The sequence below is a fragment of the Pseudomonas fluorescens genome (assembly GCF_000967965.1).
In the GTDB taxonomy this organism is placed as follows: Bacteria; Pseudomonadota; Gammaproteobacteria; order Pseudomonadales; family Pseudomonadaceae; genus Aquipseudomonas; species Aquipseudomonas grandcourensis.
The window spans coordinates 58,333-116,003 of record NZ_LACC01000012.1; the positions used below are offsets into that span (position 1 = coordinate 58,333).

Consider the following 57,671-nt stretch of genomic DNA (forward strand, 5'->3'; position numbering starts at 1 on the left):
ATTTCTACAAGTGCACGCCGCCTTCAGGGGCTGTTGGCACTTGCTGACGACCGCGACGCAGACCCATTTGGCGCTGGGCAAGGCGCGAGGAACGCAGTTTGGTTTTTCCAAATAAGTTCCGAGCAACGCTGCCCAGCGCCAAATGGGGCGCGTCCCTTCGGGTTGCGCGCCAACGTGCGCGAGGCTGCGTTGCGGGATTTGCCAAGGGAACAACCATTGGCGGCATCCCGCGCCTTGCCTCGCGCACGTTGGCGCGCAACGCGGTTCGCCAGCAAGCGCCAACATCCCCTGCGGCTGCGTGCCTTGTGGTGTCTGCGTCACAGTAGTCTTTGAGTCGTTGCGGTCAAAATTAAAAAAAGTTTTGACTAGCACAGCAGATCGCTTTAAACCTTTCACAAATGCGACATAGATTTGCGACATTTCGTCGTCAAATTTGTGAGCCTCTGTGTCGGTGTGTACAATGACCTCCCTTTTGCCCCCGCAAAGCTGACGTACGTTCGGCGCGGTTGGTAAGTGGTTGAATTGAAAAGAAATTTGCTTCGCGAGAAGCAGCCTGGTGAGAAAGTGTCTATGAAAGCAGGTCTGTACCAACCAGATGAATTCAAGGATAACTGCGGTTTCGGCCTGATAGCCCATATGCAGGGCGAGCCCAGTCATACCCTTTTGCAAACGGCCATTGAGGCCCTGACCTGCATGACCCACCGCGGTGGGATTAATGCCGACGGCAAGACCGGTGACGGTTGCGGTCTGCTGATTCAAAAGCCGGACGTGTTCCTGCGAGCGATCGCCCAGGAAACCTTCGGCGTCGAAATGCCCAAGCAATACGCTGTGGGCATGGTCTTCTTCAACCAGGACCCGGTCAAAGCCGAAGCCGCTCGCGAGAACATGAACCGCGAAATCCTGGCCGCCGGTCTGCAACTGGTCGGCTGGCGCAAAGTGCCGATCGACACCAGCGTCCTCGGCCGCCTGGCCCTTGAGCGCCTGCCGCAGATCGAGCAGGTGTTCATCGGCGGTGAAGGCCTGAGCGATCAGGACATGGCCGTCAAGCTGTTCACCTCCCGTCGTCGCTCGTCCGTGGCCAACGCCGCCGACACCGACCACTACGTGTGCAGCTTTTCGCACAAGACCATCATTTATAAAGGCCTGATGATGCCGGCGGACTTGACCGCCTTCTATCCGGACCTGAGCGATGAGCGCCTGCAAACCTCGATTTGCGTGTTCCACCAGCGCTTCTCCACCAACACCCTGCCGAAATGGCCGCTGGCTCAACCGTTCCGCTTCCTGGCGCACAACGGCGAGATCAACACCATCACCGGCAACCGCAACTGGGCCGTGGCCCGTCGCACCAAGTTCACCAACGACCTGATGGATCTGGAAGAGCTCGGCCCGCTGGTCAACCGCGTGGGTTCCGACTCCTCCAGCATGGACAACATGCTCGAACTGATGGTCACCGGTGGCATCGACCTGTTCCGTGGCGTGCGGATGATCATTCCGCCTGCGTGGCAGAACGTCGAGACCATGGACCCGGATCTGCGTGCGTTCTACGAATACAACTCGATGCACATGGAGCCGTGGGACGGCCCGGCCGGCGTGGTAATGACCGATGGTCGTTACGCGGTGTGCCTGCTCGACCGTAACGGCCTGCGTCCGGCGCGTTGGGTCACCACCAAGAACGGCTTCATCACCCTGGCCTCGGAAATCGGTGTCTGGAACTACCAGCCTGAAGACGTGATCGCCAAGGGCCGTGTGGGCCCGGGCCAGATCTTTGCCGTGGACACCGAAACCGGTCAGATCCTCGACACCGATGCGATCGACAACCGCCTGAAGTCCCGTCATCCGTACAAGCAATGGCTGCGCAAGAATGCCCTGCGCATCCAGGCGACCATGGAAGACAACGACCACGGTTCGGCGTTCTACGATGTCGATCAGCTCAAGCAATACATGAAGATGTACCAGGTCACGTTCGAAGAGCGCGACCAGGTGCTGCGTCCGCTCGGTGAGCAAGGCTACGAAGCCGTGGGCTCGATGGGCGACGATACGCCGATGGCCGTGCTGTCCCAGCGCGTGCGCACGCCGTACGACTATTTCCGCCAGCAGTTCGCGCAGGTCACCAACCCGCCGATCGACCCGCTGCGTGAAGCCATCGTCATGTCGCTGGAAATCTGCCTCGGTGCCGAGCGCAACATCTTCCAGGAGTCGCCGGAACACGCTTCGCGCGTGATCCTCAGCTCGCCGGTCATTTCCCCGGCCAAGTGGCGCTCGCTGATGAACCTCGATCGTCCGGGCTTCGAGCGCGCGATCATCGACCTCAACTACGACGAGAGCGTCGGCCTGGAAGCGGCGATCCGCAACGTGGCCGATCAGGCTGAAGAAGCCGTGCGCGCCGGTCGTACCCAGGTCGTGCTGAGTGACCGTCACATTGCCCCAGGCAAGCTGCCGATCCACGCTTCGCTCGCCACCGGTGCGGTGCATCACCGCCTGACCGAGAAAGGCCTGCGTTGCGACTCCAACATCCTGGTGGAAACCGCGACCGCTCGCGATCCGCACCACTTCGCCGTGTTGATCGGTTTCGGCGCCTCTGCCGTTTATCCGTTCCTGGCCTACGAAGTGCTGGGCGACCTGATCCGTACCGGTGAAGTGCTGGGCGACCTCTACGAGGTGTTCAAGAACTACCGTAAAGGCATCACCAAAGGCCTGCTCAAGATCCTGTCGAAGATGGGTATCTCGACCATCACTTCGTACCGTGGTGCGCAGTTGTTCGAAGCCATCGGCCTGTCCGAGGAAGTTTGCAACCTGAGCTTCCGTGGCGTGCCAAGCCGCATCAAGGGTGCGCGTTTCGTCGACATCGAAGCCGAGCAGAAAGCCCTGGCCACCGAAGCCTGGAGCCCGCGCAAGCCGATCCAGCAGGGTGGATTGCTGAAGTTCGTCCATGGTGGCGAGTATCACGCGTACAACCCGGACGTGGTCAACACCCTGCAAGCCGCTGTGCAGCAGGGCGACTACAGCAAGTTCAAGGAATACACGTCGCTGGTGGACAACCGCCCGGTGTCGATGATCCGCGACCTGCTGAAAGTCAAAACCCTCGACACTCCATTGGACATCAGCGAGATCGAACCACTGGAATCGGTGCTCAAGCGCTTCGACTCCGCCGGTATCTCCCTGGGCGCCCTGTCGCCGGAAGCTCACGAAGCCCTGGCCGAAGCCATGAACCGCCTCGGTGCGCGTTCCAACTCCGGTGAAGGCGGCGAAGACCCGGCGCGCTACGGCACCATCAAGAGCTCGAAAATCAAGCAGGTTGCCACCGGCCGTTTCGGTGTGACCCCGGAATACCTGGTCAACGCTGAAGTGCTGCAGATCAAGGTCGCCCAGGGCGCCAAGCCCGGCGAAGGTGGTCAGCTGCCAGGCGGCAAGGTCAACGGTCTGATCGCCAAGCTGCGTTACGCAGTACCAGGCGTGACCCTGATTTCGCCACCGCCGCACCATGACATCTATTCGATCGAAGACTTGTCGCAGCTGATTTTCGACCTGAAACAAGTCAACCCGAAGGCGCTGGTCTCGGTGAAGCTGGTAGCAGAAGCGGGCGTCGGCACCATCGCCGCCGGTGTGGCCAAGGCCTACGCGGACTTGATCACCATCTCCGGTTATGACGGTGGTACCGGTGCATCGCCACTGACCTCGATCAAGTACGCGGGCGCTCCGTGGGAACTCGGCCTTGCCGAAACCCACCAGACCCTGCGTGGCAACGACCTGCGCGGCAAGGTCCGTGTACAGACCGACGGCGGCCTGAAAACCGGCCTCGACGTGATCAAGGCGGCCATCCTCGGTGCTGAAAGCTTCGGCTTCGGCACCGCGCCAATGATCGCCCTGGGCTGCAAATACCTGCGCATCTGCCACCTGAACAACTGCGCCACCGGCGTCGCGACCCAGAACGAGAAGCTACGCAAGGATCACTACATCGGTACCGTCGACATGGTGGTGAATTTCTTCACCTACGTCGCCGAAGAAACCCGTGAGTGGCTGGCCAAGCTGGGCGTGCGCTCCCTCGAAGAGCTGATCGGCCGTACCGATCTGCTGGAAATCCTCGAAGGCCAGACCGCCAAGCAGCATCACCTGGACCTGACCCCGTTGCTGGGCAGCGACCACGTGCCGGCGGACAAGCCGCAGTTCTGTGGCGTTGAACGCAACCCGCCGTTCGACAAGGGCCTGCTGGCCGAGAAAATGGTCGACATGGCCACCTCGGCGATCAACGACCTGAGCGGCGCTGAATTCGCCCTGGATATCTGCAACTGCGACCGTTCCATCGGCGCACGGATCTCCGGCGAAATCGCGCGCAAGCACGGTAACCAGGGCATGGCCAATGCGCCGGTCACGTTCCGCTTCAAGGGCACTGCCGGTCAGAGCTTCGGCGTGTGGAACGCCGGTGGCCTGCACATGTACCTGGAAGGCGACGCCAACGACTACGTCGGCAAAGGCATGACCGGCGGCAAGCTGGTCATCGTTCCGCCGAAGGGCAGTGTCTACCGCACCCAGGACAGTGCCATCATCGGCAACACCTGCCTGTACGGCGCCACTGGCGGCAAGCTGTTCGCCGCCGGCACCGCGGGCGAGCGTTTCGCCGTGCGTAACTCCGGTGCCCACACCGTCGTGGAAGGCACTGGCGATCACTGCTGCGAGTACATGACCGGTGGTTTCGTCTGCGTCTTGGGCAAGACCGGTTACAACTTCGGCTCTGGCATGACCGGCGGTTTCGCCTACGTGCTCGACCAGGACAACACCTTCGTTGACCGGGTCAACCACGAACTGGTGGAAATCCAGCGGATCAGCGGCGAGGCGATGGAAGCCTACCGCAGCCACCTGCAACGCGTGCTGAACGAATACGTCGAGGAAACCGACAGCGAGTGGGGTCGTGAACTCGCCGAGAACCTCGATGATTACTTGCGTCGTTTCTGGCTAGTCAAACCTAAGGCGGCGAGCTTGAAATCTCTGCTCTCCAGTACTCGTGCGAATCCGCAGTAACGACGCAGCTGCAAGCGGCAAGCTTCAAGCCGCAAGTTAACAGCAGTGCGCGTTGTGCCTGCCACCGTGATTGTCTTGCAGCTTGAAGCTTAGAGCTTGAAGCTGTCGTGTAAGAGGTTTTGAAGATGGGCGAACGACTCAGCAACGACTTCCAATTCATCGAGGTCGGGCGCAAGGATCCGAAGAAGAAACTGTTGCGTCAACGCAAGAAAGAGTTCGTGGAAATCTACGAACCCTTCAAACCCCAGCAGTCGGCCGACCAGGCACACCGCTGCCTGGGTTGCGGTAACCCGTATTGCGAATGGAAGTGCCCGGTGCACAACTTCATTCCCAACTGGCTGAAGCTGGTGGCCGAGGGCAACATCCTCCAGGCCGCCGAGCTGTCGCACCAGACCAACACCCTGCCGGAAGTCTGCGGCCGGGTGTGCCCGCAGGATCGTCTGTGCGAGGGTGCCTGCACCCTCAACGACGGCTTCGGCGCGGTGACCATCGGTTCGGTGGAGAAGTACATCACCGACACCGCGTTCGCCATGGGCTGGCGTCCGGACATGTCCAAGGTCAAGCCGACCGGCAAGCGTGTCGCGATCATCGGTGCCGGGCCTGCGGGCCTGGGCTGTGCCGACGTGCTGGTGCGTGGCGGCGTGACCCCGGTGGTGTTCGACAAGAACCCGGAAATCGGCGGTCTGCTGACCTTCGGCATTCCCGAGTTCAAGCTGGAAAAGACCGTGCTGAGCAATCGTCGCGAAGTCTTCACCGGCATGGGCATCGAGTTCCGCCTCAACACCGAGGTGGGCCAGGACGTGACCATGGAGCAACTGCTCGAAGAATACGATGCCGTGTTCATGGGCATGGGCACCTACACCTATATGAAGGGCGGCTTTGCCGGGGAAGATCTGCCGGGCGTGTACGACGCGCTGGACTTCCTGATCGCCAACGTCAACCGCAACCTGGGCTTTGAAAAGTCGCCGGAAGATTTCGTCGACATGAAAGGCAAGAAGGTCGTGGTACTGGGCGGTGGCGACACGGCGATGGACTGCAACCGTACGTCGATCCGCCAGGGCGCCAAGTCGGTGACCTGCGCCTATCGTCGTGACGAAGCAAACATGCCGGGCTCGCGCAAAGAGGTGAAGAACGCCAAGGAAGAAGGCGTGAAATTCCTCTACAACCGCCAGCCGATTGCCATCGTTGGTGAAGACAAGGTCGAAGGCGTGAAGGTGGTCGAGACCCGTCTCGGCGAGCCGGACGCCCGTGGTCGTCGCAGCCCCGAGCCGATCCCGGGCTCCGAAGAGATCATCCCGGCCGACGCCGTGGTCATCGCTTTCGGTTTCCGCCCGAGCCCGGCGTCGTGGTTCGAGCAGTTCGAGATCCAGACCGACAGCCAGGGCCGTGTTGTGGCACCTGAGCAAGGTCAGTACAAGCACCAGACCAGCAACCCGAAGATCTTCGCCGGTGGCGACATGGTGCGCGGTTCGGACCTGGTAGTGACGGCGATCTTCGAAGGCCGTAATGCGGCGGAAGGGATCCTGGATTATCTGGGGGTCTAAACCCTGATTCTGAGCCGAATGCAGTAAAAATGTGGGAGCGGGCTTGCTCGCGAAGAGGGAGTATCAGTCGACAGTTTTGTTGCCTGACACACCGCATTCGCGAGCAAGCCCGCTCCCACAGTTGTTTCGCGGTGTTGCTAAACTCTGTATTTCATTGCGACAAATTGACCCGAAAGACAAAAGCCTCCGCTCTTGCCGTGCCTTTTGCGCCCGGCTCTGAGAAAATGCCCTCACTTTTTTTCCGGATGCCGACATGACTGCCCTGAAGAACGACCGTTTCCTGCGCGCCCTGCTCAAGCAACCCGTAGACGTCACCCCCGTGTGGATGATGCGTCAGGCCGGTCGCTACCTGCCTGAATACCGCGCCAGCCGTGCCAAGGCCGGCGATTTCATGAGCCTGTGCATGAACCCGGCGTTCGCTTGCGAAGTCACGATGCAGCCGCTCGACCGCTATCCACAACTGGACGCGGCGATTCTCTTTTCCGACATCCTGACCATCCCCGATGCCATGGGTCAGGGTCTGTATTTCGAAACCGGCGAAGGTCCGCGCTTCAAGAAAGTCGTCAGCACCCTGGCTGACATCGAAGCCCTGCCGATTCCTGATCCGCAAAAAGACCTGGGTTACGTGATGGACGCGGTCAGCACCATCCGCCGCGAACTGAACGGCCGTGTGCCGCTGATCGGCTTCTCCGGCAGCCCGTGGACCCTGGCGACCTACATGGTCGAAGGCGGTTCGTCGAAAGACTTCCGCAAGACCAAGGCCATGCTCTACGACAACCCACAAGCCATGCACCTGCTGCTGGATAAACTCGCGCAGTCGGTCACCAGCTACCTCAACGGCCAGATCATGGCCGGTGCCCAAGCGGTGCAGATCTTCGACACTTGGGGCGGCAACCTGTCGGCGGCGGCGTACCAGGAGTTCTCCCTGGCCTACATGAAGAAAATCGTCAGCGGTTTGATCCGCGAGCATGAAGGCCGCAAGGTGCCGGTGATCCTGTTCACCAAGAACGGCGGCCTGTGGCTGGAAAGCATCGCCGACGCCGGTGCTGATGCACTGGGCCTGGACTGGACCTGCGACATCGGTAATGCCCGCGTCCGTGTTGGCGACAAGGTCGCGCTGCAAGGCAACATGGACCCGACCGTGCTCTACGCCAAGCCGGAAGCGATTCGCGCGGAAGTCGGGCGCATCCTGGCCAGCTACGGCAAAGGCAGCGGCCACGTGTTCAACCTCGGCCATGGCATCACGCCGGAAGTCGATCCGGAACATGCCGGCGCGTTCCTGCGCGCGGTACATGAGCTGTCGGCGCAGTATCACGAATAGCGATTGTCCGTTTTCAAAAAGCCTGTCCCGCCTAGTGCCGGACAGGTTTTTTTATGCCGATTAAAAGCTCAATCGATAAAGCATTACTAGCTGTAAGAATGTTTTCTTTCTTTGTCGGACCGAGGAATGGAGAGACTGTTCCTGCCTCGCGTGTTGATTACTCCTACATAGAACTTTCTTCCATCCCCGTAAGGTTTCAGGCTCTTGTCCGGCGTATCGCCGAACAGTCACGAAGCGAACAGGGGTGCCCACAAGGCGCCCTGTTTTCGATAAGCAGTCTGGAATACATCATGAAAATTACATTTGATAAAAGAAGTGCTTTAACGGCCTGCACTTCATCGATGATCCTGTTATCGGCAATGCTGGCCTCTCAAACCGTTTCCGCCCATGGCTATCTGGAAGTGCCGCCTTCGCGCGCGTTGGCTTGCCAGAAAGGCTTGAACACCAACTGCGGTGGCGCCCAGTACGAGCCGCAGAGTGTCGGTGAAACCTTCAAAGGCTTTCCGGCAGGCGTCGGCAGTGCTCCCTTGCAGGGGCCGGTCGATGGCAAGATCGCCAGTGGTGGTCACGCGCTGTTCTCTGCCATGGATGCACAGTCCGCCACCCGTTGGCACCTGACTGAAATCAAGGACCGCAACATCGATTTCAAGTGGCATTACACAGCGGTTCACCCGGCCACCAAGCACGAGTATTTCATCACCCGCAACGGCTGGAATCCGAACGAATCGCTCAAACGCACCACCTTTGAAAGCACGCCGTTCTGCACCATCAACGGCGACAACAAGCGTCCGGAGTCCAGCGACAAGCACAACTGCAACATTCCGGCAGACAAGTCTGGCCATCACGTCGTCCTGGCCATCTGGACCGTGGGCGATACCGATGCCGCGTTTTACAACGCTGCGGATCTGAACATCCTGGCGGAGCCTGAGCTGCCTGGCGGCTGGTCCTCCGTAGGCAGCATTGCGCCTTCGACGGCGCTGCTGGTGGGCGACAAGGTCAAGGCCCGGGCGTTCACCGCCAATGGCGAGAGCCCGGACTACAGTGTCGAAATCAGCATCGATAACGCTGAAGACGGCACGGCGCAAAACTGGTCGTTCAAGCTGGCCGAAAAAATCAACCAGACCCACAGCCTTGTTCGTGCCGGTATCCGCGACGAGAGTGGTAATGTCGAGCCGGTCAAAGGCACCAACAGCCTCTACGCACAAAAAGAAAGCGGGGTAGTCCGCTACGAAGTGCAACTGGACATGAAGGAGGACACCGCTGCGCGCATGGCGGTGGCCTCGCAGCAAGCCGAATACGTCCTGGATAAAGGCCGGGCGAAGGTCGAGTTCAGCATGATCGCGAACCGTGCGATGAACGTCGAAGCCACCTTGCTCGACCAGAGCAACAAACCGGTAGGCACCACCTCTACACAAGTGGCCAGTGGCTCCACCTCGCTGTCCATGGATGTGCGCAGCAACCCCGGCGCACACACTCTGACCCTGGTCGGCACTACCCTGGATGGCCGTACGACCCGTCAGGACACCCAGACCACCCAACTGACCGGTGAGGGTGCCGGCATCGAATACGACTTCGTGTTCCCTGAAGGCCTCAGCGACTACAAAGCCGGCACCAAGGTGCTGCATCCGAAGACCAACGAAGTCTTTGAGTGCAAGCCGCTCCAAGAGTCGGGTTACTGCAAGCAGTACAGCCCCTCCGCCAACGGTTATGAACCGGGTGTCGGTGCTCACTGGCACATGGCGTGGAACAAGTTGTAAGTCCCCCTCGTAGCACTTCAGGCGATCGGTAGCCGATCGCCTGAAGCTTTATTCCCTTGATGTTGATCGAGTTGAAAATGACGGTTTCGGGTTATTCCAGACAGCGCGTGCTGCTGCATTGGTTGTCTGCGGCGGTGATCCTGTGGACCTTGCTGTCTGGTTTTCTTGTGGCCGGTTTCGAGGTGTCTGCGCACACCAAAGAGTCGGTTGCGTTCTTCAATGTTTCGCTGACGACAGTGTTCATACCGTTTTACCTGTGGCGCCTGTTTCTGTTTTTCACTCATACCCGTTTTTCGGGCATGCGGTCGTTGTCGCTTGTCGAGGTGCTCGCACTGTTCGTGCACTCATCGATTTACCTCATCGTCGGTGCCGTTCTGCTGACTGGCGTGTTGATGATGGATCGCCCGATCAATGTATTCGGGGTTATCGAGATCGCTCAGCCGTTAAGCGATCCACGACTGATCGAATTGTTCGTCAAGGTCCACACGTGGGCGTGTGTGGTGTTGTCGCTGCTGCTGGCCGTCCACATCGGCGCCGTTATCGTGCATGAGGCCTGCAACCACCGGGTGCTGCGACGTATGTCTTTGCGCCTGTGCGGCAAGCCTGGGCCCGGGCGACTTGAGTGAGGCCATGGTGATGTTTTCGCGCGAGCGCTTGACCGGACTGGCCTTGCTCCTGGGCAAGGCGAGCCTGTTGGTCGTGCCGTTGGTCTACGGGGCATTCCTGGGCTGGCAGGAGTGGCGCTATCGCGAACAGTTGGTGTTGCCAGCACCGCTCGCGGCCTCGCGAGCCGCTCCCGCACCCCCTCAAGCGCTCGACGCAACGGCGGTTGCAACGGTGCTCGGTCTGACCACGGGTGCCGAATTGCTGCCGAGCGCGGAACCGCTGACCTTGAAGGCAAGCTTCGTCGTCACCCACGGCTTGTCCCGGGTGCTGCTGGCGGACTCGCAAGGCGCGCGCATCTACCAGGTCGGCGAGCGCTTGCCCGGTGGCAGCGTCTTGCGTCGCGTCGAGCCCGATCACGCGGTGTTGTGGAGCAAGGGCCGAGAGGAACTGTTGACGCTCCAGCCTCCCGTCACGGGTTTTCTGCAACGGCTCGACCCCCACGGCAAGCCACAAGTGCCCAGTATTTCTCCGCGTTTTTTTAGCCCGCTTGCCGGGTCGACAGAGTGATCAAGTTCATGAATAGCTTTCTCGGTGCGCAAGCACTGCGACCGGTGATTTTTTTCGTCGCCATGGTGGTAACGCTTTCCCATGGCGCGCTTCAGGCCGAGGAAGAAAAGTGGCAACTGGCGATGAACAACGCAGAGCTGCGCGACATCGTCGAAGAGATCTCCAACATTCTGGGGACCACCGTAGTGCTGGACCCCAAAGTCTCCGGTCGAGTCACGGTCATGTCCCGGCAGGCCCTCGATCGTGAAGGGGTGCGCCGGTTGTTCTATTCGGTGCTCGATGCCCACAACTTCACGGTGATCGATGAGGGCGACCGGATCCTCATCACCCCCGTCGCCGAGGCCAAGACCCGTGCCGGCCAGGGCACGGTCAAAACCACCACGGCGTCGCAGTTCGTGACCGAAGTCATCGGCTTGAACACCGGTAGCGCCACTGATATTGCCGGGTTGGTGCGGCCATTGGTCTCTGCCAATGGTTATGTCGGCCCTTCGGTGTCGGCCAACGCGTTGGTGCTGACCGATACGGCTGCCAATGTGAAGCGCATCGCCCGGGTGATCCGCGAACTGGACTCCGGTCAGAACAACCTGTACGCGGTGGTCCAGCTCAAGCATGCCCTGGCGGGCGATGTCGCGCCGGTGATCGAGGCCTCCATGGGCAAGCGCAATGCCGATTCAGCGATACAGGTACTGGCCGACACCAGGACCAATCGCCTGATTTTCATTGGCCCGCCGGTCGTTCGCCAGCGCCTGATCGAGCTGGCCCGAGGTCTGGATACGCCGGCCACCACGACCCTCGACAATGCCCGGGTGATTCGCCTGCGTCACAGCGATGCCAAGCAGTTGGCCGAGATTCTTGAGTCGATGGGGCAGGGCAGAAAACAGGTGGCCACCGTCGGCAGCGCCAAAGATTCATCTGGTGGTGCAGCCTTCATGATCAAGGCCGATGAAAGCCAGAACGCGCTGGTGCTGATTGCCGAACCAGCCCAGGTACGGACCATCGAAAACATCGTGCGTCAGCTGGACCAGCCACGGGCTCAGGTGTTGATCCATGCCGCCATCGTCGAAATCTCCGGCGACATCGCCGAGGCCGTTGGTGTGCAGTGGAACCTCAACACAGGCAACGCCAAGGGCTTCATCAACTTTCCCGGCACCGACATTCCGATCGTCGGTGGGCTGAAGTTCGACGAGAAGAGATCAGCGCCAGAAGGGGCGATCCTGCAACTGGGCGGTGACCGCTTCGGTGCGCTGGTTTCGGCGCTGGCCAGCAACACCCACAGCAACCTGCTGTCCACGCCGAGCCTGTTGACCCTGGACAATCAGGAAGCCGAGATCATCGTCGGCCAGAACGTGCCGTTCAAGACCGGTTCCTACGCCACCAACAGCAACGGTGCGGAGAATCCGTTCACCACCGTCGAGCGCAAGGACGTTGGCATCAGCCTGAAGATCAAGCCTTACATCAACGAAGGCTCGACGTTGCGCCTGGAGGTCGAGCAGGAAGTGTCGGACATCGCACCGTCGGTATCGGGCATCGACTCCTCGGACCTGATCACCAACAAGCGAGCGCTCAAGAGCACCATCCTCGCCGACGATGGCGAAATCATCGTGATCGGCGGCCTGATCAGGGACAGCGTGCGTACCCAGAAAAGCGGCGTGCCGCTGCTGCGAGACATTCCCTACCTCGGCGCGTTGTTCCGCTGGAGCCGCGACACCCAGACCAAAAGCAACCTGATGGTGTTCTTGCGCCCGACCATCGTGCGCAGCAAGGAAGACCTGTCCCAGGTCAGCCAGCAGCGGTACAACGCGCTGCGTGACTTGAGCAAATCAGGGGCGGGGGAAAACAACTCGCTGTTGCTGCCATCCGAGGCGCGCGGGTTGTTCGAGTCGGCCAGCGACGCGCCAGTATTCGATTTGCGCGGCAAGGCGCAGTGAACCCATGAGCGAACTCTGCGAGCAACTGCCCTTCGGCTTCGCCCGGCGTTTTGGTGTGTTGCTGGAGCATGACGGCGACGACTTGCGTCTTGCCCTGCGCAGTGATGCGCCGCTCACCGCATTGGCGGAAGCGCGCCGGGTGTGCGGGCGGGCATTGCCGTTTCAAATCGTCGGGGCCGATGAGTACGCCTCGCGCCTGGCGGCGGCCTATCGCGAGGGGCACAGTGCGATGGAGCAAGTTGCCCAAGGGCTGGACGAAGAACTGGACTTGCTCAGCCTGGTCGATCAGGTCCCGCAAACCGCCGACCTGCTGGAGCAACAGGGCGACGCGCCGATCATTCGCCTGATCAACGCGCTGCTCGGTGAAGCGGTGCGTGAGCATGCCTCGGATGTGCACCTGGAAACCTTCGAGCAGTACCTGTCGGTGCGTATGCGAGTGGATGGCCAACTGCGTGAAATGCTCAGGCCCAAGCGCGAACTGGCGACCCTGCTGGTGTCGCGGATCAAGGTCATGGCGCGCCTGGACATCGCGGAAAAACGCGTGCCCCAGGATGGGCGAATGGCCTTGCGCCTGGCCGGGCATGAAGTCGATGTGCGGGTTTCGACGCTGCCTTCGGCCCATGGCGAACGGGTGGTGCTGCGCTTGCTCGACAAGCAGGCCGGGCGGCTGGATTTGCATCGGCTGGGCATGCCGGACGATACCCTCGCGGCCCTGCGTCATCTGTTGGGCAAGCCCCACGGCATTCTGCTAGTGACCGGGCCGACCGGTTCCGGCAAGACTACCAGCCTGTACGCCGCGCTGAGCAGCCTGAATGACCAGACCCGCAACATTCTCACGGTCGAAGACCCGATCGAATATCACCTGCCGGGTGTCGGCCAGATGCCAGTCAATCCGAAGGTCGACATGACCTTCGCCCGGGGCCTGCGGGCGATTTTGCGCCAGGATCCGGACGTAGTGATGGTTGGCGAAATCCGTGACCGCGAAACCGCTGAGATCGCTGTCCAGGCGTCCTTGACCGGGCATCTGGTGCTTTCGACCCTGCACACCAACAGTGCGGTCGGAGCGGTCACACGGCTGGTAGACATGGGCGTCGATGCCTATCTGCTGGCGTCCTCGCTGGTGGGCATTCTGGCCCAGCGTCTGCTGCGCACCTTGTGCCCCCATTGCAAGGTTGCGTACCTCGCCGATGCGGCGGCCTGCCAGCGCCTGGGGCTCGACACGAGCACGCCGCACACCCTGTTCAAGGCCTCGGGCTGTGAACAGTGCCAGCACGGCTATCGCGGACGTATCGGCATTTACGAACTGATCAGCGTAACACCCGCAGTCTCGGCGCTGATCCATCAGGGCGCCAGTGAGCAAATCCTCGTCGACGAAACGCGCAAGGTCTCGCGCAGCCTGTTCCTGGACGGGCGCCAGCGAGTGCTGGAAGGATTGACCAGCCTCGATGAGTTGCTGCGTGTGACCCAGGAGAACTGACCAGTGCCGACCTTCGACTACCGCGCCCACGACGCCCAGGGACGATCCTGCAAGGGACGGCTGGAGGCCGATGGACCCCGCCATGGGAGACAGTTGTTGCGTGAACGTGGTTTGTGGCCGCGTGTGTTGACCGAGGTCCGGGGCGGCGGCGGTGCGGGCCGGCAGTCGCGAGGTGGACGCCTGAGTGCTGCTGATCTGGCGCTGTTGACGTTGCAACTGTCAACGCTGGTTCAGGCCGGACTGCCCCTGGAAGAAGCGCTCGATGCGGTGGCGAAGCAGAGCTCAAAGCGCAAGGTTGCGGGCTTGCTCTCGGCGGTCAGGAGCCGGGTCATGGAAGGCCACGCCCTGGCCTCGGCACTGGGGCAATTTCCACGAGCCTTCCCCGAGTTGTTCCGCGCCACCGTGGCCGCTGGAGAACGCTCGGGGCATCTGGGCCAAGTGCTGGAGCAACTGGCGGCCTACACCCAGGCCCGCCAGGCCTCGCGGCAAAAGATCCAGATGGCTCTGGTGTACCCGTTGATCCTGATGTTGGCCAGTGTGGCGATCGTCGGTTTTCTGCTCGGTTATGTGGTGCCGGATGTGGTGAAGATCTTCGTCGACAGCGGCCAGCCGTTGCCCTGGCTGACCCAGGCGCTGATCGGCGTGAGTAACGGCCTGCGCGACCATTTCCTGTTGTTGATGAGCGTACTGGCGACGCTGTTCGGCCTGTGGCGCTGGAGCTGGCAGCAACCGAAATGGCGTCTGCGTTGGCATCGTTGGGTGCTGAATGCGCCCGTCCTCGGTGAAGTGCTGCGTGCCATGGAAGCCGCACGGTTTGCCAGCACCCTGGCAATCCTCGGCAAAAGTGCCGTGCCCTTGGTGGACGCCCTGGAAATTGCTGCCGCGGTCATCGGCAATCTGACCATCCGTGCGCGGATGGTCGATGTCGCCCGCTCGGTCCGCGAAGGCGGAACGCTGACCCGCGGCCTGGAACTGAGCGGCGACATTCCGCCGATGATGCTGCACATGATCGCCAGCGGCGAACGTGCCGGCGAGCTCGACCGCATGCTGGCCAGGGCCGCCGAACAACAGGAAAACAGCCTCGCCGCGCGCATTGCGCTGGTGGTGAGCCTCTTCGAGCCGGCGATGCTTGTGCTGATGGGCGGCGTCGTGCTGCTGATCGTCATGGCCATCCTGCTCCCGATTCTCAGCCTCAACCAATTGGTGAATTGATCCATGCAACCTGTCCGCAAAAACCTTTCCCGTGCGCAACGCGGTTTTACCCTGATCGAAATCATGGTGGTGGTGGTCATCATCGGCGTGCTGGGGGCCATTGTGGTGCCACAGTTCATGAGCCGCCCCGATCAAGCCAAGGTCACTGCCGCCAGAATCGATATCCAGGCCATCGCCACCGCCCTGGAAATGTACCGCCTCGACAACGCCCATTACCCCTCGACCCAGCAAGGCCTGGAAGCGTTGGTCAAACGTCCCTCCGGACTGCCCGCGGCACGGGGCTGGAACCCTCAGGGTTACCTCAAGAGCATGCCGGTCGACCCGTGGAACATGCCTTATCAGTACCTCAATCCGGGTGTGCGATCGGTAGACGGCACTTACGACCTGTATTCCCTGGGCGCCGATGGCGTAGCGGGCGGCGAAGGGTTTGCAGCCGAAATCGGCAATTGGGGCCATTGATCCGTGGGCTACCGCTGCCGAGGGTTTACCTTGCTGGAAATGATGGTCGTGATTGTCGTGGTCGGCATATTGCTGGGCATGGTGAGCCTTGCCGGTGGGGGTAATCTCGCGCGTCAGGTCAAGCAGGAAGCCGAGGCGATGGTGCAGGTGATTCATCAACTGCGTGAGCGTGCGGTGTTCGAAGGCCAGGAATATGGCCTGCGCCTGAGTGCCGATGGCTACCGGGTGATGCATCTGGGTGTTCGTGGATGGGAGCCGGTGAAGGAACTGACCGACTGGCCTCTGAACGTGCGAGTACGTTTGCAGCAGGACGGCTATGGGGCAGGGCTGGGCGCCGACGAAGGCCCCCCGCAGTTGCTGTTGCTCAGCAACGATGAAACCAGTGCCTTCACGCTGGCATTCGAGTCCGGCAACAGGACCTGGCTGAGCCTGTCCGGCGATGGCATCGGCGAGGTGGCGATCGATGACTAGCCGGTCATCCTTGTCGTCCATGGGTGGCTTCACGCTGCTGGAGATCATGGTGGCCCTGGCGGTCTTCGCGACACTGGCGGCAGCCGTGCTGTCGGCCAGTCAATACGCGGTGAAGCAGTGCGGCGCTGTTGAGGAGCGACTGTTTGCGGCGTGGCTGGCGGACAACCGGTTGAACGAGCTACGCCTGCAATCCGGCTTGGCGGCCGGCCAGCAACAACAGATCGTGTCCATGGATCAGCGCGATTGGGTGCTGCAACAGCACATCAGCGCCACCGGCGATCCGCGTTTGCTCCAGGTCGACATTCAGGTCAGCCCGGCGAACAGTGCGCACGCCTTGCATCGTGCCAGTGGCTGGATACTTGCGGTTCATGACTAGGCAGCGTGGGTTCACCTTGCTGGAGCTGGTTATCGCCATGGCCATCTTCGCCGTGCTGGGGCTGGCCAGTTGGGGCTTGTTCGATAGCGTGCTGCGAGTGCAACAGGGCACGGCGGCCCACGAGCGAGAGCTGAGGAGCCTGCAACGAGCGATGGCGGTGATCGAGCGGGATCTGCTGCACGTCACCGCACAGCCGGTGGTGCTCGCAGCGCCGCTTTTGCAGTTCCAGCGCAGTCACTGGCGCAATCCTCTGGACCAGCCGCGCAGTGAGCGCCAGATGCTGACCTATCGACTCGACGGCGGCGTGCTGTGGCGCGAAAGCCAGGGCGAAGGTACGGAGTTGGTGCAGCGGCAAAAACTGCTCGAAGGCGTTCGTGAGTTGCGCTGGCGTCTGTTCGACAGCCAGTCCGGCTGGGTCGCTCATTGGGTGGCCGGGCAGGAGGCGAAGGCGCTCATGGCGCTGGAGGTGCAAGTCTCTGTCGGGCGCTTCGAATCGATTCGTCGGGTGTTGCCGATGCCGGGTGCATTGCCGTGAACGGGCGCCAACGCGGCATTGCGTTGATCAGTGTATTGCTGGTCATGAGCCTGGCACTGCTGATCATTGGTGGCGTGTTGCGCAGCCATCACCTTTCGCTGCAAAGCAGTGGGCAACAGTTGCAGCAAATACAGCTGCGGCAACTCGCATTGGGCGGGGAAACCTGGGCGTTGTTGCTGTTGCGCGACGCGTTGCAGGACGCAAAAAAACCCGTCGAGCGGATTCAAGGCTGGACGGCCATGGCACCGGGTTTCGAGGTTGAAGATGCGCAGATCCGAATCGATATCGATGACCTCGCCGGACGCTTCAATCTCAATGGGTTGTTACGCCAGGGGCAGGTGGATCAGGTCACCCTCAACCGTTGGGCGCGCCTGCTCGAGTTGCTCGAACTGCCTCCTCTGCAACTGAGCCAGGTCGGGCCGCTGGGGGAACTGAGCCGACTGCGCTTGCTGCCTGGCATTGACGCTCGCCTGCTGCAGCGGCTGGAACCCTGGGTGGCGCTGCTGCCCGCCGACACCGCCTTGAACATCAACACCGCACCGGCGCTGCTGTTGAGAACACTCGGCGAGGTGGACGCCGCGACCGCCGATGCGCTGGCGCATCAGGCGGCAACAATGCCCTGGGCGAGCGTCCAGGCGTTTACCCAGGACCCGTTGCTCTCCGGGCAGGGCCTGAGCAGTCACGGGCTTGGCACCCAAAGCCGCTGGTATCGGATAAGGGTGCAGGTGACCCGGGACGGGCGCGAACTGCACTTGGCCACGGATGTCGGACACGACCCCAAGACTCGACAACTGACGGTGCTGCAACGACGTTTTCTTCCCATGAGTAGCCACGAGAGACCGCGATGAACACTTGGCTTTACCTGACCGCCGAGGGGCAAGACGCACCATCGGGCCTCTGGCCCTGCGTCCTGTGGTCGCCAACCCTTCGACGCCTGCCGATGCCGCTGAATCAGGCGGCCTCCGCATTGCAGGGGCAGGTAGTTGATGTGCTGTTGCCCATGGAAATGTGCAGTTGGGTTCGCAGCGAGCCATGGCCGTCGCGACGCAGGCCCGAAGCCCAGGCCATGGCCTACGCCGTGGAAGATCAACTGAGTGACGCGCTGGAAGTTGTGCATCTGAGCGTTGGCGCTCGTGATCGTGACGGCTGCTACCCGGTCATGGTCATTGACCGCGAACGGTTGGCCGCCGTACTCGACTTGCTGCGCGAGGCGGGTATTGAGGTGCGCGGGGTGTTCGTCGATGCCGATCTGTTGTCCGGTGATCAGCCGTGCGGCGCATGGTGGTTCGGTCGCTGGTTGTTGGGTGCAGGCCTGTCGGCGCGCCTGGCGTTGTCGCAAGACGACCTGGCACTGCTCACGCCGTTATTGCCCAAGGACATGCAATGGCTGGACGAGCGTGAGGCCCCTGCCGTCATCGACCAATGCCTGGCCCACCGCCCAACCCAGGCCATCAACCTGCTGCAGGGGGCGTTCGCCCCACGGGGCAAGCGTCTGCCCTGGCGTGCCGGCGGGTGGGCGCTGTTGATGCTGGCACTGTTGACCTGGGGTGCCAGCGAAACGCGGATCCGCTTCCTCGACAGCGAAGCCCGGCGCCTGGCCACCCAGAATGAACAGCGATTCAAGGCGCTTTACCCGGAGCAAAGCCGCATCGTCGATATGTCAGCGCAACTCAAGGCCCTGCAAAGCCAGCCTGTGGATTCGCAAAACACCCGCATTGCCGGGCTGGTCCGGTTGATTGAGCAGGTGATTGGCGCCAGCCCGGTCGAGGTCCAGCGCATCGAGTTTCGAGCAGGCGAAGGCTGGAAAATCCAGCTGACCGCCAGCGGCTTTACCGAGCTGGAACAATTGCGTGAACGCGGGCGACAACAGGGCATGCCCGTCCGGCTCGACAGCGCGAATAAAGCCGCTGACCGGGTGCACGCCACCCTCACCGTGGAGGACGAGGCATGAAGCAGGCATGGCGACGCATTTCCGAGCGCGAACAACGGCTGTTGCAGGTGCTGGGGGCTTTTTTGTTGGCTGTCGTGGCTTTCAGCCTGATCTGGCAACCGACCCGGCAGCGGCTGGAAACAGCCGAGCGACAATACCAACAGCAGGCGGGGCTGGCCGCACAACTGCAACAGGCGTTGCCGCGCAGCCATGTCCCCGTCGACAGCGAAAAACCGCTTTCACTGCGCATCAGCGAAAGCGCTGCGGCGGCGGGGCTGGAGATCCGTCAGATGGAGAGTGACAGTGATCTGCTGCGCGTGACCCTCAATGGCAATGCGCAGCCCTTGATGCAGTGGCTCGATGGGATCGAGCGCGATGGAGTCGCGCTGCAAACCCTGACGCTGGAGAAGCGTGACGATGCCCTGGAGGCGCGGGTGGTGCTCAGGTAGTTGCACTACCGTTCAATGAAAAACACCCGGTTTATGCTGGGCGTTTTTCATTGTGCAGATTTTCAGTGTCCAATGAGCTGTTCGGCGTAGCGTGCGATCACGTGATCGAAAGCTTTTTGCTCAAGGATACTGTTAGAGCGAATAGCAGCAACGAGGCGGACCAGGTCTTCCTCACTGGCCTGTGTGATGAACTCGTCATCGAATAAACCACGGATTGTGCTCTGTCGGCGATTGTTGAGGTAGGCAATATCGAGTGCCAGTACTTCAATCATTTTCGTTGCCGGCAGATCGTCTCGTTCGGTTGCTTGAATTTCGCCGGTCTGCAGATAACGGAAACGGTGCTCGCAATGCTCATCCATCGGTGAGATATGCTGCGCTTCGTCAAACCAGTTGCCTTTGCGATGACCGCAGTGCAATGGATTGCCAGGTGTTGTCTCTCGCAGGCAGGAGGCGTGGAGGTTATGGTACTCCAATGCCAACTCCTCATAGTGTTCTTGAGGCCTGAAGTGTTCGATATGACTGCTGGCAGTATCTATCTCTCTACCGCAGTAGCAACAGAAGAAGCCTTGTTCTTGCAGCAAACTGTTGTGCAAATCACGCTTTTGCGGATTTTGCAGTGTTGGATAAGTAGGACTCCACTCTTCGTTTGCCGAGCTTTTCCATCTTGTAAATGAAGCGGGTTCAATTCCTTTGAGCACTCGTTTCATTTACCGAGGATCTCCTTGCGCCTGATCAGCGCCTCTGCTCCAGCGAATTCCGGAAGATCAGGGGCTCTCAACTTCAGTGCCTTGAGTTGCGCCTTGGCTTTCTTCAGGTCGTTGTCTTCCAGTGTTGAAAACAGTTCCGAGAGCATTTTTTCAATTTCGGGTTCGCGTTGGGTAACCCCCATCACTTCCTCCAGCACGCTGCTGGAGTCCAGGCCGTAGGTGACCCGTGGGTGGGATGGATCGCCGTTGTGCAGAATGATGACTTCTTCGGGCTTGAGGCTACCGATGATTTGAGGGGAGTGGCTGGCGGCGATGAATTGGACTTTCGGGAAAACTTGTTTCAGCGCAGGCACGATGTTGCGTTGCCAGGCTGGGTGAAGATGGATGTCCAGTTCGTCGATGATGACTACGCCTGAAGTGTTTTTCAGGACGTCCTTGCCCATGTGAGGGTTGAGGATGCACATGCGACGTGCGATGTCTGCGAAGAGGGCGACCATGCCTCGCTGGCCGTCACTAAGGTTGTTGAAGGGAATGGTTATGCCTCCTTCAACATCTATCAATAGGCTTTGAAGCCTGAGGTCGTAACGAAGGTTTTTTGCATTCGGCAGAGCTATCCCGATTGCTTGATTAACCAGCGTCAGTTCGTCATCGAATGTCGGTATTGCCGTTTTTGAATCCAGCAAACTTTGCATGCGTTCGAGCGTCTTGCCGATCAGCCAACTTTCGAAGTCTTTTAAGTCGGTAACTGCATCAAACCAATTCGTGTATCCGTCCAAGCGGGAGATTTTTTGCTGTGCCGCAAACTCGGCCGAAATATTTGCGCCTTTCCATTGACGATTAGATCGATAGAAAGCGAGAACGGGTAGCTCGACACTTTCTCCGAGGTCGAACTTTGCGAGCTCTTTATCTGTTGCAAGCATTAACTCAAGATCTACCAAAGGAGGGAGATGCTCACTCGCTTGAGTGGTTTCCCATTTATTGACTCCTAAAATATCTCCCTGAGCTGCAAGCAGAAGCGGGAACTTTCTTTCGAAGCGGCTACGGCTTTCAAATTTGTTGATGACAAAGCGCACGTCGTTCAGGTCTAAGCCGATGGGCTGTAGTTTTATCGAATTCGCATATTCAATGAACGAAACGGCCGCAGCCTGCAACAAAGAAGTCTTCCCGCTCCCATTAACCCCCACCACCAGATTGAAACCCGGCTGAAAGTCGAAAGTAGCATCTTCGTAACAACGAAAATTTTGAATGTGGAGACGGTCCAGGCGCATTCTGGCTTCCCTTTACCAAGACTGACGAATGCCGTCAGTGTACCTTGGCTCGCGATTACCGCTAGGGTGCAGTTGTGGCTAAACCTTCGCTGTACCCGGCAACAACGGCAACTTCGCCAGCTTCAACGCGACCAGCAGCGCAATCACCAGCAGCGTGCCGATGAACAACCCGATGCCGTTCCAACCGCCCAGGTGCCAGAACGCGCCACCCGCCGTACCGGCGATGCTCCCCCCTGCGTAGTAGCTGAACAGGTACAAGGACGATGCTTGCCCCTTGGCCCTGGTGGCGCGGCGGCCGATCCAGCTGCTGGCCACCGAGTGGGCGCCAAAGAAGCCGAAGGTAAAGATCAGCATGCCGATGATCACCAGCGGCAATGGCGTGAACATCGTCAGGGCGAGACCACCGATCATCAGCGCGATGGTGCTCCAGAGCACTTTGCGGCGACCGAGTCTGTCGGCTAGCGAGCCGATTTTCGCTGAGCTGTAGATGCCCGACAGGTACACCACCGACAGCAACCCGACAAAGGCCTGTTCCATGTGGTACGGCGCGGCCAGCAGGCGATAGCCGATGTAGTTGAACAGCGTGACGAACGCGCCCATCAACACAAAGGCTTCAAGAAACAGCAGCGGCAGGCCGGCGTCGCGAAAGTGCATGGTGAAACCGTCGAGCAGGCTGCGCGGGTGCAGCGAGCGGGCGTGGAAGTTGCGCGATTCCGGGAGGATTTTCCAGAACACCGCCGCGGCAATCAGGGCCAGGCCACCGATCACCAGCATCGCCGTGTGCCAGCTGACGAAGTCGATCAATACCCCGGTGATTAAGCGCCCGCTCATCCCGCCAATCGCGTTGCCACCGATGTACAACCCCATGGCGAGGCCGATGTGCTGTGGGTGGATCTCTTCGCTCAAGTAAGTCATCGCAACCGCGGCCAGACCGCTCAACGACAATCCAATCAGCGCACGCATCAGCAGCACACCGTGCCAGCTCGGCATCATCGCACTGGCCATGGTGCACAGCGCAGCGGCGAACAGTGCGGCCACCATCACCGGTTTGCGCCCGACCCGATCGGAAATCGGGCCGGTGATCAGCAGGCCGATAGCAAGCATGCCGGTAGCGATAGACAGGATCAGGCTGCTCTGCGCTGCGTTGATGGAGTACTCGTGGGACAGCAGCGGCATCATCGGCTGCACGCAATAGAGCAGGGCGAAAGTCGCGAAGCCGCCGCAGAACAACGCCAGCACCGTGCGCATGAACGCCGGGGTGCCTTTTTCGATGTAGATCTCCGCCAGCTCAGCGGCGATAGCGTCCGGTGCTGCGGGAGGAACTTCATGGGCGAGTGGGGCGACAGCAGTTTTCACGTTGGACCTCGGAGGGCGCAGCCGGTCAGGCAATGAAAAAAGCATATAGCTGGCTAATGATTCAATCCAATATATTGTTCGACCTGTTTGATAGCTTTTACGACCTAATGGGGTTTCCATGGAATTGCGTCATCTGCGCTACTTCATCGCCGTCGCCGAAGAACTGCACTTCGGCCGCGCCGCACAGGTGCTGGGCATCTCGCAACCGCCGTTGAGCCAGCAGATTCAGGCGCTGGAACAGGAAGTCGGCGCGCGGTTGTTCGAGCGTACCAATCGTCGGGTCGAGCTGAGCGAAGCCGGTCGGCTGTTTCTGCAAGAGGCGCGGCTGGTGCTGGCGCAGGTCGACAAAGCGGCGGATGTCGCACGACGAGCGCAATTGGGCGAGCTGGGTGAACTGAAAATCGGCTTCACCTCGTCGGCCCCCTTCAACTCGACCATTCCCCAGGCGATTTTCTCTTTCCGCCAGCGCTTCCCGGCGGTGCACTTGAACCTGCGGGAAATGAGCAGCACCCAGGTGGCCGATGCGCTGGTGGACGAGTCGATTGAAGTCGGCATCATGCGCCCGCTCGGGCTGCCGGACTGCCTCAGCGTGGTCGAGTTGATGCGCGAGCCGCTGGTCGCGGTGCTGAGCTCCAAGCACCCGTTGGTAGAGGGCAGCGAGGAGGGCTTGTTCCTGTCAGCCCTGGCGCTTGAGCCCTTTGTGTTTTTTCCGCGCAGCTATGGCAGTGGCCTGTATGCGCAGTTGCTCAGCCTGGCGCGGGATGCCGGTTTCACTCCGCATTTTGCACAAGAGGCTGGCGAGGCGATGACCATCATCGGGTTGGTGGCTGCGGGTCTTGGCGTCTCGGTGATGCCGGCGTCTTATCAGCGGATGCGTATTGACGGCGTGGTCTATCGACCGTTGCTCGATCCGGCGGCGGTGTCGGCGGTGTGGTTGGTGCAGCGTAAGGACCAGAAGTCGGCGATGGCGCGGGCGTTTGTGGAGTTGTTGACCAGGAAGGTCGAGTCCAAAGCGTAAGGATATCGTGATGATGCTCTATTAACTTGCAAGTGTTGGGCCGTCACCGAAGGTGCCCAGTGTGAGTTGGTCATTTTTTTTGCGAGGTGAATTTTTTATAAATATTTAATTGGTGAATTACATAGGTAGTAAATATAAAGAAGTAAAGTGCAGAAATGCCTAAGTGGTTTGGAGTGAGCCAGTAATTAATTGATTTAATAAGCAGTGCTGATGAAGCTGTAGTTGAAAATAATGCCAAGGTGATTGAGGCGATATTGGTTGCCTTTTGATAGTGTAGTTGTTTGTAAAACGGGTTTTGGGCGGCGGATAATAGTAATAGTATGGCGAGCAAGCCGGCCATGGAGACTAATGGGATTGCTACTGTGTCTTGCGTGGTAGGATAAATGCCGTTTGTGTAATTTAAAATAATGATGTAACAACTCGCAGTTGAAAAAATCGGTAGTGTTGTGAGGTACAGTGTTCGGAGGCTCATATTGATCATAATTATAGTGTCCGGGTTAAAATGAAAAAGGCAGTCAAATATTAATTGGCTGCCTAAGTGTGGTTGGAATTGTTGAATTTGGTGCCCTCTGCCAACTAAATGTATTTTGTGTTCGCCTGAAATGTCTATTTCAAAGCCCGTTCCTGGTAGTGCTCTGCCGGCAGTGGTTAAATGCTCTAATGCAGGAGGTCTGTCACTCTCGTTGAAATCGTATCTGTCATGGTAGGCTTTTATTACACCAATGAATCGCCAGGAATCATCGTGACTTCGTATAAAGTCTCCTGTCATGCTCAAAGTAATTCTGCCCAGATAAGCCCAAGTCGCAAGGTTGTCGTTAATTGTGTCGTATCCAATACGCGGATCGACAAGATTATATACTCCAGGTGATTTTGTGTGTTAAATCGCCTGTCTTAATAATGGTAGTTTGTGCTCTAAAATATTAAGTCCGATGGTGTTGATATCGACTTCAAGCTTTGGCCCCTTGCCCCATAGATAGTGCCCAAGTGCCTTGACAGGACTGAACGTGCCTCCAGAAAGTTTTGGAGTTTCCAGTTTGTATGAAGTACTGTCTGCATGCCCGGAGCTGGCGACTGCAATAATAGCTTCTCTTGAACTGAAACCGCTTTTTTGTAGAGCGTCAGCCAAGCTAAAATTCACGATTTTGTTTTTGAAAAGGTCATCGTTGATTCTCCAGTGTGGATCTACCCATCCACGATCGCTTTCCACGATATGCCAAATGTCTTTTATTGCACCATATGCATCGTTTTTGTTCAAAGCTTTATCAAGAATTTTCAAGTTGAAAGTAAATTCGTCAAGTCCCGTTTGACGCTTTATCATGTCGATGAGGTAGAATTTTTTATCTTCCGTAACCACCTCGGGTTGTGGTGGAGGAAGAACGTAAGTGCCATCAATGATGATGCCGTCCGTAGACCAGTATCCACCTGATGATCCTCTCCAAGTTCCAATAATGTCTGTGGCGGGCAAGTTGATTCCATTCTGAGCCATTACCTACATCCTTGTTCGGTATTAATTTATGGGTTTCTGAGTTCTTTGTTTGGACTCCTCGGCAATTAAGCATGAGCAAGAAAAGTGCTCAATAGGGTAAATATACGTTCGGAAGAGTATTACAAGGATTGCGGAATGATCCGATGATTCGGGTTTTCTTGGTTCTGATTAATGCAGCTACGACCTTGGTAGAATAATCAGAGAAATATTCACCTCGCCATATGCAGCGTTGTTGCTCATCTTTTGCCGGTTATTCATCTGCTGAAACTCGCCGCGAACGTAACTGAGCCTGCTCGCAAAAAGCGTCTGCAAGAACACTAAAAAACCAGCATTCTGGAATGAGGATGTATCATCCCCTTCGGAATGCTTCATCACCTGCTGTAGGACATTTCCGAAATCCCTCGCAACGGCTACAGCGCCTTGCGACGTTGCCTGCAACTACTCCAGAATCCGCCGGCTTGTGCGCTTTGAGGGCCATCGCTAACTTGATTCGTGTCACTGATTGTCAGTGATCGGGTTTAGTAGCCCGTGTTTTCGCTAAGTGCATTTGCGCTCCTGATAGGCAGGTATGTCTGTACCTGCCCTTGACGGTAGCTGTGCGCAGGGCGCCTTCGGGCGCGCCGGTTTGGCGAAGACCCGGTCTACTAACCTGCGTACAGCTGCCACCCTTTTGATTCGTAGCGACTCGGTGTCGGCTCCACTTTTCTGGGCGCTGAATCATGACCAAAAAAGCAAAAAAATCGCCGGACACTCCACGCGAACCCAGCAATATCTTCTTGATCGCCCCCGATATCGACAACCACACTCTGCTGGAATACGCCTGTGTGTCGCTGGCATCAGCCAATGTCATGGCGAGCGATTTCGCGAGGAGTTTGAACGGGTCGCAGAGCAACACCCTGCTGGGCATTCAGCAGTCGATCATGTTGGGGGAGTTGGCGGTGAATCGGGTGCTGGATAACCTCGATCCACCTTAGTAAATCAGAGCGCCAACACAACTAAAGCCGGACAGTCACAGAAGGAAAGCTGAACTGTGTTCCTGTGGTGAGGGGGGCTTGCCCCCGTTCGGCTGCGTAGCAGTCGTAAAGTCGGCTTACGGGAGCTACCTGACGGATCGGATGCACTGGTTTTGGGGCCGCTTCGCAGCCCAACGGGGGCAAGCCCCCTCGCCACATTTGTCGCTTGGGTTCAAGACCAGCGCTTGAAAATCAGCGATGTATTCACCCCGCCAAACGCAAAATTATTGTTCATCACGTACTGATTACTCATCTGCCGAAACTCGCCGCGCAGGTAATCGAGCTTGCCACAATGCGGGTCGACTTCGTCGAGGTTGAAGGTGTGGGCGTACAGGTCGCGGTTCATCATTTCGATGCTGAACCAGGACTCCAGCGCACCGCAGGCGCCGAGGGTGTGGCCGAGGAAGCTTTTCTGCGAGCTGATCGGCATGTGTTCGCCGAACAGGCTGCTGGTGGCCAGGGTTTCGGCGATGTCGCCTTGTTCAGTGGCGGTGCCGTGGCCGTTGACATAGCCGATGTCCGACGGTTTCAACCCGGCGTCTTCCAGGGCCAGTTCCATGGCCCGGCGCATGGTGACTTGTTCGGGACGGGTGGTGTGCTGGCCGTCGGCGTTGCTGCCGAATCCGACGATCTCGGCATGGATGCGCGCGCCACGGGCCAGGGCGTGTTCCAGTTCTTCGAGCACCAGCATGCCGCCGCCTTCGCCGATCACCAAGCCGTCGCGTGCAGTGTCGTAAGGGCGCGGGCTGCGTTGTGGGGTGTCGTTTTTCAGGCTGGTGGCGTAGAGCGCGTCGAAGACCATGGCTTCGGTCGGGCACAGCTCCTCGGCGCCGCCGGCGAGCATCAGCGGCAGGCGCCCAAACTTGATGGCCTCGTAGGCATAGCCGATGCCCTGGCTGCCGCTGGTGCAGGCGCTGGACGTCGGGATCAGGCGACCGGTGAGGCCGAAGAAGATGCTGATATTGGCTGCCGTGGTGTGCGGCATCATGCGCACGTAGGAGTTGGCGTTCAGGCCTTCGGCCACCGAGTTGAGCAGCATGTTGCCGAACGCCTTGATCTCGTCGGTGCTGCCGGTGGAGGAGCCGCAGGCAACGCCCATGCGCCCGTCCTTGATTGACTCGTCGCCCAACAGGCCGGCGTCGGCCAGTGCCATCTCCGCCGCACCCACAGCAAGCCGTGAAACCCGGCCCATGCTGCGCAGTTGCTTGCGGGTCCAGTGGCTCGGCACCTTGAAGTCATCGATGGGGCCCGCCAGGCGCGTGTTGAGCTCGGTAAAACGATCCCACTCGTCCATCCGGCGGATGCCGCTGCGGTTGGCCGCGAAGTTGCCGGCGATGGTCTCCCAGTCGCTGCCCAGTGAGGTGATGCCGGCCATGCCGGTGACGACGACGCGCTTCATCAGCACAGGCCTCCGTTGACGGCCAGAACCTGCCGGGTGATGTACGAGGCTTCCGCCGACATCAGGAAATTCACCGCGCCGGCCACCTCTTCAGGGGTGCCCATGCGTTGTGCGGGGATCATTTTCATCAGTTCTTCCACCGGCACATTTTCGTCGAGCATGGCTGTGTCGATCAGGCCGGGTGCGACACAGTTAACGGTGATTTTGCGCTTGCCCAGTTCGATCGCCAATGCCTTGGCCGCGCCGATCAACCCGGCCTTGGAGGCACTGTAGTTGACCTGACCACGGTTACCGATCAGCCCCGACACCGAGGTGATGCAGACAATCCGCCCGGCGGCGCGACGACGGATCATCGGCATCATCACCGGGTGCAGCACGTTGTAGAAACCGTCGAGGTTGGTGCGCATCACCACATCCCAATCCTCCTCGCTCAGGGCCGGAAAGGCACCGTCGCGGGTCAGGCCTGCGTTGAGCACCACGCCGTAATAGGCGCCGTGGATTTCCACGTCGGCTTCGAGAATTTCTTTGCAACGGGCGCGGTCGGACACGTCGAACTGCAGGATGCGCGCACGACGGCCCAAGGCCTCGACTTCGGCCTTGACCGCTTCTACGTCCGCCAGGCCGCTGCGGCAATGCAACACGATGTCGTGCCCGGTCTGGGCCAGGCGCAAGGCGATGGCACGGCCGATGCCACGGCTGGAACCGGTGACCAGTACGGATTCAGTCATGACTGGACTCCTTCGGGTTCATGGAGATATTGAGCGGCCTGGGGTGGGCGGAATACGTTCAGACGAGCGGTAACGTGAATGCCGGGAGCGTTGATGTGGCACTCGAACACGCCCATGCCGTTTTCGTCTTCCAGGGAGCGAATCCCGTGGATGGTCAACTCGGTACCGGCCGGAAAACTTTCGACGTTGCATTCGAACTTTCGGCTGCCGAGCAGGAAGCCCAATTCCACCGCATCACCACGCTGGCGCGCATGGCAACCGGCGAAGGCGGCCACGCTCTGGGCCATCAGTTCGATGCCGACCCAGGCCGGCAGGCTGCCGTCGGGGAGATTGAACAGGCCATCGGGCTTGACGGTCAGGCGCGTGTGAATCTGCTCTTCATCGAACGCCAGGATCTGATCGATAAGGATCATGTCGCCAGCGTGGGGCAGCAGTTCGGCGAGCGGCCAGTCAATCATGGGGCGTCTCCGATAATCAGGCTGACGTTGTTGCCACCGAAGGCAAAGGAATTGCTCATCAGGTAGCGGGGTGCAATGGACGTCAGGCGAGTGGTCGGGGTCACCCATTGCAGCGGCGGCAGTTCGGGGGCGGGCTGTCCGTCCCAGACGTGGGGCGGCAGGGCATGCTCGCGATTGTCCGGGCTCAGGCTCAACCAGCAGAACGCCGCTTCCAGCGCCCCGGCGGCACCGAGGGTGTGGCCGGTCATGGGTTTGCTCGACGAACAGGGTACGCCGGCCGGGAACAGCGTCGCCACGGCCTGGCTTTCCATGGCGTCGTTGTGCTGGGTGGCGGTGCCGTGCAGGTTCAGATAAGCGATCTGCTCCGGTTGCAGGTTGGCACGGCCCAAGGCTTTGCGCATGGCTTGCAGGGCGCCACGCCCGCTCGGCTCCGGGGCGGAGATGTGATGCGCATCGGAACTGGCGCCGCTGCCGAGCAAGGCAATCGGTTGGCTGTCGCCTGCACGCCTGGTCATCAGGAACAGCACCGCCGCTTCGCCAATGTTGATGCCATTGCGGTTCACCGAAAACGGATTGCAACGCTGTTCCGAGACTGCTTCCAGCGCCGAGAAACCGTTGAGGGTCAGCTTGCACAAGGTGTCGACACCGCCACACAGCACCGCGTCGCAAATGCCCAGGTCCAACAGGCGTTGGGCGCTCATCAAGGCCCGGGCGCTGGAGGTGCAGGCTGTGGAAATGACATAGGCCGGCCCGCTCAATTGCAGCCACTCTGCGAGGAAGTTCGCCGGTGCCCCGAGTTCCTGTTGCTGATAGTCGTACTCGGCAGGGAACTGCTTTTCGCGCAGGTAATGCGCCAGGCCCTGGCTGGCCTCATCGATACCCGAGGTGCTGGTGCCCAGCACCACACCGATGCGGTCGCGGCCGTAGGTCTGGATCGCGCTGTCGATGTCCGGGCGAATTTGCAGCGTGGCCTCCAGCAACAACTGATTGTTGCGGCTGTGATGGCGCGACAGGTCGGCTGGAATGCTTGCCAGTTTGCCCTGGACCGCACCGACCGGCAGCGTGCGTTGCGGCACCCACCCGGTTTGCTCGCGCATGCCGCCGCAGTCGCCGGCAAACAGGTTGCGGGCAACTTCCTGCTTGTCGCGGCCCAGCGCGCACACCAATCCGAGGGCATTGAGGTAAGCCGTCATGGCGTTTCACCGCTCAGGGGGGTGACTTGATAGGCCGGACCATGCGGTAGCTTCAATTCAAAATTCTGCGGTTGTGCGTAGTGGATGTCCCAGCGCTCGGGCAGGTACCGTTGCCTGCCGTGCTGCCAGGCGCCGGGATAATTGGCCGCCAGTTCATCTTGCGGCGTCAGCGCAAACAGCAACGCTGCGAACAGCTCCCGGGCTCGCGGATTGGGCGGTAATAAACCATCTGACTCCCAGGTTTTATCGACCAATTTCTGGCGGGCCTGGGGAATGCCCAACAGGTCCATCATCGACCAGCGGATACCCGCCTCTTCACGCTGGATCACCAGCACCCAGTCCTCGCGTTCCTCGGCCTGCCCGCGCTGGATGTGCAATTGCAGCGGCAGCGGCAGATCCGGATTGTGTACGGGCAGCGGCGCCCGGCCGGCGCAGGCGCTCAGCAGCAGGGTTGCGGCGATCAACAGATATCGCATAGCACCGATAACCCCTGTAGGCGCGAGCCTGCTCGCGATGGCGGCGTTATAGTCGACATCCATTTTGACTGACCCACCGCTATCGCGAGCAGGCTCGCTCCTACAGGTTGTGCAGTTCAAGCGACGGGTAATCAACATCACACAGTTCCTTCAAAAGGTTTGCGCGCCACCACATTGACCAGGGTTTCTTCGCGTTGGCCAAAGGGTTTCGGCTTGCACACACCCAAGTGTTCGAGCAGGCCGAAATCCTTGGCGCGACTCCACCACAGGTACGGATAAGACACGTTTTGCGCGGTAAATTCGAAGCCCTGCTGGCGAATCATTTGCAGGTACTGCGCCGCGCTTTTCTGCACGTGCATCGGGTGGCGGAACAACCAGCGGATCACCCAAGTATCAATGTAAGCCTCGGTGGATTCGGCGAACAGCAGATAACCGCCGGGTTTGAGCACGCGGTAGAACTCGGCCAGTGCCTGTTCCTGCTCCACCAGATGATGGAAAGTCTGGTGACAGAACAGCAGGTCGATACTGGCGTCCGGCAGGTTGAGGCTGGCGCAGTCGCCGCCGATCAACTCCACTTCCATGCCCTGGCGGGCCGCTTCTGCGCGGCTCTGGTCCAGGCTCTGGGGATCGGCATCGATGCCAATCAGACGACCGGGCGCAAAGGCCTGGCGCAGCAGCGGGAATGACTTGCCCTGACCGCAACCGGCATCCAGCAACACCGGGCTTACAGGCAGCGCTTCGCTGAACAGGCTGCGCAAATCGTCGATCGCCAACCGCAGCACATAGTGTTGCCAGATCTGGCTGCGCAGGAACCACAAACCGAAACGGGTTTCTTCGACGTACTTGTCGCTCAAGTAGTTCATGTCGCATCCCTGGCACAGAATTCGGATATCGCCTTCAACCGGCGCCTGGCTTCGCTGACGAACGGATTGCGGCGGTCCCAGGCATATCCGGCAAGAATGGAGCTGATCATCCCGCGAATTTCAGGCGAACTGCTCTCGTGGAAAATCACATCCTGGAAAGTCCCGGCGTACCAGCCTTCGACGTAGCAACGGAACGTGTCGACGCCGCGCTTGAGCGGTTCGGCGAACTCGGTTTGCCAGTCGACGGCTTCGCCTTGCAGCTGACGGTGCAACACTCCGGCGGCCATGCTCGCCGAACGCATGGCGATGGTCACGCCGGAGGAAAACACCGGGTCGAGGAATTCCGCGGCATTGCCCAGCAGCGCGAAGCCCGGGCCGTGCAAGGTTTTGACGTTGGCCGAGTAACCGCCGATGGTTCGGGCTTCGGTGTCCCACTGCGCATTTTGCAACACGCTGGCCAAGCTTGGCGTCTCGGCGATAAAGCTGCGCAGGCACTCGTCCAGATTGTCGCTGCGGCCGGCGAAACGCTCTTCTGCGGCGACCACGCCGACCGAGCAGCGCCCGTTGCTGAACGGGATGGTCCAGAACCACACGTCGCGCTGGGTCGGATGAGTGGTCACCAGGATCTTGCTGCGGTCGAAGGCCGGGAGGTCGATACGGTCTTCGACGTGAGTGAACACGGCCTGACGCACCGGGAAGTTCGACGGCGCCTCGAGGTCGAGCATGCGCGGCAGTACGCGGCCGTAACCACTGGCATCGAGCAGGAAGCCGGCCTCGACGCGATACTCGCTACCGTCTTCGCGGCGCACGCCGAGCTGCGGTTTTCCGGGGGCAATGTCGACGCTGACGATGGTTTCGCCATAGCGGATATCCACGCCTTGCAGCGCGGCCTGATCGGCCAGCAGCTTATCGAAATCGGCGCGCTGGACTTGAAAGGTCGTCGATTTGCCGTGGCTGAACGTCTCGCCGAAATCGAACGCGCTGTAGCGCTCGCCCCAGGCAAACGCAGCACCGGTTTTCAGCTGGAAGCCGGCGGCGTTGACGGCGTCGAGCATGCCCGCTTCTTCGACGAAATCCAGGCAATGGGCCAACAGGCTTTCACCGATGGAAAACCGTGGAAAATGCTGACGCTCGATCACCAGCACATCGTGTCCCTTGCGCTTGAGCAGCGCGGCGGCGATGGCGCCGGAAGGACCGGCGCCGATGACCACGACCTGACGACATTCCATTTCAACGGTTGGCATGGGGGCTCCTTGCCGGGACAGCGGCTTTCAGGGGGATTCGGTGCATGCCGGTCAGGGCTGGTAGCAGTGTAGCGATCAGGCCCATGAGCATCAGGCCAAAGTACAGCGGCGGGCTGATGAGTTGCTGTTGCAGCAGCAGGTTGAGAAAAACGATCTCGCTCAAGCCGCGGATGTTCAGCAGCACACTTTCCCGCCAGCGGCTGGCGCCCTGGAACGAGGCCCCGGCCCAGCCGAGGCCGAGCCAGTTACCCAGCAGTTTGCTCAGCATCGGCAACAGCAGCAGGGCGAGCAGTTGCACCCAGCCGAGGCTGTCCATCGCGCTGTGCACGTTGATCTGCACGATGCCGAACGTGAGGATCAGCGGGATGGCGATGTACGTCTGCAAGCGGCCCATCCACACGGCCGGCAGCGGCAGGACCAGCGGGGCTTTCAGCGCGGCCATGATCAACACATAGCCGATGCCGAAAATCAGCGCGTTGAGCTTGAAGTGTTCGGCGACGACCAGCAGGGCGAAAAAGCACAGGCTGTAGAGCCATGTCTGGCGCAAACCGAGCAACCGCAGCAGCACCGGCAGGCACGCGCCAGCCAGGGGCAGCAACAGGCTGCTCAGGTGCAGGCTGCCCTGGGCGATGCCGAACAGCGTCCAGCAGGCGAGGTCGATGAGGATCGCGGTTTGCACCAGTCGCCGGGTGGCGGCGGGCGGGTAATCGATGTGCCGCAGGTACAGGTACAACACCGGAATCGCGGTGATAGCGAACAACAGGCCGACGGCCAGCGAGCTGATCCACGGTTGCGGCGGCAACAACCAGACGGCGGTGGCGAGGCCGCAGGCAAACGGAATGCAAAAGCTGGGCAGGGCGATTTTCAGGCTTTGGCGATCCAGTTGCAGGTCGATCACATCGCTGAGGATGTAGCCCAGCAACAGGGCAAAGCTCAGGCTGTAGAGGTTCTTCAGCCAGCCCGGCGATACCAGCAGCGCACCGCTCAATTGCCATTGGGGCTCGATCCAGAAATACATCAACAGCGGCAAGCCGAGGGTCGCCAGCAACAACTGGCTGACGATGGGAATCAGGCCAAAATGCCGGCCGACGCGGGTCGCAAAGGCGAACAACACCAGCGCCATCGCCCAGAACAGAACGACCATCATGTTGCCCGCTCCATGGCCGTGGGCTCATGCACCTGGCGACCGGCCCACGGTGCAAGCAGGAAGCTGAAGATCAGGCCCAGGCTCACCGACAGACCGAAGTTGCTCACCGCCGGGGTGCTCGACACCGCCAGCAGGCCGAACGACAGCCAGGTGGTCAACGCCGCCAACAGGGTGCCCAGCAGGCTCACGGCCGCGCCGCCGACCTGTTCGCGCATCAGGATCGCGTAGTCGACACTGATCGCCGTCACCAGCAGCAGGCCGAACAGGCTGAACAGGGTCAACGGCTGCCCCAGCCAGCCGAGGCTGGCCAGGCTGCACAACGCCGCCAGCAGGGGCAGGGACACGATACGCAACGCGCCGCCGAGGCCGAATGGCAGGATCAGTACCAGCACGATCAACACGCAGGAGGCGAGTTTCAGTTCCGCGGCACTGATTTGGGTGGCCGCGAAGACGTTGTTCAATTCACCCAGTCGATCCACCAGTGTCACGCCGGGTAAATCCTCACCCTGGAGCCGCAGCAGGGCCGGGTTGTTGATGCCTTGCAGGCTGACCATCGCCGCCACGCCGTCATCAGTCGGCCCTAGCCACAGCGGCCGGTAGGGTTCTGCCAACGGGCCGCTGAGCGCTGCGTCGATGTCCACGGTCGGCAATGCCTGTAGCTTCGTCAGCTCGGCTTGCAGCGCCTCGGCCGGTACGCCGATGTCGAGCAAGGGTTGCCAGAACGACGGCAGTTTGCTCAGCGCGTTGCGCACCTGTTGCTGTTCGTTCGGCGGGCTGACCAGTTGATTGAGCGACAGATAACCCTGGAGCTTTTCCAGGCCTATCAATTGATCCAGCCGCTCTCTCAGGGCGGTCTGGCGTTCGAGCAACTGCTGCTGATTGGCGGCGCGTATCAGGAAGAACTGGCTGGTGGGTTGATAGCCGGTGATCTGGGCAATGGTCCGGGCTTCGTCGGTCAACTGTTGCGGTGCGCTGATCCACTGGCGGATGTCGTTTTTGCTGCCCAGTTGCAACAGGCCGCCTACACAAAAGGCGATCAGCAGCGCCAGCAAGACAGGCGTTTTCAGCTGTTTGAGCAGCGCTTCACGACAGTCCAGCAAAAGCTCGCACATGCGCAATGGCCACTGCGCCGGGCGCAGGTCTACGCCCTTGAGCAATGCCGGCAGCAGGCACACGGCGGACAGATAGGCGCCGAGCAAACCGGCGGCAGAGAATGCGGCAATCTGGGTCAGCGCCGGGAAGGGTGTCCAGGCCAGGGCCAGATAACCGATGCCGCTGGTGATCAGGCTCAGGGTCAATCCGGGCAAGGTCATGCGCAGGGCTGGCCAGCTGTGCCAGGGTTTCAGGCTCCAACTCTTGGACAGGTAGTGCAGCGGGTAATCGACGGCAACACCGATCAGGCTCGAACCCAGCACCAGGGTCATCACGTGCATATGGCCGAACAACGCCACGCAGGCCACCGCTCCGAAGAGCATCCCGACCAGCACCGGCACGAACGCCAACAAGACGCGCCAGCGCCGGAAGGCCAACAGCAGCAACAGCAAAATCCCCACGGTGGCACCGCCACCGACCCAGGTCATCTCCCGGGCGGCCTGCTGCTGCCCGCTGGCTGCGTACAACAGGCCGCTGGCGGCGAGCAGTTGCACGTCGTGCCGGGCGGCTACTTCGCGGCTGTGCTCGAGCAGGTCGGCCACTTGCAGCGGCAGGTTCATGTCGAAGGCGTTGCCGGTGGTGCGCGCGCGCAGCAGCACCCAGCTCTTGCCATCGGCATCGGCGACCAGGGCGCCGCTGCCGATGTCCAGTTGCACCGAGCCGCGTTGCGGCTGGCTGTTCTGGATGCGCCCGGTCAGGCCCAGCCAGTCGTCCTGGCCTGGCACCAGGCTGTAACCGTTGAACGGGTCGAACAACGCCTGAACCCGTTGCTGGATAAAGGTGTCGGGGTGCTCGATCAGCAGTTGTCGGTCCGCCGCCTGGAGCATCGCCAGGCGACCTTGCAGCAATTGCGTGCGCAGTGCCGGCAAGTCGGCTTGCAGGGTCCACTGGACCTTTTCGAACAAGCCGCTGGCTTGCCATTGCTCGCCGAGTGTCTGCGCCATGGCGACGGCCCGCTGGCGATCGCTGTGGCCGACCAGCACCAGCATTTCGCGGTTCAGCGGTTCTTGCATGCGTTGTTCGGCGCGCAGTTCCAGGGCATCGGGCGCTGTGCCGGGCACCAGGTCCATCAGGTTGGCCGACAGCGGCGCGGCGTCACGCCATTGCCAACCGGCGAGCGCCAGTACTGCCAGCAGCAGGAGCAGAAACAGCCGTGGCAACCACCGTTCACTCGGCAAAGTCATGTTGCTCCGCGTCGCTCAACGGTTGGGTGCTGGTGCTGTCCTGCATGCGCAACAACGTACTGTCGCCCTGGGTTTCGAGCAGTTCGATGCTGTGCACCAGTTCTGCGCCGGTAATGTTGATCTGGTTGAACACCTGCTTGAGCAGCATCGAGCGCGGCAGCAGCGTGAGCTTCCAGTTCTGCGCATCGCCGCTCAGGGACAGCTCGAAATCCCGTTGCAGGCCACTGCTGTCACCTTGCAGCACGGCGAGGAACAAACGGTTCTGCTCGGCACCGGCGCTTTTGCCCGGCAGCATTTGCCAAACAATGCCGTCACGCCGGGCAATGCCTTTGGCGGTGATGCGATAGTCCTGTTGCAGTGGTGTTTTCAGCAGCCATAACAAGCCGTGGTTTTTTGCCAGCACGAACGTGCCCTTGCTGGTCAGCGGCCGGGGCAGGGCGCGCAGGTGTTTTTCCTGGATGAAGCTGCCGTGGATCACCTCGGGCCGGGCCAATTGATCGCTGAGTTGTTGCAGGTCGAAGGCGCTGGCCACTGAAGAGAGCCCGAGCAGCGCCAGAGCAGCGAGGCATCTGAAGATCGACTTCATGCCAGCACCCTCGCCACAGCGTCGGTGAACACTGTCGGTGAAACCAGTTGCATCTCGCGGCTGGCGATGTCGACGGCCACCTGTACCGACATGCCCCGGGTCAGGCGCTCACCGGTTTGCAGGTCGCTGATCAGGTAGTTGATCTTCAAGCGGTTCTCCCACTCCACCAGGTTGGCGCGCACGTTGAGTGTCTGGCCGAACACCGCGCCGCGCACGTAGCGCAATTGCAGGTCGATCACCGGCCAGGCATAGCCGGATTCGTTCATCGCCGTGTAGTTGTGGCCGATCTTGTCCAGCAGCGCACAGCGGGCGACTTCCAGGTATTTGACGTAATGGCCGTGCCAGACCACGTGCATGCTGTCGACATCAAAGAACGGTACGACGATTTCCGTGTCGGTGTAGAGAAATCCCTTGCTACGCATGCAGCCTCCAGTGTTGTTCGGCGATGCGTTGCAGGCACAGGCGCAATTCGCCTTCCAGCGCGCGGTCTTCGATGACCGGTGGGAAGTCCTTGGCCAAGGCTTCATGCATGGCGGCCAATGCGGGTGGCAGTGGTCGTGCATCTTCGGCCTGGCCGCGCAGCCAGACGCCCTGATTGGCCGCCAGCAGCGTGGCTGCGGCCACCTGTTCGGTGAGTTCCAGCACGCGGATCGCATCCCGGGCGGCGATGGTGCCCATGCTCACCTTGTCCTGGTTATGGCATTCGGTGGAGCGCGAGAAGACGCTGGCCGGCATGGTGTTTTTCAGCGCTTCGGCGGTCCAGGCACTGGTGCCGATCTGCACCGCCTTGAAGCCGTGGTTGAGCATGGCGCGGTCGGCCGTGGCGCCCGACAGGTTGCTCGGCAAGCCATGGTTGTAGCGCTCGTCCACCAGCAGCGCGAGTTGCCGATCCAGCAGGTCGGCGACGTTGGCCACGAGGTTTTTCAGGCTGTCCATGGCGAACGCGATGTGGCCGCCATAGAAGTGCCCGCCGTGCAGTACGCGCTCGGCTTCGGCGTCGATGATCGGGTTGTCGTTGGCGCTGTTGAGCTCGATTTCGATGAACGAGCGCAGCCAGTTCAGGCTGTCGGCCAGCACGCCCAGCACATGGGGCGCGCAGCGCAGGGAGTAGCGGTCTTGCAGGCGATGCAGCGGTGCGGTCGGCGCGTCGATGGCCAGATCCTGGCGCAACCACGCGGCGACCTGCATCTGCCCCGGGTGTGGCTTGGCGGCGAACAGGCGCTCGTCGAAGTGCTCCGGGTTGCCTTGCAGGGCGACCACGTTCAGCGCGGTGATGCGCGTGGCCAGATGCAGCAGGTAATCGGCGCGTGCGTACGCCAGGCAAGCCAGACCGGTCATCACAGCGGTGCCGTTCATCAATGCCAGGGCTTCTTTCGGACGCAACACCAGCGGTTGCCAGCCGAGTTCACGGTGCACATCGGCAGCCTGCCGGCGCTCGCCACGGAACATCACCTCGCGCTCGCCGGACAGCGTGGCGGCCACATACGAAAGCGGCGTCAGGTCACCACTGGCGCCCACCGAACCTTCTTCCGGAATCAACGGCAGGATGTCGTGTTCAAGAAACGCCTGCAGGCGCTCCAGCAACTCCACGCGCACCCCGGAAACACCGTGGCACAACGACTGTAAGCGCGCCGCCAGTACCGAGCGGGTGGCCTGGGCGTCGAGCAGTTTGCCCAGGCCACAGCCGTGGAAGGTGTACAGGTGACGGGGCAGCGCCTCGACGTGATGCAGCGGCACCGCGACCACGCAGGAATCGCCGTAACCGGTGGTCACGCCGTAGATCACGCCTTCCTTGTCCAGCAGCGAGTCGAGAAAACGCGCGCCCTTGGCGATGCGCTCGCGGTAGGCGGGATCGCTTTGCAACTGCGTCGGCACCTTGCGGTTGGCCAGTGCCAGCACGTCTTCAATGCGCAAAGGGCGTTCGCCGAAGGTTACCGGCTCAAGCGTTGGCGTCGTCATCGGTCTTCCAGAAAGGGTAAAAGTTGAACCATTGTTGGGGCGCTTCGAGGCAATAGTGACCCAAGCGTTCGGCGTAGCGGGAGGCCCACTGATGAATGACCTGTTCGCGGTCGCTGCGCTTCCAGGTGATTGCCTCAGCGAAGGGTTCAATGGTCAGTCGATAGTCGCCGTCGGGCTTTTTCAGGCACAGCAGCAGGTTGACCGGGCATTTCAGCAGGCCGGCCAACAGCCACGGGCCCTGGGGGAGCCTGGCCGGATGACCGAGGAAGTCCACGGTCGCGCAGCGTCCGCCATGCAAGGGCACGCGGTCGCCGGCAATCGCCAGCCACTCGCCGCGCTCCAGGCGCTCGCTCAGTTGCAGCATGATCCCGGGGTCGAGTTCGCTGACCTGGATCAGGCGCAAATTGGTCGCCCCGGCTTCGCCCAGCAAACGGTTGAACTGTTCAGCGTGCTTGGTATGCACCAGCACGTTCATCGTGACCTTCTCGCCGATCTCCGCCAGTGCGCGGCAGACTTCCAGATTGCCCAGGTGTGCGCCCACCAGCATCTGCCCGCGGGTACCGCGCAACTGGTCGCGCAGCAGCGCCGGGTCGATGATCTCGATTTGTTCGATGCTCAGCTTGCCGTTCCAGACGTCGAGTTTGTCGAGCATGGAATCGGCGAAAGCCATGAACTGGCCGAACACCCGCCAATGGCTCGGGCGCAATTCGCTGCGCCCGCTCCAGTCGGTCAGGCGTTGCTGGTATTGCCAGGCACTGTGTCGAGCGCTGCGACCGAACAGGAAAAAGTACAGCACGATGCCGTACAACACTGGGCTCAGTACTCGACGGCCCAGCACTTTGGCGCCGAACGCGGTGAGCTTCATCAGCCAGAAGCTGCCCCGTTCTTCGCGGTCGGCCCAGTGCTGCTTGTCTGCGCTCATGCCCGCCACCGTCGCCAGAGGATCACTGGCGTACGCAGCAACATGCCGAAGAACAGCCGCGTGTGCATGCTGGAAATCAGCACGTTGTCGTGGAACATCCGAAAATGCGAAACGCCATCCAGCGGGTAATGGACTTTGGTTTGCAGCCATTGCATCGGCTGATTGCGCCAGGCCAGACGCACCAGAATGTCCGAGTCGAAGTCCATGCGCTTGCCGATTTTCGCTGATTCGATCAATGCCAGGACTGGCGGCAATGGGTAAACCCGGAAACCGCACATGGAGTCGCGAATCTGCAACGACAGGGTGTTGATCCAGACCATGACGTGAGTCAGGTAGCGCGCATACAAACGGCCCTTCGGCACGCTGGCGTCGTATTGCGGATAACCGCAAATCACCGATTGTGGGTAGCGGCGCGATTGTTCGATGAAGCGTTTGACGTCCTGCAAGTCGTGCTGGCCATCGGCATCCACCTGCAAGGCATGGCTGAAACCCAGGCGCGAAGCTTCGCGCAAGCCGGTCATGACCGCGCCACCCTTGCCCTGGTTTTCGGCGAGGCGGATCAGGTAAACCATGTCACGTTGGGCCAGGCGATCCAGCACCCGGGCGCAGCGCGGGCTGCTGGCATCGTCCACCAGGATGCACGGCAGATGGCTGGCGATCAGCGCATCGACCACCGTGGTGATGGCAGTTTCATGGTTGTACACCGGGACGATGGCGCAGGGGCTATGCATGCGCCGCCTCCAGCAAGACCCGCCCGCTTGAGCAGGTGGCGGTTTCGTTGCGATAGGCGAAATACAATTTGCCGCGCGCCGGATCGAAGCGCAAGTGCAGCTGGATCTCATCCCCCGGACGCACCAGTTGCTGGAACTTCAAGACTTCCATGCCGGCGAATTTTTTCGGCAGGTTCATCAGTTGCTGGCCCAGGCTCAGCGCCCAGTCCACCTGCACCACGCCAGGCAACACCGGCGCCTTGGGGAAATGCCCGCTGAAATAGGCCAGGTCCGGTGGCACGGCCAGTTGCAGGCTCCACTCGCCATTGCTTTCGACTTGCTCCAGCACCTCGGGCGCTTTGGGGCGCGGTGCCAGCAGCAGGGCGTCGACGTCGGCCTGGGGCAATTTGCCTTGAGTGTTCAGCGGCAGTTGTCGCAGCAGGCGCCAGCGTCTTGGCAGGGCCAGGGCTTCGCAGTGTTGGCTCAGGTGCTGGCGCAATTGCTCGGTGAGGCTGCGTCGACCCTGATTGCGCAGCACATGCAAACCGGCCTCGCTCAGCACCAGCAATGCCCCCAGGGAGGCGCGGTTTTCCTGAACGACACCGAGCCGCGCTTCGATGATCCATTCATGGGCCGTCAGCGCTTGTTCCAGCATCGGCAGCGAGATGCGTTTTTCTTCCAGTTTGACGATCCGGTCCAGTCGCCCAAGCAACTCGAAGCGACCATCGATGGCGATGCGCGCAGCATCGGCAGTGTGTTCGACATGGCCATTGGGCAAATACGGCGAAGCGATCAGCAGCGCACCCTCACTGTCTTGGGTCAGCGTGACATCGGCAAAGGGCTGCCAGAGTTCCGCGCCCTGACGCCAGGCGATGCCGCCGGTTTCCGAACTGCCGAAGATTTCCGTTGGCCATTGCCCCAGACGCTCGTGCAGGCTCTGTGCGGCCTCGACCGGTAATGCGCCGCCGGAGGAAAACACCCGGCGTACAGAGCTCAAGGCCGGCCAGTCGAGATTGTCGCTCATACGCTTGAGCAGCGCCGGGCTGGCCACCCAGGCGAAAGCCGGGTACTCGCGGCTGGTGCGTTGCAGGTCTTCCGGAAAGGCCAACTGCCGACGTACGAACGGGCGCCCGGCGCACAGCGGCCACAGCACCCGAAACAGCAGGCCGTAGATGTGCTGGGTGGCGACGCTGCCAATGATGCACGCCGGGCCCAGGTCGGCGCCCCACAGCTGTTCCAGGGCTTCGACTTCATTGGCCAGTTGGCGCAGGTTTTTTTCGATGCGCTTGGGTTCGCCACTGGAGCCGGAGGTGCACAGGCTGAGTTGGCAGTTATCCAGGTCCAGCGCGGCGGGACTGAGCGGCAGCTGTTGGAGGTCGCCAAGGTGCGCATCGTCGGGCTGATCGCTCAGCCACAGATCAACTTCACCTGACCAGCGTTGGCGGGTCTGGGGTTGCAGGTCAGACGGCAGCAGCACGCTGACCCCGGCACGCCAGGCGCCGAACAGGGCAATCGCCAGGTCGGCGGCATCCTCGAGGTGCACAGCCATCTGCCGCACACCCCGGGCTTGCAGGCCGGCGGCCAGGCGCAGCGCCTGTTCGCACAGTCGAGCGTGATCCAGTGCCGGAGTGGTCGTTACGGCGCGTTCCGGCTGAGCCTTGAGCAGCAGGTGCTCAAGTTTTATCCAATTCATGGGCGGCCTCGTACCCTTTGTCGTATGAGCCATTCAATGGCAAACATCAGGCCTATCAATCCGTAGGAAATCAGGCCGGTGTACAACGTCCACCAGCTCAGCGGCGCCCAGAGGGTCAGGGCGGCGGCACACAAACCGTTGCATAGAAAAAAAACGCTCCAGGCGATGGTCACCTGACGGGTATAGCGAATGCCCTCGGCCGGCAATTGCGGTTCGCGCACCCGGGCCAGGCGTTCAACGATCGGTGGGCCGAATGTCAGGCTCGATCCAAACAGCACCAGCATGAAGCTGCTGATCAACACGGGATACCAGCGCAACAGCGCCGGGCTGTCGAACAGCGCCAGCAACAGACAGAACACAATGGCCACCGTGGCCATCCACAGGCTGCCCGGCCGTCGTTTACCGGTCAGCGCCCGGGCCAGCCACAGCCCACCCAGCAGCAGCCCGAACTGCCACGGGGCGAAATGCTCCATGCCGAAATACACCGCAAAGGGATACAAAAGGCCCGCCAGCAGCAGGCCGAGGCCAATCAGTCGATTCATGCGGCCGGTTGAACCAGACGGTAGACCGCCTCGACCACGTCACTGACGGTACGCACCGATTTGAATTCTTCGGCGGCGATTTTCTTGCCGGTCTGACGTTTGATGTGATCAATCAGGTCGACCGCGTCAATGCTGTCGATTTCCAGGTCCTGATACAGGTTGGAATCCAGGCTCACACGCTCCGGGTCCAGTTCGAAGAGCTCGACCAAGGCATCGCGCAGGGTGTTGAAAATGTCGTCACGAGTTTGCATGGTCCGGTCTCAAGCTGCCTGTTTTGCAGTGACGAACGCCGCAAGGCTCGCCACGTTACTGAAGTGATTACGTGTGTCCTTGGCATCGGCGTCGATTTTGATGCCGTACTTTTTCTGGATGGCCAGGCCCAGCTCCAGGGCGTCCACCGAGTCCAGGCCCAGGCCTTCGCCGAACAGGGGCTGGTCGTTGCCGATGTCGTCGGCACTGATGTCTTCCAGGCCAAGGGCGTCGATGATAAGCATTTTGATATCACGGTGCAGATCGCTCATCTTCGGCGAGCTCCTTAATAAAGTAAGAATGTAGATAATCGTTGAGCTTGCGCGAGGCCTGCGGAGCCGGCCCCTGCGTGGCGAAGGTCTGTGGGTCTATATCGGCCCCGACCCGGAAACTGAAGTGCACGCGCCGCTTGGGGATGCGATACCAGGGCTCGGCCTTGGTCAATGTGGTCGGGCTGACCTTGATAATGACCGGGGTGAGGATTTTCGCACCACGCAGGGCGATTGCCGCGGCGCCCCGATGAAAGGCCGGGGGGTGGCCGGGTTGGGTGCGCGTACCTTCCGGGAAAATGATCAGGGTCTGGCCGTCTTTCAGCGCGTCGGCAGCGGCGTCGAGCATGTCCATGCTGCCGTCGTTGCTGATGTATTCGGTGCAACCCAGCGGCCCGCGGGTGAAATGGTTTTCCCAGAGGCTTTGCTTGACCACGCAGTTGGCGTGACGCACCAGGCCGATCAGAAAGACCACATCGATCAGCGATGGGTGATTGGCAATGATCATTTGCCCGGGACGACCGAGTTTTTCCGCGCCCTCAATGTTATAGGTCAGTACCCCGGTACGGGCCATGAAACGCACAAAAATCCAGAAACAGCGGCTGACCGTTTGCCGGGCCCGCAGCCGATGGGTCCGGGCGTCGCCGGGCAGGCAGTTCAGCAAAGGGAAAATCACCAGGCGTAGGCACAGCCCGCCCAACCCGAACAGGGCAAAGCTCGCGGCGGTGGCCAGCAAGCGCCAGTAATAGGCGTCGCGGTTTTTCTCGGTCACGGGTTGCGTTGCCAGGTCCATTCACGATTTTTCCAGGCATGTTGGCAGGTGGTTTGCTGGCCGAGCAGCGCACACAACAGATTCAGCGCGTGGGGCCAGCGGGATTTGGACAACGCATCCGAGGAGCTGTTCAGGGACAACTGCCAGTCGGTGCCAGGGGTAATCAGCAGGCCGATGGCATAAGGGAACGGCACGTCGTCGATCCAGGTTGAGTAAGCCTCGGGCGGCCGCTCTTCGGTGATCACCAACAGCACCGCGCTAGCGCCTTCGGCCAACAGCGCGGCAGCTTCGATCATGCCATGTTCCAGGCCATCGCCTGCGGCTGCCAGGGCCGTCATTTCGCTGGTTTCACCACGCATGATCGACCACAAGCCAATGATCGCGTTATGCACCGACAAGCTGAACTGAGTCGGCGATAGCGGTTGATCGGTGGCCAGATCACTGAGAATCTCGATCGTGCGGGGCGTTTCGCCGTGACGGGAAACAAAGACCAATGGCAGATCCTGCCGACCTTCGGCCAATGGCCAGCCGACACTGAATGCCATGCGCGCCAGACGACTGAGCCGCCGACGCTGCATGGCCGGCAGAAAGGAAACGTCGGGAGCGACATCGCTGTCCGGCAGCACGACCGGTTGTCGGCACCAGGCCTGCCAATCGTTCACGCTATCAAGCCCTGGGGCCCAAGCGCGCCATTGGGCGATGTTGAAGTTGATCACAGACATTCATCCCACCCTCACGGGCTTACTTGACGCGGGGAGCGGCCGTGAGCCGGGACTTACCCTGCGTGGCGTTTGGCGCCGAGTGGCGCGCATTATCCCGGTGCCGGGAACGTGTAGCAAATGCTGGTTACATTTTGCTCAGCAAGATGAAGCTGCAGGTTCGCAAAAATTGAACGATTGGTAATTATTCACAGAATTATGACTCCGTCTGTCGGTTCTGGCGTTGAATCACCGGGGCGTTCAGGGCTTTTCAAGCAGGAGAAGGCAACTGACTGTGTAGTCCCTTTGCTGACAAGGTAGCGAAGCAACGCTGTGGACCACTACACTCGGTCATTCATTGGTACACGGAGGTTTTGACATGCGGCGCGTGGTGTTCAATCAGAAAGGTGGCGTCGGCAAATCCAGCATTGCCTGCAATCTGGCGGCGGTCAGTGCCAGCGAGGGTTTTCGCACCTTGTTGGTGGATCTCGATGCCCAGGCCAACTCCACTCAGTACCTGACGGGGCTCACCGGTAGCGATATCCCGATGGGCATCGCCGATTTCTTCAAGCAGACGCTGTCTTCCGGGCCGTTCTCCAAAAAGAATCAGGTCGACATCTACGAAACCCCGTTCGATAACCTTCATGTCATTACCGCCACGGCCGAGCTGGCGGACTTGCAGCCAAAGCTTGAAGCCAAGCACAAGATCAACAAGCTGCGTAAGTTGCTGGAAGAGCTGAGCGAAGACTACGACCGGATTTACCTCGACACCCCGCCAGCGCTGAATTTTTATGCGGTTTCGGCGTTGATCGCCGCCGATCGTGTGTTGATTCCATTCGATTGCGACAGTTTTTCACGCCAGGCACTGTACGGCCTGATGGCGGAAATCGAAGAGTTGAAGGACGACCATAACGAAGGCCTGGAAGTCGAAGGCATCGTCGTCAACCAGTTCCAGGCCCGCGCCAGCCTGCCCCAGCAAATTCTCGATGAACTGATCGCCGAAGGCCTGCCGGTGTTGCCGGTGTACCTGGCCAGCTCGGTACGCATGCGCGAATCCCACCAGGCCAATACGCCGCTGATCCATCTCGACCCGCGGCACAAGCTGACCCAACAGTTTGTCGAGCTGCACAATTTGCTGGAAAATGCCTGATCTTCCAGGCGACGCAAAACCCTGTGGGAGCGAGCAAGCTCGCTCCCACAGGGTCTGTGTTGCCTTCAGATCCCTTGGCTACGCAACCAGCTCATCAGTTGCGGTAGCGGAAAGGCCCCGCTCTGCCGGGCGATTTCCCGGCCGTTCTTGAACAGGATCAGGCTCGGAATCGAGCGAATCCCCAACTGTGCCGACAACTGCTGGTTCGCCTCGCTGTCCAGCTTGGCCAGCCGACACTTGCCCGCCAGTTGCCCGGCCGCCTGCTCGAACACCGGCGCAAACGACTTGCACGGCCCGCACCAATCCGCCCACACGTCCACCAGCAGCGGCAGATCGCCCTTGATCTGGCTGGCGTAGTCGCCTTGCTTCAATTCAAACGGCTTGTTCAGCAGGACTTCTGTCTTGCAGCGCCCGCATTTCGGGTGGTCATTGAGGCGCTCGGCGGGAATGCGGTTGAGGCCGTTGCAGTGGGGGCAGGGGATGAGGAGTGGGTCGGTCATGAAAAATCGTCCAGTCGAAAGCGAATGATCTTTATTTGGAGACATGACTGCGGATTTTCAATCGTGCAGTGCCTCACGACGAACAACTGATCTCCAGATGCTTGCCCCATTCCGGTGGTCGCTCGGCATAGCTTTCCATCCCCGGTTGTTCCTCGAACGGGTTACTCAGCACGGCGTGTAGCCGGCGGACTTCCGAGTAGTCGCCGTTCTGCGCCGCTTCGATGGCCTTTTGCGCCAGGTAGTTGCGCAGGATGTACAGCGGGTTGACCGCGTGCATCCGCTGGCGGCGCTGCTCTTGATCAAGCGTGCCTTCACGTGCCACCCGGGCGACGTAGAGCTCGCCCCAGGCGTCAAAGCCCTTCAGGTCGACGAAGTCGTCACGCAAGCGGGTGATGGCCTGTTCCGGTGCCTCATCACCCAAACGGCGGAAAAACAGACTGTAGTCGACGCCGCTGTTTTGCATGAGTTGCAGCAGGTTCTCCAGCAGTTTCTGGTCGTCATCCTCGGCTGTGGTCAGGCCGAGGCGGCGGCGCATCAGGTCCAGGTAATGGGCCTGGAACAGCGGCAGGTACAGGCCGAGGGTTTCGCGCAGGGCCTCGACGCTGATGAACGGCGTCAGGGCCTGGGCCAGCGCGCTGAGGTTCCACTGGCCAATCGGCACCTGGTTGCTGAAGGAGTAACGGCCCTGGTCGTCTGAGTGGTTGCAGATGAAGTTGGCGTCGAAGTCGTCGAGGAAGGCGAACGGGCCGAAATCGAAGGTGATGCCCAGGATCGACATGTTGTCGGTGTTCATCACTCCGTGGCAGAAGCCATAGGCCTGCCATTTGGCGATCAGTTCGGCGTTGCGCTCCACCACTTCGCGGAACATCGCCAAGTACGGCTCCGGTTGTTCCAGGCACTGTGGGAAGTGCATGGCCAGCACGTGATCACCCAGCTCTTTCTGCTGCTCTGGGCGCTTGGTGTAGTAGAAATACTCGAAGTGCCCGAAGCGCACATGGCTCGGCGCCAGGCGCAGGACCATGGCCGCGCGCTCCTGCTTTTCGCGCCACACCGGGGTATCGGAGCCGATCACGCACAAGGCGCGGGTGGTTGGGATGTTCAGGGCAATCAGGGCTTCGGAGGCGAGGAATTCGCGGATCGACGAACGCAGTACCGCCCGGCCATCGCCCATGCGTGAAAACGGCGTCTGGCCGGCGCCCTTGAGGTGCAGGTCCCAGTGTTCGCCGGCCTCGTTGTACACCTCGCCGAGCAACAGGCCGCGACCGTCGCCCAGTTGCGGGTTGTAGGACCCGAACTGATGCCCGGAATAGACCATCGCCCTTGGGATCGCGTCGGCCCAGAGCTTGTGGCCGCTGAACAGTTCGGCGAACTCCGGGGTTTCGGCCACGGCCGGGTCCAGGTCCAGCAGTGCCATGGCGGCAGGGCTGGCCACGACCAGGCGCGGATTATCGATGGGCTCGGGCAGCACGTGGGCGGAAAACGCGTCGCCCAGGCGGTCGAAGCGGTTATCGAAAGTGAGTTCGTCGAGGGCTTTCAAGGGCCGGCTCCAGCAGAATGTCCGAGCATTCTGCTGGGGAATGGCCAGTTAGTCGAGTTTGGCGGCGGGCGGTTCTTGCGCCGGCTTGCCGTCGACGACCGGCACGATGGTTTTCGCTTCCGGTTCGATCGGCACCATCTTGTATTCCTGGCCGTGCAGGTTCTTGAGGTAGACCTCCATCTGCCGGAACGAGATGTTGATGTGCTGCTTCTTGAACTCGCGGTTGATGAAGCGGTTGACCTCGTCGAGCACCGGGTTGCGGTCGCCGAGGTCGCGCACGTGCATGCGCAACTCGTGGTCGAGGGTGCTTTCGCCGAAGTTCAGGAAGTACACGTGGGGTTCCGGGTCTTTCAGTACGCGCGGGTTATCCCGGGCGGCCTTGAGCAACAGCTCTTTCACCAGGTCCAGGTCCGAGCCGTAGTCGACACCGAGCTTGAGGGTCACCCGAGTGATGGTGTCGGTCAGCGACCAGTTGATCAGTTGCCCGGTAATGAACGTCTTGTTCGGGACGATGATGTCCTTGCGATCGAAGTCGGTGATGGTCGTGGCACGGATGCGGATCTTGCTCACGGTGCCCGACAGGTTGCCGATGGTGATGGTGTCGCCGATCCGCACCGGACGTTCGAACAGGATCATGATGCCGGAAATGAAGTTGGCGAAGATCTCCTGCATGCCGAAACCGAGGCCGACCGACAGCGCCGCCACCAGCCATTGCAGCTTGTCCCAGCTTACGCCGAGGGTCGACAGCGTCGAGACGAAACCGACGCCAGCGATCACGTAGGACAGCAGCGTGGTGGTCGCGTAGGCACTGCCCTGGGCAAGGTTGAGCTTGGACAGCACGAACACTTCGAGCAAGCCCGGCAGGTTGCGCGCCAGGGCGAAGGTGATGCCGATGATGATCAGCGCGCCAAGCATGTCGCCGATGCTGATCGGCACCATGCTCATGTTGGCGCCGGTACCGCTGGTGTATTCGTAGAGGGTGATGTTGTCCAGGTACGAGAAGACCGTGATCAGGTCGGCCCAGACCCAATACAGTGCCGCCATGAAGCCGCCGAGCAGCGCCAGGCGGATCAGGCGCAGGGACTGTTCGTTGACCTTCTCGATGTCCATTGTCGGCTCTTCGATGATGGCTTCGCCGTCGGCGGTCTCTTTCGCTGCGTTACGTTTGGCCAAGGCGCGCTGATAAGCCAGGCGACGCGCCGCTACGCTGAGACCTCGCACGAAGGTGGCTTCGATCACCAGCCAGAACATCAGCAGGTACAGGGTGTTGATCAAGCGGTCGCTGAGCTTCAGCGCGGTGTAGTAGTAGCCAAAGCACACGGCCACGAACAGCGCGACGGGCAGGGCGGTGAACAGGATCCCCACCAGTTTGCGGAACAGCGAGGCGTTCTCATGGGTCGGGCTGCTGATGAGCAGGCGGCTGAGCAGCAAGGTCATCAAGGCGTAGCAGATGAGCACCACCGGCATGCCGAGCACATCATCGGCCAGTGCCGCCGGTTGCAGCTCGGCAACGGCGACGACGGTCACCAGTGCCATCACCACGATGCCGAGGCGGCGGATCCATCTGCGCAGGAACTCCACCTGGGGCTTTTCCCAGCGGAAATGCAGTTCTGCCACGCCACCCGGCGCGAGGATCCGGTAGGCGGTGTAGAACACCAGCCAGGCCCCGGCCATTTGCAGCAGCGCCGCACCCATATTGGCGTTCTGCCCACGGGCGTCAATTCGCAGGGCCAGCCCGCACAAGGCGAGGCCCAGTGAAACCGGCATCGCCAGCAGAATATTGATCAGAATCGCCTGCGGCGTGTGCCACTGGCTATCGCGCTTGAAGTGACCGATGTCCTGGTGAACCTTGTTCAGTCGCGCGTACAGATTCTTGCGCCGCCACAACAGCGCGCCGATCAGCAGGGCCAGTGGCAGGAACAGCAGAGGGCGCTGGGTCAGGCCGTCGGTCAGTTCGCTCAGGCTTGAAAGTACCGGCAGCGAATCGAGTTGCCGCTGGAGGCGATCCGGCACACTGTGAATCCACTCCAGGTCCAGCGGCTTGTTGCTGGGAATCCAGAACATCTGCTCATCGAGCGTCGCCCGCAGGCTTTGCGCGGTGCTGAGCAGTTGCTTCTGGTTCAGTTGCAAGGTGATGGATTCATTGAGCACCGCGCTCAGCTCGCGGTTCAGTCGCTCCAGCAGGTCGGCGCGGGTGGTGGCCAGTTCCATCAGGCTTTTGCGCAGCTGCGCCGTGACTTGCTCGGGGGGTTGGGTCGACAGCAGGTTTTCGACGTAGGTGGCCGGATTGCTCAGCAACTCCCGTTGCTGGCTGACTTCGAACTGATACAGGCGAATGTCGGCAATCTGGTCGGCCAGGTTGCGGTCGAGCCGCAGGCGCGGCAACGCCTGTTTCTGTTTGTAGAGAATCTTCGAGAGCAGCAGACTGCCTTTGAGCACGTTGATTTGCTCGTCCAGGGCCGCATCGCTCTGAGTCAGGCTGTCCAGTTGCTGCTTGGTCTGCAGGTTCTGCTGGGTGACTTCGTTCAGGCGGTCGGTGCTTTTGAGCAGGTAGTCCGAGAGCTTCAGGTTGGCCGCGCTTTCGGTGGCCAAAAGGCTGCTGCCGCCGGCCTTCTGCGCTTCGATGGATTGCTGGGTGACCGTTTCCTGGGACAACGCCAGACGCTTCTGGTTGATCAGGGTTTGCAGTTCCTGGATTTCCTGATCAAGGCGGTCGGATCGCTCCGACAACAGGTCATGCTGGCTGCTGCCAAGGTCTTGCAATTGGGTATTGCCGGCCAGCTCCTGGCGCCGCAGCGGGATCAGGGCGTTCAGCGCTGCCAGCTCGGCATTGAGCTGGTCGCGCTGCTCGGCGCTCAAAGCCTTGCCGGCGTCCTTGCCGTTCTTGAGGATGGTGTTGATCTGCTGGATGCGCGTCTGGCTGCTGGAAATCTCCGCTTGGGCGCGCTCGGGGCGGGTCTGGGCAGTGATGATCAGGCTGTTGGCATCGGCCAGGGCCTTTTGCAGGTCGCTTTGCTGGGTGGAGCGCTCGGTGAGCAATTGTTCCAGCTGCTGGATCGGTTCCTTGGCGAAACGCTGCGCCACCGGCACCACGGAACTGGCCTTGAGGCGGGTCAGTTCACGCTGGTTCTCGATGGTCTGTTTGGGCGCACTGCTCAATTGCTGCTTGAGTGTGACCAGCTTCTGCTCGTAGTCACGCTTGTTGTTGAGCTGGCTCAGCGTGCCTTGCAGGACGGATTGAAGGGCCTTCTGATCGGCTTCCGGCAGTTTGCGGTCGGCGATCTTGTCCAGGCTCGCCTGTACGGCTTCGCTGGAAGGCGGTTCGGTCGCTTGCGCCACTTGCGATAAACCAAGGGTGCCGACAGAGAGACTCAAGCCCAAAAGGGCGATGGCGAAAATGGAGCGCAGGTTAGGCATAAAGACCGGTCAAGCAAGTGATAGTGGAAGCAGTTTAGAGGAAGAGTCCGGGACCCGGGCGACTTCCTTCGGGGAATCTGACGCCCACTTTGCCGATCTTGTTCCCGTCCATGACGGCCACGGTCCAAATGGTGTTGTTCCATTCCACCTGGTCGCCTACCACCGGCGCGCCGCCGACCTTCTGGGCAATGAAGTGGCCCAGGGACATGTCCGGATCGATGCCTTCGACCTTCAGTCCATAGAGGGCTGCAACCGCGGCCAGCTGGGCGTCTCCTTCGAGTACGAAGTCGCCAAAGAAGCGCAGATCGAGGCCCCGTTGTGGCGCCTGGCTGAAGAGTTTTCCGAGGGCCGGCAGGTTGTGTTCATGGCCGATGACACACAGCAAATCATCGACTTCCAGCACCGTACTACCCGACGGATGGAGCAATTGTTGGCCACGAAACAGGGCAGCGATACGGGTGCCTTCGGGCATTTTCAGCTCGCGCAGGGGCGAACCGATGCACCATTTTTCCGCGCCGAGGCGATAGACGAACAGCTCCCACTCGCTGGTGACGTGCACTTCCAGGGCCGAGCGGGAGATGGGTGCAGGCTCCGGAGGCACCGTCACCTTCAGCAGCTTGGCGACCCACGGCAGGCTCGTGCCCTGAACCAACAGCGACACCAGCACGATAAAGAACGCGAGGTTGAAGTACAGCTGGGCGTTGGGCAGGCCGGCCATCAGCGGGAACACCGCTAGAATGATCGGGACCGCGCCGCGCAGGCCGACCCAGGAAATGAACGCTTTCTCGCGACCATGGAACGCCTTGAACGGCAGCAGGCTAACCATCACCGACAGTGGCCGGGCAAACAGAATCATCCACAGCGCCAGGGCCAGTGCCGGCAAGGCGATAGGCAGCAGGTCGTGAGGCGTCACCAGCAGCCCCAACACCAGGAACATACCGATCTGCGCCAGCCAGGCCATGCCATCGAGCATGTGCAGGATGCCGTGGCGGCTGCGCACCGGACGGTTGCCGATCACCAGGCCGCAGATGTATACCGCCAGGAAGCCACTGCCGTGCAGGGCGTTGGTCAGGGCAAAGACGACCAACCCGCCAGCGATGACCAGAATCGGATACAAACCGGTGGCCAGGTTGATGCGATTGACCAGTTGCAGCATGAGCCAGCCACCGCCCAGGCCAATGACGCCACCTATGCCGAACTCGCGCAGCAGGTGGGTCAACAGGCTCCAGTGCAGGCCGGTCTGGCCGCTGGCGAGCATGTCGATCAGGGTGACGGTGAGGAACACCGCCATCGGGTCGTTGCTGCCGGATTCGATTTCAAGGCTGGCGGTTACCCGCTCGTTCAGGCCTTTGCCACCCAATAGCGAAAACACCGCCGCGGCGTCGGTGGAGCCGACGATGGCGCCGATCAGCAGGCCCTGGATCAGGTTCAGGTTGAACAGCCATGCGGCCGCCATGCCGGTCAGCCCGGTGGTAATCAGTACCCCGACTGTGGCCAGCGACAGCGCCGGCCATAACGCCACGCGGAAACTCGACACCCGGGTGCGCAAGCCGCCGTCGAGCAGGATCACTGCCAGTGCGAGGTTGCCGACCAGATAAGCCGTGGGGTAGTTATCAAAAAGAATGCCGGCGCCATCGACACCCGCCGCCATGCCGACTGCCAGGATGATCACCAGAATCGGGATGCCGAGACGGGACGAAAGTGAGCTCACCAGAATGCTCGCACCTACCAGCAACGCGCCGATCAAGAACAGGCTGTTGATGGTCGTTGCATTCAAAGGCAGTACTCCAGAAAGCTGAAAGGCGGGCGCAAACTGACCATGCAGTCTGCGTGCCAGCGATTCTAACCTGTTGAAATGTGATGCTGTCAAAAAGCTTTTTGCAGGCGATTCTTCACGCTGGGTGAAATCATTGTGGCGAGGGGGCTTGCCCCCGTTCGGCTGCGAAGCAGTCGTAAATCCGGTAGACGCGATTTAATGGATGTGCGCAGTTAACAGGTTTGGGGTCGCTGCGCGGCCCAACGGGGTGGTGCGGCATTCCGACAAGCCCCCTCGCCACAGAGTTAAAGGCTGAACCGCCCAACCATCGTGTTCAGGTCCACCGCCAGGCGCGACAGTTCGTTACTGGCCGCACTGGTCTGGTTGGCCCCGGTGGCCGACTGCACCGACAGGTCACGGATGTTCACCAGATTGCGATCCACTTCACGGGCCACCTGCGCCTGTTCTTCGGCGGCGCTGGCGATCACCAGGTTGCGCTCGTTGATTTCGACGATGGCGCTGTTGATGGTGTCCAGCGACATCCCGGCACCACGGGCGATGTTCAGGGTCGATTCGGCGCGTTCGGTGCTGTTACGCATCGAATCCACTGCGTGCTCCGTACCGCTCTGGATGCTGCCAATCATGCGTTCGATCTCGCTGGTCGACTGCTGGGTGCGGTGGGCCAGGGCACGAACCTCATCGGCCACCACCGCAAAACCACGACCGGCCTCACCAGCGCGTGCCGCTTCGATGGCCGCGTTCAACGCCAGCAGGTTGGTCTGGTCGGCCAGGCCACGGATCACGTCCAGCACCTTGCCGATGTCGCGGGACTCGTTGGCCAGGTCGCCGATCAGGGTCGCGGTGCTCTGTACGTCGGCGCTCATGCGTTCGATGGCGCTGACGGTTTCCTGCACCAGGTCACGGCCGTCACCGGCTGAGGTGGTGGCGTTTTTCGAGGCTTCGGACGTGCTCACCGCGTTGCGTGCGACTTCTTCCACGGCGCTGGTCATTTCGTTGACTGCGGTGGCGGCCTGTTCGATTTCGTTGTTCTGCCGGGTCAGGCCACGGGCGCTTTCGTCGGTGACGCTGTTGAGTTCTTCGGCAGCCGATGCCAACTGTGTGGCCGAGCCGGAAATACGCTGCAGCGTGTCGCGCAACTTGTCCTGCATCTTTGACATGGCCAGCAGCAAGCGGCCGGCTTCATCCTGGCCGTCAACGGTAATCGGACGCGTCAGGTTGCCTTCGGCGATCTGTTCAGCGGCGCCCAGGGCATTGGCGATCGGTTGGGTGATGCTGTTGGTCAGCAACCAGGCGAGCAGCAGCGTCATGGCGGTGGCGATCACCAACAGGGCGATCACAAGGTTGAACGCCGAATCGTATTGATCCGCTGCCTGCTGGTTGGTGTCGTGGCTCTGCTGGGTGTTGATCTCCAGCAGGCGGTTCAACACGGTGTTGACCGCTTCGGAGTTATTGAGCAAATCGGTGTTGAGCAAGCTGCGCAGTTCATCGACCTGATTGTTGCGCGACAGGGTTTTCATCCGGTCTTCGATCTGGCGGTACTGACCCAGCAGTTGTACGTATTGATCGTAGGTCGCACGCTCCTGCGGGCTGGCGATCAGCTTTTCGTAGGTTGCCTGGGCGGTGCGAATCTGCTGGTTGCGAGTCTCCAGCAGTTCCATGGTTTTCTGCTGCACGTCCGGCTCGCGGTTCACCAGCAAGCGGTAGGACAGCACCCGCAGGCGCAAGGTGAGTTGGGTGAACTCGTCCAGGCTCTTGATGCTTGGCACACTGTTGTTGGTGATGTTCTCGGCGGCGCCGCGGATCTTGCTCATCTGATTCAAGGCAAACACCCCCAGAACCATCATCAAGCCGCCAATCAGGGCAAAGCTGAGGAACGCGCGAGGGGCGATATTCATATTACGAAGGGACATGGCGATCACCGAAAAGAGCGCATCCGTGCGGGGCTGAGGCTGCTGTATGGATGACTTATCGGTCGTCTGGCTGAAGTCTTGAGCCCCCCGTGTTTCAGCCGGTTGCACCTTGTGGCGACGAAGTGCAGGAACCAGATGGGCCAATCACAGTCTTTAAAACTCGCGAGGAAGGTCGCCCGTCAGCAAAATCAAGGCTTTGCGTCTGTATAACCCTGGCATCCAGGGTGACTTTTCTTTATCGTACGCGCCCTTTGAAAAAGCCCGGAAAATCAAAATGTTGGAAGCATCCCTAAGCCAATTGGAACAACTGGTCAGTGACCTGGTGCAGCAGAACCAGAGCCTGACCACGGAACTGGCCCAGGCCAAAGATGAAAACGAAAGCCTGCAACTGAGCCTGATGGAACACGAAGAGAAGCAAGGCGCCACGGCGGCTCGCATCCAGGCCCTGGTTGAGCGCGTCAGCGCAGGCCCTGTCAGCGCATGAGTTACAACGCCGCAGGGGTAAAAGTCGTCTCGATCCTGGGAGAGGACTATTCGATCAAGGCACCGGCCGGGGAAGAACAAACCCTGCTCGATGCCGCGATGATGTTGAAGGCAGCCCTGGCCGAAACCAAGAGGAAGTACCCGACGCTGATCGGTGACCGACTGCTGGTGCTGGCGGCGATGAATCTGTGCTCCCAGCAGATCGAAATGCAGAAGCAGCACAAGCTCGAACTCGACCGTTACCAAGAGCAAGTCAGCGCCACGGTTGAAGTGATCTCCAAGACGATCAATCAGGCCTGATCGGCTTTGCGCACAACCAAAGAATAGATTGTCGGTTGGTTTGTATACAATCGGCACGGCTGTTGCAGTGTTTCAGCCTCTTATTCTTTGGGGGTGCTCCATGCAGTTCTGGCGACGCAGTATTCAATGGCAGTTGATCCTGAGCATGGGCACCGCTCTGCTCGTCAGTATTCTGATCGTGGTTGGCATTTATACCCTGGTGGTCAATCGTCTCGCCCAGAGCTATCTGGTCGAGCAGGCCTTGCCATCGAGCATCGAAGCGATGCGCAACGACATCGAACGTATCCTTGTCCAACCGCTCACCGCCGCCAAGGACATCGCCAGCAACAGCATGGTGCGCGACTGGCTGGCCGGGGGGGAAGACAGTGCCCAGGTCGGCACGTTTACTACCTATCTCGAAGGCATCCGCGCCGAGCACAAGGCCTTTACCGCGATTATTGTCGGCACCGCGTCCAACCATTACTTCACCGAAAAAGGCCTGGATCGGACCCTCAGTCGTTCCAATCCGAAAGACGCCTGGTTCTACTCGTTCCTCGACAGCAACCAGCCGCGCACTCTCAACATCGATAACGACACGGCCACCGGAGAATTGGCGCTTTTCATCGACTTCAAAGTCGAGCAGGCCGGTAAAGTCGTGGGCGTTGCCGGGCTTGGCCTGAGCATGAAAGAACTGTCGGAGCTGATTCACAACTTCAGCTTCGGAGAGCGCGGCAAGGTCTATCTCGTGCGTTCCGACGGTTTGATCCAGGTGCATCCCGAGGCGCAATTCAGCGGCAAACGCACTTTGATCGAGCAGATTGGTGCTACGGCGGCACAAGCGGTGATGAGTCAGCTTTCTACCTTCAAGGCCACTGCCACCAACAGCGGCTTCCAGCGTGACGGTGAAGACTTCCTCGCGTTAAGCCTGCCATTGCGTGATCTCGGCTGGACCCTGGTGGCCGAAGTGCCGCAATCGCAGATCTACGCCGAAGCCCGCCGCGCCATGTGGATAAGCAGTGGTATCGGCCTGGCGGTGGCCTTGGTGTGCCTGTTGCTGGTGGTGTTGCTGGCCCGTGGGCTGGTGCGCCCGATTCGTCAGGTAACAGCGGCATTGGTAGCAATCGGTAGCGGCGGTGGAGATTTGACCCACCGGTTAGATTCCAGCCGTGCTGATGAGCTGGGCGATCTGGCTCGCGGTTTCAATCGGTTCCTGGATAGCCAGCGCGACATGATCGGCGAAGTGCTGACCACCAGCGAGCAGTTGCGCACCGCTGTCGGCCAGGTTGCACGGGTTGTGGATAACACCGCTGAACGCTCCGGCCGCCAACAGGAAATGACCGACATGGTTGCCACTGCGGTTCACGAAATGGGCCTGACCGTTCAGGAGATCGCCCAGAACGCCGGCAACGCGGCGGTCGCATCGCAAACGGCTCGGGATGAGGCGATGCAGGCACGGGAAGTGGTAGGCGGATCGATTCGGCACATTGAAAATATGTCTGACGAAATCGGCGTCGCGGCCACGGCGGTGGGTGAACTGGCCCATCAAGTGGCGTCGATCGACCAGGTGCTGGCGGTGATTCGCGGGATTTCCGAGCAGACCAACCTGCTGGCGCTCAATGCCGCTATCGAAGCGGCGCGGGCCGGGGACATGGGGCGTGGATTTGCCGTGGTGGCCGATGAAGTGCGGACTTTGGCGCGGCGTACACAGTCGTCAACCGATGAAATCCAGCAGATGATCGGCAGCCTCAAGCAAGGTGCGGAAAACGCAGTGTCGTCGATGCATTCCGGGCAAGCGGCGACAGGTACAGGTGTCGAGTCGAGCCAGCGTACCGGCGCCTCGTTGACTGCGATTACCGGGCAAGTGGAACGCATCAGCGA

50 protein-coding genes and 3 pseudogenes (1 of these 53 running past the window's edge) are annotated in these 57,671 nt (G+C 60.6%); 23 read left to right on the forward strand and 30 right to left on the reverse strand.

All coding sequences use genetic code 11. The features are described from left to right. Positions 1–570 precede the first annotated feature (570 nt). From gltB to gspM, 16 genes are all read left to right on the forward strand, one after another. A complete protein-coding gene (gltB, locus tag VC35_RS10000) occupies positions 571–5,016 on the forward strand; it encodes a glutamate synthase large subunit (RefSeq protein ID WP_046039656.1) in 4,446 nt (1,481 codons plus the stop codon). A 125-nt stretch (positions 5,017–5,141) separates the two neighbouring features. Then, positions 5,142–6,560, forward strand: coding sequence for an FAD-dependent oxidoreductase (locus VC35_RS10005; RefSeq protein WP_046039657.1), 1,419 nt, complete (start codon positions 5,142–5,144; stop codon positions 6,558–6,560). Positions 6,561–6,813: 253 nt separating this feature from the next. Further along, a complete protein-coding gene (gene hemE / locus VC35_RS10010; protein WP_046039658.1) occupies positions 6,814–7,881 on the forward strand; it encodes a uroporphyrinogen decarboxylase in 1,068 nt (355 codons plus the stop codon). Between the two features lie 290 nt (positions 7,882–8,171). After that, positions 8,172–9,638 (forward strand): N-acetylglucosamine-binding protein GbpA, encoded by a 1,467-nt coding sequence (gene gbpA / locus VC35_RS10015; protein WP_046039659.1) that lies wholly within the window; start codon positions 8,172–8,174, stop codon positions 9,636–9,638. Positions 9,639–9,715: 77 nt separating this feature from the next. Further along, a complete protein-coding gene (locus tag VC35_RS10020; protein ID WP_046039984.1) occupies positions 9,716–10,264 on the forward strand; it encodes a cytochrome b in 549 nt (182 codons plus the stop codon). A gap of 4 nt (positions 10,265–10,268) precedes the next feature. Beyond that, complete coding sequence (locus VC35_RS10025; RefSeq protein WP_046039660.1) at positions 10,269–10,811, forward strand: hypothetical protein; 543 nt, start codon at positions 10,269–10,271, stop codon at positions 10,809–10,811. An 8-nt stretch (positions 10,812–10,819) separates the two neighbouring features. After that, positions 10,820–12,739 (forward strand): type II secretion system secretin GspD, encoded by a 1,920-nt coding sequence (gene gspD / locus VC35_RS10030; protein WP_046039661.1) that lies wholly within the window; start codon positions 10,820–10,822, stop codon positions 12,737–12,739. Between the two features lie 4 nt (positions 12,740–12,743). Next, positions 12,744–14,216, forward strand: a complete 1,473-nt coding sequence (gene gspE, locus VC35_RS10035) for a type II secretion system ATPase GspE (protein ID WP_046039662.1) — start codon at positions 12,744–12,746, stop codon at positions 14,214–14,216. 3 nt (positions 14,217–14,219) lie between these two features. Continuing rightward, a complete protein-coding gene (gene gspF / locus VC35_RS10040; protein ID WP_046039663.1) occupies positions 14,220–15,428 on the forward strand; it encodes a type II secretion system inner membrane protein GspF in 1,209 nt (402 codons plus the stop codon). A 3-nt stretch (positions 15,429–15,431) separates the two neighbouring features. Further along, positions 15,432–15,887, forward strand: a complete 456-nt coding sequence (gspG, locus tag VC35_RS10045) for a type II secretion system major pseudopilin GspG (RefSeq protein WP_046039664.1) — start codon at positions 15,432–15,434, stop codon at positions 15,885–15,887. Positions 15,888–15,890: 3 nt separating this feature from the next. Beyond that, a complete protein-coding gene (gene gspH, locus VC35_RS10050) occupies positions 15,891–16,358 on the forward strand; it encodes a type II secretion system minor pseudopilin GspH (RefSeq protein ID WP_080925289.1) in 468 nt (155 codons plus the stop codon). Beyond that, positions 16,351–16,734: a type II secretion system minor pseudopilin GspI gene (gspI, locus tag VC35_RS10055; protein WP_046039666.1), complete on the forward strand. Its 384-nt coding sequence runs from the start codon at positions 16,351–16,353 to the stop codon at positions 16,732–16,734. Before gspH ends, gspI begins: the two co-directional genes overlap by 8 nt. Next, positions 16,727–17,269, forward strand: coding sequence for a type II secretion system protein GspJ (locus tag VC35_RS10060; protein WP_046039667.1), 543 nt, complete (start codon positions 16,727–16,729; stop codon positions 17,267–17,269). Before gspI ends, VC35_RS10060 begins: the two co-directional genes overlap by 8 nt. Beyond that, entirely contained in the window at positions 17,266–18,117 is an 852-nt protein-coding gene (locus VC35_RS10065; RefSeq protein WP_046039668.1) for a type II secretion system protein GspK, read from the forward strand. Before VC35_RS10060 ends, VC35_RS10065 begins: the two co-directional genes overlap by 4 nt. After that, on the forward strand, positions 18,114–19,220 hold the full coding sequence (gene gspL, locus VC35_RS10070) for a type II secretion system protein GspL (protein ID WP_046039669.1): 1,107 nt from the start codon (positions 18,114–18,116) through the stop codon (positions 19,218–19,220). Before VC35_RS10065 ends, gspL begins: the two co-directional genes overlap by 4 nt. Continuing rightward, positions 19,217–19,648 carry a type II secretion system protein GspM gene (gene gspM, locus VC35_RS10075; protein ID WP_046039670.1) on the forward strand — a complete coding sequence of 144 codons (432 nt, stop codon included), beginning with the start codon at positions 19,217–19,219 and terminating at the stop codon, positions 19,646–19,648. The genes gspL and gspM overlap by 4 nt, the downstream gene beginning before the upstream one ends. Before the next feature lie 62 nt (positions 19,649–19,710). Here the strand turns inward: gspM and VC35_RS10080 are convergent, their stop codons facing one another. The 3 genes from VC35_RS10080 to VC35_RS10090 form a co-directional block, all read right to left on the reverse strand. After that, on the reverse strand, positions 19,711–20,355 hold the full coding sequence (locus tag VC35_RS10080; protein WP_046039671.1) for a retron system putative HNH endonuclease: 645 nt from the start codon (positions 20,353–20,355) through the stop codon (positions 19,711–19,713). Then, the gene (locus VC35_RS10085; RefSeq protein ID WP_046039672.1) at positions 20,352–21,623 is read right to left on the reverse strand and encodes an AAA family ATPase; all 1,272 of its coding nucleotides are present in this window, start codon (positions 21,621–21,623) and stop codon (positions 20,352–20,354) included. Before VC35_RS10085 ends, VC35_RS10080 begins: the two co-directional genes overlap by 4 nt. Before the next feature lie 78 nt (positions 21,624–21,701). Next, positions 21,702–22,979: an MFS transporter gene (locus VC35_RS10090; RefSeq protein WP_046039674.1), complete on the reverse strand. Its 1,278-nt coding sequence runs from the start codon at positions 22,977–22,979 to the stop codon at positions 21,702–21,704. 118 nt (positions 22,980–23,097) lie between these two features. Between VC35_RS10090 and VC35_RS10095 the strand changes: the two genes are divergently transcribed. Then, positions 23,098–23,997: a LysR family transcriptional regulator gene (locus VC35_RS10095; protein ID WP_046039676.1), complete on the forward strand. Its 900-nt coding sequence runs from the start codon at positions 23,098–23,100 to the stop codon at positions 23,995–23,997. Between the two features lie 70 nt (positions 23,998–24,067). Here VC35_RS10095 and VC35_RS29960 read toward each other — a convergent pair. Continuing rightward, a pseudogene (locus tag VC35_RS29960) lies at positions 24,068–25,483 on the reverse strand (lipid II-degrading bacteriocin). Positions 25,484–26,202: 719 nt separating this feature from the next. Between VC35_RS29960 and VC35_RS10110 the strand changes: the two are divergent. Then, positions 26,203–26,457 (forward strand): DUF6124 family protein, encoded by a 255-nt coding sequence (locus VC35_RS10110; protein ID WP_046039679.1) that lies wholly within the window; start codon positions 26,203–26,205, stop codon positions 26,455–26,457. Between the two features lie 211 nt (positions 26,458–26,668). On the opposite strand, the gene VC35_RS10115 is transcribed toward VC35_RS10110, so the two are convergent. From VC35_RS10115 to VC35_RS10210, 20 genes are read right to left on the reverse strand one after another with little or no spacing between them, the layout of a single operon-like run. Then, positions 26,669–27,895, reverse strand: coding sequence for a beta-ketoacyl-ACP synthase (locus VC35_RS10115; RefSeq protein WP_046039681.1), 1,227 nt, complete (start codon positions 27,893–27,895; stop codon positions 26,669–26,671). Further along, entirely contained in the window at positions 27,895–28,623 is a 729-nt protein-coding gene (gene fabG, locus VC35_RS10120; RefSeq protein ID WP_046039682.1) for a 3-oxoacyl-ACP reductase FabG, read from the reverse strand. The genes VC35_RS10115 and fabG overlap by 1 nt, the downstream gene beginning before the upstream one ends. Beyond that, positions 28,620–29,081: a hotdog family protein gene (locus tag VC35_RS10125; protein WP_046039683.1), complete on the reverse strand. Its 462-nt coding sequence runs from the start codon at positions 29,079–29,081 to the stop codon at positions 28,620–28,622. Before VC35_RS10125 ends, fabG begins: the two co-directional genes overlap by 4 nt. Beyond that, positions 29,078–30,274, reverse strand: a complete 1,197-nt coding sequence (locus VC35_RS10130; RefSeq protein WP_046039684.1) for a beta-ketoacyl-[acyl-carrier-protein] synthase family protein — start codon at positions 30,272–30,274, stop codon at positions 29,078–29,080. The genes VC35_RS10125 and VC35_RS10130 overlap by 4 nt, the downstream gene beginning before the upstream one ends. Beyond that, complete coding sequence (locus tag VC35_RS10135; RefSeq protein WP_080925291.1) at positions 30,271–30,888, reverse strand: hypothetical protein; 618 nt, start codon at positions 30,886–30,888, stop codon at positions 30,271–30,273. Before VC35_RS10135 ends, VC35_RS10130 begins: the two co-directional genes overlap by 4 nt. Next, on the reverse strand, positions 30,888–31,613 hold the full coding sequence (locus VC35_RS10140; protein WP_046039686.1) for a class I SAM-dependent methyltransferase: 726 nt from the start codon (positions 31,611–31,613) through the stop codon (positions 30,888–30,890). The genes VC35_RS10135 and VC35_RS10140 overlap by 1 nt, the downstream gene beginning before the upstream one ends. Next, a complete protein-coding gene (locus tag VC35_RS10145; protein WP_046039687.1) occupies positions 31,610–32,857 on the reverse strand; it encodes an NAD(P)/FAD-dependent oxidoreductase in 1,248 nt (415 codons plus the stop codon). The genes VC35_RS10140 and VC35_RS10145 overlap by 4 nt, the downstream gene beginning before the upstream one ends. Next, on the reverse strand, positions 32,844–34,004 hold the full coding sequence (locus VC35_RS10150; RefSeq protein ID WP_046039688.1) for a hypothetical protein: 1,161 nt from the start codon (positions 34,002–34,004) through the stop codon (positions 32,844–32,846). The genes VC35_RS10145 and VC35_RS10150 overlap by 14 nt, the downstream gene beginning before the upstream one ends. Then, positions 34,001–36,340 carry an MMPL family transporter gene (locus tag VC35_RS10155; RefSeq protein WP_046039689.1) on the reverse strand — a complete coding sequence of 780 codons (2,340 nt, stop codon included), beginning with the start codon at positions 36,338–36,340 and terminating at the stop codon, positions 34,001–34,003. The genes VC35_RS10150 and VC35_RS10155 overlap by 4 nt, the downstream gene beginning before the upstream one ends. Beyond that, entirely contained in the window at positions 36,324–36,926 is a 603-nt protein-coding gene (locus VC35_RS10160; protein WP_046039690.1) for an outer membrane lipoprotein carrier protein LolA, read from the reverse strand. Before VC35_RS10160 ends, VC35_RS10155 begins: the two co-directional genes overlap by 17 nt. Continuing rightward, positions 36,923–37,348 (reverse strand): acyl-CoA thioesterase, encoded by a 426-nt coding sequence (locus tag VC35_RS10165; RefSeq protein ID WP_046039692.1) that lies wholly within the window; start codon positions 37,346–37,348, stop codon positions 36,923–36,925. The genes VC35_RS10160 and VC35_RS10165 overlap by 4 nt, the downstream gene beginning before the upstream one ends. Beyond that, a complete protein-coding gene (locus tag VC35_RS10170; protein ID WP_046039694.1) occupies positions 37,341–38,885 on the reverse strand; it encodes an HAL/PAL/TAL family ammonia-lyase in 1,545 nt (514 codons plus the stop codon). Before VC35_RS10170 ends, VC35_RS10165 begins: the two co-directional genes overlap by 8 nt. Next, complete coding sequence (locus tag VC35_RS10175) at positions 38,866–39,807, reverse strand: LpxL/LpxP family acyltransferase (RefSeq protein ID WP_046039697.1); 942 nt, start codon at positions 39,805–39,807, stop codon at positions 38,866–38,868. Before VC35_RS10175 ends, VC35_RS10170 begins: the two co-directional genes overlap by 20 nt. Beyond that, a complete protein-coding gene (locus VC35_RS10180; protein WP_046039699.1) occupies positions 39,804–40,538 on the reverse strand; it encodes a glycosyltransferase family 2 protein in 735 nt (244 codons plus the stop codon). Before VC35_RS10180 ends, VC35_RS10175 begins: the two co-directional genes overlap by 4 nt. Next, positions 40,531–42,210: an acyl-CoA synthetase family protein gene (locus tag VC35_RS10185; protein WP_046039700.1), complete on the reverse strand. Its 1,680-nt coding sequence runs from the start codon at positions 42,208–42,210 to the stop codon at positions 40,531–40,533. Before VC35_RS10185 ends, VC35_RS10180 begins: the two co-directional genes overlap by 8 nt. Next, complete coding sequence (locus VC35_RS10190; protein ID WP_046039701.1) at positions 42,207–42,752, reverse strand: COG4648 family protein; 546 nt, start codon at positions 42,750–42,752, stop codon at positions 42,207–42,209. Before VC35_RS10190 ends, VC35_RS10185 begins: the two co-directional genes overlap by 4 nt. Beyond that, positions 42,749–43,003 (reverse strand): acyl carrier protein, encoded by a 255-nt coding sequence (locus tag VC35_RS10195; protein ID WP_008025124.1) that lies wholly within the window; start codon positions 43,001–43,003, stop codon positions 42,749–42,751. Before VC35_RS10195 ends, VC35_RS10190 begins: the two co-directional genes overlap by 4 nt. Positions 43,004–43,012: 9 nt before the next feature. Beyond that, positions 43,013–43,273, reverse strand: coding sequence for a phosphopantetheine-binding protein (locus VC35_RS10200; protein WP_046039703.1), 261 nt, complete (start codon positions 43,271–43,273; stop codon positions 43,013–43,015). Next, a complete protein-coding gene (locus VC35_RS10205) occupies positions 43,254–44,063 on the reverse strand; it encodes a lysophospholipid acyltransferase family protein (protein WP_046039704.1) in 810 nt (269 codons plus the stop codon). Before VC35_RS10205 ends, VC35_RS10200 begins: the two co-directional genes overlap by 20 nt. Beyond that, positions 44,039–44,764, reverse strand: a complete 726-nt coding sequence (locus VC35_RS10210; protein ID WP_046039705.1) for a beta-ketoacyl synthase chain length factor — start codon at positions 44,762–44,764, stop codon at positions 44,039–44,041. The genes VC35_RS10205 and VC35_RS10210 overlap by 25 nt, the downstream gene beginning before the upstream one ends. Before the next feature lie 355 nt (positions 44,765–45,119). On the opposite strand from VC35_RS10210, the gene VC35_RS10215 reads away from it, so the two are divergent. Beyond that, a complete protein-coding gene (locus VC35_RS10215) occupies positions 45,120–45,890 on the forward strand; it encodes a ParA family protein (protein WP_015093167.1) in 771 nt (256 codons plus the stop codon). A gap of 65 nt (positions 45,891–45,955) precedes the next feature. Here VC35_RS10215 and trxC read toward each other — a convergent pair whose 3' ends face one another. From trxC to VC35_RS30310, 6 genes and pseudogenes are all read right to left on the reverse strand, one after another. After that, positions 45,956–46,390 carry a thioredoxin TrxC gene (gene trxC, locus VC35_RS10220; RefSeq protein ID WP_046039707.1) on the reverse strand — a complete coding sequence of 145 codons (435 nt, stop codon included), beginning with the start codon at positions 46,388–46,390 and terminating at the stop codon, positions 45,956–45,958. Between the two features lie 73 nt (positions 46,391–46,463). After that, positions 46,464–47,927 carry a protein adenylyltransferase SelO gene (gene selO / locus VC35_RS10225; protein ID WP_046039708.1) on the reverse strand — a complete coding sequence of 488 codons (1,464 nt, stop codon included), beginning with the start codon at positions 47,925–47,927 and terminating at the stop codon, positions 46,464–46,466. A 48-nt stretch (positions 47,928–47,975) separates the two neighbouring features. After that, positions 47,976–51,344 carry a mechanosensitive channel MscK gene (gene mscK / locus VC35_RS10230; RefSeq protein WP_046039711.1) on the reverse strand — a complete coding sequence of 1,123 codons (3,369 nt, stop codon included), beginning with the start codon at positions 51,342–51,344 and terminating at the stop codon, positions 47,976–47,978. A gap of 34 nt (positions 51,345–51,378) precedes the next feature. Then, complete coding sequence (locus tag VC35_RS10235; protein WP_046039712.1) at positions 51,379–53,121, reverse strand: potassium/proton antiporter; 1,743 nt, start codon at positions 53,119–53,121, stop codon at positions 51,379–51,381. Between the two features lie 284 nt (positions 53,122–53,405). After that, positions 53,406–54,278: a methyl-accepting chemotaxis protein gene (locus VC35_RS30305; RefSeq protein WP_404942354.1), complete on the reverse strand. Its 873-nt coding sequence runs from the start codon at positions 54,276–54,278 to the stop codon at positions 53,406–53,408. Then, positions 54,261–55,031: pseudogene (locus VC35_RS30310) on the reverse strand (MCP four helix bundle domain-containing protein); the annotation flags it as partial. The gene VC35_RS30305 and the pseudogene VC35_RS30310, both read right to left, overlap by 18 nt. A gap of 274 nt (positions 55,032–55,305) precedes the next feature. Between VC35_RS30310 and VC35_RS10245 the strand changes: the two are divergent. The 4 genes and pseudogenes from VC35_RS10245 to VC35_RS30320 form a co-directional block, all read left to right on the forward strand. Further along, entirely contained in the window at positions 55,306–55,515 is a 210-nt protein-coding gene (locus VC35_RS10245; RefSeq protein ID WP_046039713.1) for a hypothetical protein, read from the forward strand. Beyond that, positions 55,512–55,814 carry a cell division protein ZapA gene (locus tag VC35_RS10250; RefSeq protein ID WP_007981180.1) on the forward strand — a complete coding sequence of 101 codons (303 nt, stop codon included), beginning with the start codon at positions 55,512–55,514 and terminating at the stop codon, positions 55,812–55,814. Before VC35_RS10245 ends, VC35_RS10250 begins: the two co-directional genes overlap by 4 nt. A gap of 145 nt (positions 55,815–55,959) precedes the next feature. Beyond that, positions 55,960–57,003, forward strand: a pseudogene (locus VC35_RS30315) (HAMP domain-containing protein); the annotation flags it as partial. 132 nt (positions 57,004–57,135) lie between these two features. After that, positions 57,136–57,671, forward strand: partial view of a methyl-accepting chemotaxis protein gene (locus VC35_RS30320; RefSeq protein ID WP_404942355.1) — the 5' portion only. 196 nt of this gene lie beyond the right edge of the window; the window shows 536 of its 732 coding nt (coding positions 1–536); it begins with the start codon at positions 57,136–57,138; the stop codon falls past the right edge of the window.

What these genes read in the sequence shown, in the direction of transcription:
- gltB (WP_046039656.1), top strand. Translation starts at nt 571, where the DNA reads ATGAAAGCAGGTCTGTACCAACCAGATGAATTCAAGGATAACTGCGGT.
- VC35_RS10005 (WP_046039657.1), top strand. Translation starts at nt 5,142, where the DNA reads ATGGGCGAACGACTCAGCAACGACTTCCAATTCATCGAGGTCGGGCGC.
- hemE (WP_046039658.1), top strand. Translation starts at nt 6,814, where the DNA reads ATGACTGCCCTGAAGAACGACCGTTTCCTGCGCGCCCTGCTCAAGCAA.
- gbpA (WP_046039659.1), top strand. Translation starts at nt 8,172, where the DNA reads ATGAAAATTACATTTGATAAAAGAAGTGCTTTAACGGCCTGCACTTCA.
- VC35_RS10020 (WP_046039984.1), top strand. Translation starts at nt 9,716, where the DNA reads ATGACGGTTTCGGGTTATTCCAGACAGCGCGTGCTGCTGCATTGGTTG.
- VC35_RS10025 (WP_046039660.1), top strand. Translation starts at nt 10,269, where the DNA reads ATGGTGATGTTTTCGCGCGAGCGCTTGACCGGACTGGCCTTGCTCCTG.
- gspD (WP_046039661.1), top strand. Translation starts at nt 10,820, where the DNA reads ATGAATAGCTTTCTCGGTGCGCAAGCACTGCGACCGGTGATTTTTTTC.
- gspE (WP_046039662.1), top strand. Translation starts at nt 12,744, where the DNA reads ATGAGCGAACTCTGCGAGCAACTGCCCTTCGGCTTCGCCCGGCGTTTT.
- gspG (WP_046039664.1), top strand. Translation starts at nt 15,432, where the DNA reads ATGCAACCTGTCCGCAAAAACCTTTCCCGTGCGCAACGCGGTTTTACC.
- gspI (WP_046039666.1), top strand. Translation starts at nt 16,351, where the DNA reads ATGACTAGCCGGTCATCCTTGTCGTCCATGGGTGGCTTCACGCTGCTG.
- VC35_RS10060 (WP_046039667.1), top strand. Translation starts at nt 16,727, where the DNA reads ATGACTAGGCAGCGTGGGTTCACCTTGCTGGAGCTGGTTATCGCCATG.
- gspL (WP_046039669.1), top strand. Translation starts at nt 18,114, where the DNA reads ATGAACACTTGGCTTTACCTGACCGCCGAGGGGCAAGACGCACCATCG.
- gspM (WP_046039670.1), top strand. Translation starts at nt 19,217, where the DNA reads ATGAAGCAGGCATGGCGACGCATTTCCGAGCGCGAACAACGGCTGTTG.
- VC35_RS10080 (WP_046039671.1), bottom strand. Translation starts at nt 20,355, where the DNA reads ATGAAACGAGTGCTCAAAGGAATTGAACCCGCTTCATTTACAAGATGG.
- VC35_RS10085 (WP_046039672.1), bottom strand. Translation starts at nt 21,623, where the DNA reads ATGCGCCTGGACCGTCTCCACATTCAAAATTTTCGTTGTTACGAAGAT.
- VC35_RS10095 (WP_046039676.1), top strand. Translation starts at nt 23,098, where the DNA reads ATGGAATTGCGTCATCTGCGCTACTTCATCGCCGTCGCCGAAGAACTG.
- VC35_RS10110 (WP_046039679.1), top strand. Translation starts at nt 26,203, where the DNA reads ATGACCAAAAAAGCAAAAAAATCGCCGGACACTCCACGCGAACCCAGC.
- VC35_RS10115 (WP_046039681.1), bottom strand. Translation starts at nt 27,895, where the DNA reads ATGAAGCGCGTCGTCGTCACCGGCATGGCCGGCATCACCTCACTGGGC.
- fabG (WP_046039682.1), bottom strand. Translation starts at nt 28,623, where the DNA reads ATGACTGAATCCGTACTGGTCACCGGTTCCAGCCGTGGCATCGGCCGT.
- VC35_RS10125 (WP_046039683.1), bottom strand. Translation starts at nt 29,081, where the DNA reads ATGATTGACTGGCCGCTCGCCGAACTGCTGCCCCACGCTGGCGACATG.
- VC35_RS10130 (WP_046039684.1), bottom strand. Translation starts at nt 30,274, where the DNA reads ATGACGGCTTACCTCAATGCCCTCGGATTGGTGTGCGCGCTGGGCCGC.
- VC35_RS10135 (WP_080925291.1), bottom strand. Translation starts at nt 30,888, where the DNA reads ATGTTGATTACCCGTCGCTTGAACTGCACAACCTGTAGGAGCGAGCCT.
- VC35_RS10140 (WP_046039686.1), bottom strand. Translation starts at nt 31,613, where the DNA reads ATGAACTACTTGAGCGACAAGTACGTCGAAGAAACCCGTTTCGGTTTG.
- VC35_RS10145 (WP_046039687.1), bottom strand. Translation starts at nt 32,857, where the DNA reads ATGCCAACCGTTGAAATGGAATGTCGTCAGGTCGTGGTCATCGGCGCC.
- VC35_RS10150 (WP_046039688.1), bottom strand. Translation starts at nt 34,004, where the DNA reads ATGATGGTCGTTCTGTTCTGGGCGATGGCGCTGGTGTTGTTCGCCTTT.
- VC35_RS10155 (WP_046039689.1), bottom strand. Translation starts at nt 36,340, where the DNA reads ATGACTTTGCCGAGTGAACGGTGGTTGCCACGGCTGTTTCTGCTCCTG.
- VC35_RS10160 (WP_046039690.1), bottom strand. Translation starts at nt 36,926, where the DNA reads ATGAAGTCGATCTTCAGATGCCTCGCTGCTCTGGCGCTGCTCGGGCTC.
- VC35_RS10165 (WP_046039692.1), bottom strand. Translation starts at nt 37,348, where the DNA reads ATGCGTAGCAAGGGATTTCTCTACACCGACACGGAAATCGTCGTACCG.
- VC35_RS10170 (WP_046039694.1), bottom strand. Translation starts at nt 38,885, where the DNA reads ATGACGACGCCAACGCTTGAGCCGGTAACCTTCGGCGAACGCCCTTTG.
- VC35_RS10175 (WP_046039697.1), bottom strand. Translation starts at nt 39,807, where the DNA reads ATGAGCGCAGACAAGCAGCACTGGGCCGACCGCGAAGAACGGGGCAGC.
- VC35_RS10180 (WP_046039699.1), bottom strand. Translation starts at nt 40,538, where the DNA reads ATGCATAGCCCCTGCGCCATCGTCCCGGTGTACAACCATGAAACTGCC.
- VC35_RS10185 (WP_046039700.1), bottom strand. Translation starts at nt 42,210, where the DNA reads ATGAATTGGATAAAACTTGAGCACCTGCTGCTCAAGGCTCAGCCGGAA.
- VC35_RS10190 (WP_046039701.1), bottom strand. Translation starts at nt 42,752, where the DNA reads ATGAATCGACTGATTGGCCTCGGCCTGCTGCTGGCGGGCCTTTTGTAT.
- VC35_RS10195 (WP_008025124.1), bottom strand. Translation starts at nt 43,003, where the DNA reads ATGCAAACTCGTGACGACATTTTCAACACCCTGCGCGATGCCTTGGTC.
- VC35_RS10200 (WP_046039703.1), bottom strand. Translation starts at nt 43,273, where the DNA reads ATGAGCGATCTGCACCGTGATATCAAAATGCTTATCATCGACGCCCTT.
- VC35_RS10205 (WP_046039704.1), bottom strand. Translation starts at nt 44,063, where the DNA reads ATGGACCTGGCAACGCAACCCGTGACCGAGAAAAACCGCGACGCCTAT.
- VC35_RS10210 (WP_046039705.1), bottom strand. Translation starts at nt 44,764, where the DNA reads ATGTCTGTGATCAACTTCAACATCGCCCAATGGCGCGCTTGGGCCCCA.
- VC35_RS10215 (WP_015093167.1), top strand. Translation starts at nt 45,120, where the DNA reads ATGCGGCGCGTGGTGTTCAATCAGAAAGGTGGCGTCGGCAAATCCAGC.
- trxC (WP_046039707.1), bottom strand. Translation starts at nt 46,390, where the DNA reads ATGACCGACCCACTCCTCATCCCCTGCCCCCACTGCAACGGCCTCAAC.
- mscK (WP_046039711.1), bottom strand. Translation starts at nt 51,344, where the DNA reads ATGCCTAACCTGCGCTCCATTTTCGCCATCGCCCTTTTGGGCTTGAGT.
- VC35_RS30305 (WP_404942354.1), bottom strand. Translation starts at nt 54,278, where the DNA reads ATGTCAAAGATGCAGGACAAGTTGCGCGACACGCTGCAGCGTATTTCC.
- VC35_RS10245 (WP_046039713.1), top strand. Translation starts at nt 55,306, where the DNA reads ATGTTGGAAGCATCCCTAAGCCAATTGGAACAACTGGTCAGTGACCTG.
- VC35_RS10250 (WP_007981180.1), top strand. Translation starts at nt 55,512, where the DNA reads ATGAGTTACAACGCCGCAGGGGTAAAAGTCGTCTCGATCCTGGGAGAG.